The 57671-nt window shown below is 71.5% G+C and carries 50 protein-coding genes and 2 tRNA genes (2 of these 52 running past the window's edge); 18 read left to right on the forward strand and 34 right to left on the reverse strand.

Going from position 1 to position 57671, the window contains the following annotated elements; genetic code table 11:
* The 3 genes in view from RE027_RS07355 to RE027_RS07365 are tightly spaced (each overlapping or abutting the next) and all read right to left on the reverse strand, a layout consistent with a single transcriptional unit that may run on beyond the window.
* On the reverse strand, positions 1-664 hold the 5' portion of the coding sequence (locus tag RE027_RS07355) for an ABC transporter permease (RefSeq protein WP_368807602.1). It extends 8 nt beyond the left edge of the window; the window shows 664 of its 672 coding nt (coding positions 1-664); it begins with the start codon at positions 662-664; the stop codon falls past the left edge of the window.
* Positions 661-1341 carry an ABC transporter permease gene (locus tag RE027_RS07360; RefSeq protein WP_368807603.1) on the reverse strand — a complete coding sequence of 227 codons (681 nt, stop codon included), beginning with the start codon at positions 1339-1341 and terminating at the stop codon, positions 661-663. Before RE027_RS07360 ends, RE027_RS07355 begins: the two co-directional genes overlap by 4 nt.
* A complete protein-coding gene (locus tag RE027_RS07365; protein ID WP_368807604.1) occupies positions 1338-2447 on the reverse strand; it encodes an ABC transporter ATP-binding protein in 1110 nt (369 codons plus the stop codon). The genes RE027_RS07360 and RE027_RS07365 overlap by 4 nt, the downstream gene beginning before the upstream one ends.
* A gap of 107 nt (positions 2448-2554) precedes the next feature.
* Between RE027_RS07365 and RE027_RS07370 the strand changes: the two genes are divergently transcribed.
* Together RE027_RS07370 and RE027_RS07375 are read left to right on the forward strand one after the other, a co-directional pair.
* Positions 2555-3082 carry a 2'-5' RNA ligase family protein gene (locus RE027_RS07370; RefSeq protein WP_368807605.1) on the forward strand — a complete coding sequence of 176 codons (528 nt, stop codon included), beginning with the start codon at positions 2555-2557 and terminating at the stop codon, positions 3080-3082.
* A 161-nt stretch (positions 3083-3243) separates the two neighbouring features.
* A complete protein-coding gene (locus tag RE027_RS07375) occupies positions 3244-3480 on the forward strand; it encodes a DUF6953 family protein (RefSeq protein WP_368807606.1) in 237 nt (78 codons plus the stop codon).
* Between the two features lie 131 nt (positions 3481-3611).
* Here the strand turns inward: RE027_RS07375 and RE027_RS07380 are convergent, their stop codons facing one another.
* Positions 3612-8825, reverse strand: coding sequence for an nSTAND1 domain-containing NTPase (locus tag RE027_RS07380; RefSeq protein WP_368807685.1), 5214 nt, complete (start codon positions 8823-8825; stop codon positions 3612-3614).
* A gap of 317 nt (positions 8826-9142) precedes the next feature.
* Between RE027_RS07380 and RE027_RS07385 the strand changes: the two genes are divergently transcribed.
* The gene (locus RE027_RS07385) at positions 9143-9646 is read left to right on the forward strand and encodes a DUF4231 domain-containing protein (protein WP_368807607.1); all 504 of its coding nucleotides are present in this window, start codon (positions 9143-9145) and stop codon (positions 9644-9646) included.
* A 583-nt stretch (positions 9647-10229) separates the two neighbouring features.
* Here RE027_RS07385 and RE027_RS07390 read toward each other — a convergent pair.
* From RE027_RS07390 to RE027_RS07410, 5 genes are all read right to left on the reverse strand, one after another.
* Positions 10230-11009, reverse strand: a complete 780-nt coding sequence (locus RE027_RS07390; protein ID WP_368807608.1) for an alpha/beta fold hydrolase — start codon at positions 11007-11009, stop codon at positions 10230-10232.
* Between the two features lie 217 nt (positions 11010-11226).
* The gene (locus RE027_RS07395; protein WP_368807609.1) at positions 11227-11796 is read right to left on the reverse strand and encodes a DUF421 domain-containing protein; all 570 of its coding nucleotides are present in this window, start codon (positions 11794-11796) and stop codon (positions 11227-11229) included.
* Positions 11797-11799: 3 nt separating this feature from the next.
* A complete protein-coding gene (locus tag RE027_RS07400) occupies positions 11800-13671 on the reverse strand; it encodes an ABC transporter ATP-binding protein (protein WP_368807610.1) in 1872 nt (623 codons plus the stop codon).
* Between the two features lie 226 nt (positions 13672-13897).
* Complete coding sequence (locus tag RE027_RS07405) at positions 13898-14377, reverse strand: DoxX family protein (RefSeq protein WP_368807611.1); 480 nt, start codon at positions 14375-14377, stop codon at positions 13898-13900.
* 62 nt (positions 14378-14439) lie between these two features.
* The gene (locus RE027_RS07410) at positions 14440-14928 is read right to left on the reverse strand and encodes a MarR family winged helix-turn-helix transcriptional regulator (RefSeq protein WP_368807612.1); all 489 of its coding nucleotides are present in this window, start codon (positions 14926-14928) and stop codon (positions 14440-14442) included.
* 71 nt (positions 14929-14999) lie between these two features.
* Here RE027_RS07410 and RE027_RS07415 point away from each other — a divergent pair, with 71 nt between their 5' ends.
* Complete coding sequence (locus RE027_RS07415; RefSeq protein WP_368807613.1) at positions 15000-15641, forward strand: hypothetical protein; 642 nt, start codon at positions 15000-15002, stop codon at positions 15639-15641.
* Positions 15642-15648: 7 nt separating this feature from the next.
* On the opposite strand, the gene RE027_RS07420 is transcribed toward RE027_RS07415, so the two are convergent.
* From RE027_RS07420 to RE027_RS07455, 8 genes are all read right to left on the reverse strand, one after another.
* Positions 15649-16326 carry an MOSC domain-containing protein gene (locus tag RE027_RS07420; protein ID WP_368807614.1) on the reverse strand — a complete coding sequence of 226 codons (678 nt, stop codon included), beginning with the start codon at positions 16324-16326 and terminating at the stop codon, positions 15649-15651.
* Complete coding sequence (locus RE027_RS07425) at positions 16323-16724, reverse strand: cation:proton antiporter (RefSeq protein ID WP_368807615.1); 402 nt, start codon at positions 16722-16724, stop codon at positions 16323-16325. Before RE027_RS07425 ends, RE027_RS07420 begins: the two co-directional genes overlap by 4 nt.
* On the reverse strand, positions 16721-16978 hold the full coding sequence (locus RE027_RS07430; RefSeq protein WP_368807616.1) for an MrpF/PhaF family protein: 258 nt from the start codon (positions 16976-16978) through the stop codon (positions 16721-16723). Before RE027_RS07430 ends, RE027_RS07425 begins: the two co-directional genes overlap by 4 nt.
* Entirely contained in the window at positions 16975-17376 is a 402-nt protein-coding gene (locus RE027_RS07435) for a Na+/H+ antiporter subunit E (RefSeq protein WP_368807617.1), read from the reverse strand. The genes RE027_RS07430 and RE027_RS07435 overlap by 4 nt, the downstream gene beginning before the upstream one ends.
* Positions 17373-18878, reverse strand: coding sequence for a monovalent cation/H+ antiporter subunit D family protein (locus RE027_RS07440; protein WP_368807618.1), 1506 nt, complete (start codon positions 18876-18878; stop codon positions 17373-17375). The genes RE027_RS07435 and RE027_RS07440 overlap by 4 nt, the downstream gene beginning before the upstream one ends.
* Positions 18875-19321, reverse strand: a complete 447-nt coding sequence (locus RE027_RS07445) for a sodium:proton antiporter (RefSeq protein WP_368807619.1) — start codon at positions 19319-19321, stop codon at positions 18875-18877. The genes RE027_RS07440 and RE027_RS07445 overlap by 4 nt, the downstream gene beginning before the upstream one ends.
* The gene (locus tag RE027_RS07450; RefSeq protein WP_368807620.1) at positions 19321-22248 is read right to left on the reverse strand and encodes a DUF4040 family protein; all 2928 of its coding nucleotides are present in this window, start codon (positions 22246-22248) and stop codon (positions 19321-19323) included. The genes RE027_RS07445 and RE027_RS07450 overlap by 1 nt, the downstream gene beginning before the upstream one ends.
* Positions 22249-22597: 349 nt before the next feature.
* Positions 22598-22996 carry a hypothetical protein gene (locus RE027_RS07455; RefSeq protein ID WP_368807621.1) on the reverse strand — a complete coding sequence of 133 codons (399 nt, stop codon included), beginning with the start codon at positions 22994-22996 and terminating at the stop codon, positions 22598-22600.
* A 132-nt stretch (positions 22997-23128) separates the two neighbouring features.
* On the opposite strand from RE027_RS07455, the gene RE027_RS07460 reads away from it, so the two are divergent.
* Positions 23129-23920, forward strand: coding sequence for an SIR2 family NAD-dependent protein deacylase (locus tag RE027_RS07460; protein ID WP_368807622.1), 792 nt, complete (start codon positions 23129-23131; stop codon positions 23918-23920).
* Positions 23921-24055: 135 nt separating this feature from the next.
* Complete coding sequence (locus tag RE027_RS07465; protein ID WP_368807623.1) at positions 24056-24883, forward strand: aldo/keto reductase; 828 nt, start codon at positions 24056-24058, stop codon at positions 24881-24883.
* Between the two features lie 54 nt (positions 24884-24937).
* Here RE027_RS07465 and RE027_RS07470 read toward each other — a convergent pair whose 3' ends face one another.
* Positions 24938-25546 carry a dihydrofolate reductase family protein gene (locus RE027_RS07470; RefSeq protein ID WP_368807624.1) on the reverse strand — a complete coding sequence of 203 codons (609 nt, stop codon included), beginning with the start codon at positions 25544-25546 and terminating at the stop codon, positions 24938-24940.
* 147 nt (positions 25547-25693) lie between these two features.
* Here RE027_RS07470 and RE027_RS07475 point away from each other — a divergent pair, with 147 nt between their 5' ends.
* A complete protein-coding gene (locus RE027_RS07475; protein WP_368807625.1) occupies positions 25694-27220 on the forward strand; it encodes a peptide MFS transporter in 1527 nt (508 codons plus the stop codon).
* 41 nt (positions 27221-27261) lie between these two features.
* Here RE027_RS07475 and RE027_RS07480 read toward each other — a convergent pair whose 3' ends face one another.
* Complete coding sequence (locus tag RE027_RS07480) at positions 27262-28329, reverse strand: nitronate monooxygenase (RefSeq protein WP_368807626.1); 1068 nt, start codon at positions 28327-28329, stop codon at positions 27262-27264.
* A 129-nt stretch (positions 28330-28458) separates the two neighbouring features.
* Here RE027_RS07480 and RE027_RS07485 point away from each other — a divergent pair, with 129 nt between their 5' ends.
* The 3 genes from RE027_RS07485 to RE027_RS07495 all read left to right on the forward strand — a co-directional run bounded on the left by RE027_RS07485 (position 28459) and on the right by RE027_RS07495 (position 32705).
* Positions 28459-29922: an APC family permease gene (locus RE027_RS07485; RefSeq protein ID WP_368807627.1), complete on the forward strand. Its 1464-nt coding sequence runs from the start codon at positions 28459-28461 to the stop codon at positions 29920-29922.
* 41 nt (positions 29923-29963) lie between these two features.
* Complete coding sequence (locus RE027_RS07490) at positions 29964-30353, forward strand: universal stress protein (protein ID WP_368807628.1); 390 nt, start codon at positions 29964-29966, stop codon at positions 30351-30353.
* Positions 30354-30473: 120 nt separating this feature from the next.
* Positions 30474-32705 carry an MMPL family transporter gene (locus tag RE027_RS07495; protein WP_368807629.1) on the forward strand — a complete coding sequence of 744 codons (2232 nt, stop codon included), beginning with the start codon at positions 30474-30476 and terminating at the stop codon, positions 32703-32705.
* 25 nt (positions 32706-32730) lie between these two features.
* On the opposite strand, the gene RE027_RS07500 is transcribed toward RE027_RS07495, so the two are convergent.
* Positions 32731-33564, reverse strand: coding sequence for a phosphatase PAP2 family protein (locus RE027_RS07500; protein WP_368807630.1), 834 nt, complete (start codon positions 33562-33564; stop codon positions 32731-32733).
* Positions 33565-33989: 425 nt separating this feature from the next.
* Here RE027_RS07500 and RE027_RS07505 point away from each other — a divergent pair, with 425 nt between their 5' ends.
* The 7 genes from RE027_RS07505 (at position 33990) to RE027_RS07535 (ending at position 41394) form a co-directional block, all read left to right on the forward strand.
* Positions 33990-34322 (forward strand): glutaredoxin domain-containing protein, encoded by a 333-nt coding sequence (locus tag RE027_RS07505; protein WP_368807631.1) that lies wholly within the window; start codon positions 33990-33992, stop codon positions 34320-34322.
* 151 nt (positions 34323-34473) lie between these two features.
* The gene (locus tag RE027_RS07510; protein WP_368807632.1) at positions 34474-35667 is read left to right on the forward strand and encodes an ROK family transcriptional regulator; all 1194 of its coding nucleotides are present in this window, start codon (positions 34474-34476) and stop codon (positions 35665-35667) included.
* Between the two features lie 169 nt (positions 35668-35836).
* Positions 35837-37264, forward strand: coding sequence for a sugar porter family MFS transporter (locus RE027_RS07515; protein WP_368807633.1), 1428 nt, complete (start codon positions 35837-35839; stop codon positions 37262-37264).
* Between the two features lie 282 nt (positions 37265-37546).
* Positions 37547-39223 carry a thiamine pyrophosphate-dependent enzyme gene (locus RE027_RS07520; protein ID WP_368807634.1) on the forward strand — a complete coding sequence of 559 codons (1677 nt, stop codon included), beginning with the start codon at positions 37547-37549 and terminating at the stop codon, positions 39221-39223.
* A gap of 205 nt (positions 39224-39428) precedes the next feature.
* A complete protein-coding gene (locus tag RE027_RS07525) occupies positions 39429-40265 on the forward strand; it encodes an MSMEG_6728 family protein (protein ID WP_368807635.1) in 837 nt (278 codons plus the stop codon).
* A 185-nt stretch (positions 40266-40450) separates the two neighbouring features.
* On the forward strand, positions 40451-40597 hold the full coding sequence (locus RE027_RS07530; protein ID WP_368807636.1) for a hypothetical protein: 147 nt from the start codon (positions 40451-40453) through the stop codon (positions 40595-40597).
* Positions 40594-41394 carry a GntR family transcriptional regulator gene (locus tag RE027_RS07535; protein WP_368807637.1) on the forward strand — a complete coding sequence of 267 codons (801 nt, stop codon included), beginning with the start codon at positions 40594-40596 and terminating at the stop codon, positions 41392-41394. Before RE027_RS07530 ends, RE027_RS07535 begins: the two co-directional genes overlap by 4 nt.
* Here RE027_RS07535 and RE027_RS07540 read toward each other — a convergent pair.
* The 4 genes from RE027_RS07540 to RE027_RS07555 all read right to left on the reverse strand — a co-directional run bounded on the left by RE027_RS07540 (position 41381) and on the right by RE027_RS07555 (position 45354).
* Positions 41381-42850, reverse strand: coding sequence for a sensor histidine kinase (locus RE027_RS07540; RefSeq protein WP_368807638.1), 1470 nt, complete (start codon positions 42848-42850; stop codon positions 41381-41383). The genes RE027_RS07535 and RE027_RS07540 overlap by 14 nt on opposite strands.
* A complete protein-coding gene (locus RE027_RS07545; RefSeq protein WP_368807639.1) occupies positions 42847-43539 on the reverse strand; it encodes a response regulator transcription factor in 693 nt (230 codons plus the stop codon). The genes RE027_RS07540 and RE027_RS07545 overlap by 4 nt, the downstream gene beginning before the upstream one ends.
* Positions 43540-43875: 336 nt before the next feature.
* A complete protein-coding gene (locus RE027_RS07550; RefSeq protein ID WP_368807640.1) occupies positions 43876-44676 on the reverse strand; it encodes a rhomboid family intramembrane serine protease in 801 nt (266 codons plus the stop codon).
* A gap of 132 nt (positions 44677-44808) precedes the next feature.
* Entirely contained in the window at positions 44809-45354 is a 546-nt protein-coding gene (locus RE027_RS07555) for a peptidylprolyl isomerase (protein ID WP_368807641.1), read from the reverse strand.
* 158 nt (positions 45355-45512) lie between these two features.
* On the opposite strand from RE027_RS07555, the gene RE027_RS07560 reads away from it, so the two are divergent.
* Complete coding sequence (locus RE027_RS07560; protein ID WP_368807642.1) at positions 45513-46385, forward strand: hypothetical protein; 873 nt, start codon at positions 45513-45515, stop codon at positions 46383-46385.
* A 171-nt stretch (positions 46386-46556) separates the two neighbouring features.
* Here RE027_RS07560 and RE027_RS07565 read toward each other — a convergent pair.
* From RE027_RS07565 to dnaA, 10 genes are all read right to left on the reverse strand, one after another.
* Positions 46557-46632, reverse strand: a tRNA-Ala gene (locus RE027_RS07565).
* Positions 46633-46644: 12 nt separating this feature from the next.
* On the reverse strand, positions 46645-46767 hold the full coding sequence (locus RE027_RS07570) for a hypothetical protein (protein WP_368807643.1): 123 nt from the start codon (positions 46765-46767) through the stop codon (positions 46645-46647).
* Positions 46768-46799: 32 nt separating this feature from the next.
* Positions 46800-46873, reverse strand: a tRNA-Ile gene (locus RE027_RS07575).
* Positions 46874-46973: 100 nt separating this feature from the next.
* The gene (locus RE027_RS07580; protein WP_368807644.1) at positions 46974-47561 is read right to left on the reverse strand and encodes a DUF3566 domain-containing protein; all 588 of its coding nucleotides are present in this window, start codon (positions 47559-47561) and stop codon (positions 46974-46976) included.
* Positions 47558-50251, reverse strand: a complete 2694-nt coding sequence (gene gyrA, locus RE027_RS07585; protein WP_368807645.1) for a DNA gyrase subunit A — start codon at positions 50249-50251, stop codon at positions 47558-47560. Before gyrA ends, RE027_RS07580 begins: the two co-directional genes overlap by 4 nt.
* Positions 50252-50340: 89 nt before the next feature.
* Positions 50341-52428, reverse strand: a complete 2088-nt coding sequence (gene gyrB / locus RE027_RS07590; RefSeq protein WP_368807646.1) for a DNA topoisomerase (ATP-hydrolyzing) subunit B — start codon at positions 52426-52428, stop codon at positions 50341-50343.
* A 346-nt stretch (positions 52429-52774) separates the two neighbouring features.
* Positions 52775-53443, reverse strand: coding sequence for a DciA family protein (locus tag RE027_RS07595; RefSeq protein ID WP_387920455.1), 669 nt, complete (start codon positions 53441-53443; stop codon positions 52775-52777).
* On the reverse strand, positions 53440-54660 hold the full coding sequence (recF, locus tag RE027_RS07600; RefSeq protein ID WP_368807647.1) for a DNA replication/repair protein RecF: 1221 nt from the start codon (positions 54658-54660) through the stop codon (positions 53440-53442). The genes RE027_RS07595 and recF overlap by 4 nt, the downstream gene beginning before the upstream one ends.
* A 36-nt stretch (positions 54661-54696) precedes the next feature.
* Positions 54697-55821 carry a DNA polymerase III subunit beta gene (dnaN, locus tag RE027_RS07605; RefSeq protein WP_368807648.1) on the reverse strand — a complete coding sequence of 375 codons (1125 nt, stop codon included), beginning with the start codon at positions 55819-55821 and terminating at the stop codon, positions 54697-54699.
* Positions 55822-56429: 608 nt separating this feature from the next.
* Positions 56430-57671 carry the 3' portion of a chromosomal replication initiator protein DnaA gene (dnaA, locus tag RE027_RS07610; RefSeq protein WP_387920531.1) on the reverse strand. Its footprint extends 315 nt past the window's final position, so 1242 of the gene's 1557 nt are visible here — the last part of the coding sequence; its start codon lies off the right edge, out of view; it ends in the stop codon at positions 56430-56432.

Below are 57671 nucleotides of genomic sequence, written 5' to 3' on the forward strand. Positions count from 1 at the left end.
AGGCCAGGCGCAGGCCCGGGGAGGTGGACAGCCGCTGGGCCAGGGCGAGCACGGCGTCCACGGCGAGCGCGAGGACCGCCACGAGCACCACGGAGCCGAGCATCCGCGAGTAGTCGCGCACCGCGAGCCCGTCGATGAGGTAGCGGCCGAGCCCCCCGAGGTTGATGTAGGCGACCACGGTCACGGTCGCCACGACCTGCAGGGCCGCGTTGCGGATCCCGCCCAGGATGACCGGCAGCGCGTTGGGCAGCTCCACGCGGGCCAGCACCTGCCACCCGGTCATCCCCATGGCGGCCCCGGCGTCCTTGAGGGCGGGGGACACGTTGGCGATCCCGGCGTAGGCGCCCGAGAGGATCGGTGGGATCGCCAGCAGCACCAGCGCGATGATCGGGGGCACGAGCCCGAGCCCCAGCAGCAAGGTGAAGAGTGTCAGCAGGCCGAGGGTGGGGAGGGCGCGCAGGGCGCCGGCGAGGCCGACCACGAGGCCGGAGCCGCGTCCCGTGTGGCCCACCCACAGACCGAGCGGGACCGCCACGGCCAGGGCCACGGCCAGGGTCAGGCCGCTGTAGGTCAGGTGCTCGAGCAGCCGGGCCGGGATGCCGGCGGCGCCGGACCAGTTCTCGGGGTCGGTCAGCCAGGAGAGGGCGGTGCCGAAGAGGCTCATGCGACCGCTCCTCTCCGCACCCGCGGAAGGGGTGTGCGGGTCCGGCCCGCCCGCTGCCAGCGGGTCAGCACGTGCCCGCTGCCCCGCAGCAGCAGGTCCAGGAGCACCGCCAGGAGCACGGTGAGGACGATGCCGACCACGATCTCCTCGAGGATGGACCGGCGCAGCCCGTCAGTGAACAGGGTCCCCAGGGACCGGACGCCGATCACGGCGCCCACGCTGACCATGGAGATGTTGCTGACGGAGGCGACCCGGAGACCGGCGACCAGGACGGGCACCGCGAGCGGCAGCTCGACCGCGAAGAACCGGCGCAGCGGGCGGTAGCCCATCGCGGTGGAGGCCTGCAGGACGTCCCGGTCCACGGACTCGAAGGCGTCCACGGAGGAGCGGACGAGGATGGCCACCACGTAGATCGTCAGCGCCACGATCACGTTCGTCACCGAGGTGATCTGCGTGCCCAGGAGCAGGGGCAGCACCACGAACAGGGTCAGGGACGGGATCGTGTAGAGCAGGGACGAGCCCGTGACGAGGACGGGGCGCAGCGCGCGGTTGCGGGCGGCGAGCCGGGCCACCGGGATCGCGATCAGCGCGCCGAGCAGCAGGGGCAGCACCGACTGGACGACGTGGGCGCCCGTGAGCTCCAGGACGTACGGCCAGTTCCGGCTCGTCCAGTTCACCGCGGGGTCCTCCCGCCGAGCCGGGCGTCCTCGATGGCGGCGATGATCTCGCCGGGCTCCATGACGCCGATCGCCCGCCCGTCGTCGTCGACCACCACGGCCAGGCCCGAGGGCGAGGACAGGGCGGCGTCCAGGGCGCTGCGCAGGGAGCCGCCGGGCCGGTGCAGGGTGCCCCCGACCACGGGGTCCTCCTCGGCCCCGGTGCGCACCCAGCCGCGCGGCGCGCCGTCGTCGCCGATCCGCAGGGTCCACCCCCCGGGGAAGGGCCCGTCCCCGGGTCCGACGACGCCCGGGGTGCCGTCCGGGCGGAGGACCGCCACGGAGCGCACCGGGATGTCATGGGCCGAGTCGAAGGTCAGGGAGCGGAAGCCGCGGTCGCGGCCCACGAAGTCCGCCACGAAGTCGTCGGCCGGTGCGCGCAGCAGCTCCTCCGGCGTGGCGTACTGGGCCAGGCGCCCGCCCGTGGCGAAGACGGCCACCTTGTTGCCGAGCAGGACCGCCTCGTCGATGTCGTGGGTGACGAACACGATCGTGCGGTGCAGGCGGTGCTGGAGGTCCAGCAGCTCGCGCTGCAGGTCCTGGCGCACCACGGGGTCCACGGCGGAGAACGGCTCGTCCATGAGCAGGATCGGCGGATCGGCCGCGAGCGCCCGCGCCACGCCCACCCGCTGCTGCTGGCCGCCCGAGAGCTGGGACGGATAGCGGGAGCCGAGGGCCGCGTCGAGGCCCACCGTGGCCAGCAGCTCCCGGGCCCGCTCCCGGGCCTCCTTGCGCGGCACGCCGTTGAGCCGGGGGACGGTCGCGATGTTGTCGACCACGGTGCGGTGCGGCAGCAGCCCCGACTGCTGCATCACGTAGCCCATGGAGCGGCGCAGCTCGTGGGCCGGCACGGAGGTGACGTCCCGGCCCTCCACGGTGACGGTGCCGGAGGTGGGCTCCACCATCCGGTTGATCATCCGCAGGGACGTGGTCTTGCCGCAGCCGGACGGTCCGACGAAGACGGTCAGCGATCCGCGCGGGATCTCGAGATCGAGGGCCTCGACGGCGGTCGTCCCGTCCGGGTACGTCTTGCCGGCGCCCTCGAAACGGATGGCGGTGTCGGTCATGGAGGTCCTCCCGTTGCCGTCCGGCCAGTATAGGCAAGGGGCTCGGACGCCCGGCTAGACTCGCGTCCACCGGAGCGGCCCGGCCACCGCACCGGAGGAGGTGGACGGTGCACAGTCTGGAACTGCTGCTCGGCGAGGACGCCGAGGCGTCCGTGCGCGCCGACTGGGACCGGTTGATCGAGGCGGGCCTGCCCAGCTCCGGCCGGCACCGTTCCCCGTCCAACCGGCCCCACATCACCGTCATGGCCGCGCCCTCGCTGGCGCCGGAGACCGTGCCGGGCATCGACGAACGGGTCGCCGCCGCCGCCGGGTTCGTGGACCTGCCGCTGGCCAGCGCGGGGGTGCTGCTCTTCGGTCCCGGACGGGGCGGCTACGTGGTGGTCCGCCAGGTGGTGACGACCCCCGAGCTGCTCGAGCTGCACCGGCGGGTCTGGGACGCCGTCGGGCCCGTGCCCGGGCAGCCGCGCACCTCGTTCCCCGGGGCCTGGACCCCGCACGTCACCCTGGCCCGCCGGATGCACCCGGACCAGGTGGCCGCCGCGCTGGACGTCCTCGAGCCGCACCCCGCCCCGTTGCGGGCGGTCTCGCTGCGCCGCTGGGACTCGGACGCCCGCACGGTGGTGCGGCTGGCCTGAGCGGTCGGCCCCGCCCTCGGCGCGGCTGCGGCACCCGGCCCCGTCGCACCTGCGCGCGGCCCCGCCGTCCTCGCCACCGTCCTCGCCGCCGGTCGCACCGGCGGGAGCGGCCCCGGCGTCCCCGGGCGGAAAGGGTGCGCGGAGCCGCGTAGGCTCGGAGCATGACGAGCGCACAGGACATCGCCGGCTGGATGGTCGACCGGATCCGCACCGAGGGGCGGCTGTCCCAGGACCAGGCCGTGCAGGAGATCCCGGAGACCTTCGGCCCCGAGTGGGTCCGCACCCTGGAGAACGGGCACACCGCGATCAGCAAGGAAGTCCTCGCCGAGTTCCGCAAGGCCCACGGCGGCACGGTGCAGTGGGACCGGGACCGCCGGTTCTGGTCCCTCAAGGGCTGAACCAAGCCAGGCGCGCCCGCCGACGGCCGGTCGAAGCGCTGCGGCCGGGACCGGTTGTGTTTTCGAGTTCCCTCCAGCAGTGAGAATTCATCGGAGAGGCCTACCGGAGGTCCCCGACTCAGGCCCCGGTCTCAGTCGTCGGCGTCGTCGGTACGGACGGGCAGTCCTGGGCAGATGTTCTCGCGGTAGTCGATGTCCTCGGACACCCACTCGTTCCACTGCTCTTGGCTGACATTGTGGGTGAGCTTGGCGCAAAGCAGCTCGGTCCATGTCTGCACCGGGGGCCACCTGCGCAGCGTTCCATTACCACCGAGCGACATCATCCATTGTCCGTCCGGGCTGAAGGCCACCAGAGCCACCCCGCCCTGGTGCCCGGCTATCGGCTCCCCCACCATGTCAGCGGACTCTGTCTTCCACACCCGCACGGTTCCGTCAAAACCGCCTCCCACGACCTGCGTACCGTCCGGGTTGAGCGCGATACTGCTCAACCCGTCTTCCTCGGTCCCGGTGATCGGCTTGCCGGCCAGTTGCCCGGACTCCACGTCCCACACCCGCACCGTCCCATCGAGATCGACCGTCGCCACGCGTCGTCCGTCCGCGCTCAGTGCTGAAATGGACACTTGGTCCTCGTGTCCCGTCATGGGTTGGCCCACCTGCTGGCCGGACTGCGTCTCCCACACCCGCACCGTCCCCTCGGAATCGCCAGTCACGAACCTCTGACCGTCCGAGCTGACCGTCAAACGATTGACCACCTCCGCGTGCACAGGCAACGGTTCCCGGACGATTTCTCCGTGCCTCGGGTCCCATACCCGTACCGAATAGTGCGTCCCGCTCGTCATGAACCGTTGCCCGTCCGAGCTGAAGGCCACCTGGGTCACATCACCCCCGTGTCCGAGGGTCGGTCCGCTCACAAGCTCTCCGCTCTGGGCGTCCCAGACCCGGACCGTGCCGTCCCGACTCCCCGACACCAGCTGCTGCCCGTCGGGACTGAATCCGACACTGGCCACGTTTTCTTCAGCCCCGAGAATGGGTTCCCCCGACGGCTGCCCGGACTGTGCCTCCCAGAGCTGCACCACGCCTTCGAAATCTATGGTCACCACCTGCCGTCCGTCCGGACTCAGCGCCACGCTCATCACACCACCCGCCTGCCCGCTGATCGGCTCCCCTATCAGGTGCCCGGACTGCACGTCCCACAGCCGCACCGTCCAGTCGGATCCGACCGTCGCGACCCTGTGCCCGTTCACATTCAACACCACACTGTTCAGGACCTCCCCGGAGCCGGTGATCGGCTTCCCCACCGGCTGCCCGGACCGGACCTCCCACACCTGCACCGTCCCATCGCGTCCGCTGGTCGCATAACGCTGTCCGTCCGGGCTGAAGACCACAGAGCCGGCGTCATCACCCGATCCGGTGATCGGCTCCCTCAGCGGCTCCCCGGTGTGCACGTCCCACAGCTGCACGGTCCCGTCGAAGCTGCTTGTCAGTACTTGCCGCCCGTCCGGACTCAGCGCCACACTCATCACGCCACCGCCATGTCCGGAGATCGGCTCCCCCACCGGCTGCCCGGACTGCACCTCCCACACCCGTACCGTCCCATCGGACTCGATACCCGAGAATCGCCGCCCGTCCAGGCTGAAGGCGACGCCGCCCATGTCCGCGCTGGGGCCGATGATCGGCTCCTCCTGGGTCTCCCCGGTCCTCGCGCTCCAGACCTGCACCGTCAGGTCCACACCACCGGTGACGATGTGACTGTCGTTCGCGGTGAACGCCACATGCTCCACCCAGCGGCCGTGCGCGCGAATCAGCTCCCCCAGGGGCCGACCGGACTGCACCTCCCAGACCCGTGAACTCCCATCACCACTCCCAGAAACCACCCATTGCCCGTTCCGGCTGAATGCCACACTGGTCACCCAGTCCGCGGGCCCGCCCACCGGCTCGCCCAACGACTCGCCCAACAGCTCGCCGGTCCGGGCGTCGCGCACCCGCACCGTCCCGTCCCCGCTGCCGGTCACGATCTGGGCTCCGTCCGCGCTGAATCCCACGCTGACCACTCGGTCTGCGGGTCGAGTGATGGACTCCCCCACCGGCTCCGCGCTCTGCGGGTTCCACACCCGCACCGTTCCCTCGGCATCTGCCGTCGCCACTCGGTGCCCGTCCCGGCTGAAGGCCACACCGAACGCCCCGCCCTCGTGCCCAATCATCGGCTCTCCGAGGGGCTCGCCGGATTGCACGTCCCGCAACCGCACCGTCCGCTCACCGACACCCGACACAAAGTGGCGCCCGTGCGGACTGATGACCACTCCGCCGACACTGTTATCGGACCCGGTGACCGGCTCCCCTGTGGGCTGTCCTGTGCCGATCTCCCACGTCTGGACCGCCCCCTTCCAGCTAGTGGTCATGATGTGAGCCCCGTCCGGACTGAACGCCACGCTGCTCACTCCGTCCTCGGGTCCGAGAATGGAAGGACCGGCAATGGGTGTCCCTACCGGTTGCCCGGACCTGACGTCCCACACCTGCAGCGTCCCGTCCTCCGTGCTCGTCACTGCCTGTTGCCCATCGGCGCTGAACGCCATCCCGAGCAGCCCGGTATCGGGCCCTCCGATCAGCTCTACCACCGGTTCCCCCGTCTGCACGTCCCACACCTGCACCGGCCGTTGCATCCTGCTCGTCATGAACAGCTTTCCGTCCGGGTTCAGGACCACGTGCTCAGTTCCTGGTCCAGTGATCGGGTCCCTCACGGACCGTCCGGACCCGACGTCCCACACCTGCACCGTTCCGTCGGTTCCGGCCGTCACCACCTGTTCACCGTCCGCGCTGAAGACCACATCGAGCAATCCAGTCTCGGGCGCGATGATGGGTTCCCCCACCGGTCGCCCGGACCCGGCCTCCCACACCCGCACCGTTCCGTCGTATCCGGCCGTCACCAGGCGTTGCCCGTCCAGGCTGAACGCCACCCGCTCATCACCGTGGCTGATCGTTATCTCATTTGACGTGGATCCGGCTTCGATGATGCTCTCCAGGTGACGTCGAGCGGCGATCCCGTGGAGGAGCCCATCGTGGCTTTGCGCCGTGGGCGAAAGTTCATGGGCGATCAGCAGTTGATGCAGCGCCCGGACGTCACCGCCCGGACGAGCATCGGCGAGCATGCTCTGGGCCTCGGCGGTGAGTTGCAGGGCAATGGCTTCCCGAGTCCGTTCATTCGCTTCGTTCTCAGCCTCCGAGGCGCGCACGAAACCCAGAACGGCGGCCATCGCGACGACCACGGCGACTGCCAGCACGGCCATCAGCGTCCGTGATCGCCGCCGGAGAACGACGGCATGGGTTTGCGCCCTCTCCCGGGCCTCCAGCTCCGCGGCCGCCAGCGCCTCGGCCGCCTGCTGCTTGTCGCGGGCGGCCTGGAGTTCCGCCTCCCGTCGTCGTCTGTCGGCCGAGATCCGGTCGTCCTCCCGCTTCCGGGAGGACGCCATGAACGGACCGGCGACCTCGAGACGCCTGGCGAAGTGAGGCTTGGCGGTCAGCGCTTCCGCCCGGGCGAGCCGCTGTCCCTGGAGCAGCCAGGCGTCGTCGTGCTCGTTGTGCTCCCATGCCAGCGCGGCACGTTCGAGGTTGTCGGCCTCCTTGAGGTACTCCCGCTCAGCGGCCAGCCATCCGACCAGGTCATCCCACTGACGCAACAGGCTCTCCAGGGCCACCTCCACGACGGTCGTCCCGCCGCGGATGTCCTTGACCAGGAGGCGCTCCTCCACCATGGCGTCGATCAGCGGACGGGACGCGGGCGGCAGATCGCCGTAGCGTGCGACCCGGCGGACGGGCTGGTCGCTGTCGGGGTTGACGGTCGCCAGCCAGGGAATGAACGCGGACCGCAGGAGGGCGAGCTGGGCCTGCCGCACCGACGGGTCCGCTGCCAGCAGGGCATCGATCTCGGCCTGGACGACCTGGGCCATGCCCCCCATCGCCTCGTAGCCCTGGAGGGTCAGTGTCCCCGTCCCGCCGTGGTCCCGGTACAGGCGTGCCAGGGTCAGCGACAGCAGCGGCAGCGTGTCCGCACCCTGCTCACTGTCGGACAGCAGCCGGTCCACGAGCGCCGGCTCGATCTTCAGCGGACGTCCTGCGGCGGCGGCCCGCTCGGCCGGACCGAGGATGACCTCCTTGAACTGGGCGATCGGCATGGGCTTGAGGGCGTCGAAGACAACGCTCTGCACCCCGGCCAGGGCCGGTGCGGTCTGGAAGGACTCGTAGAGATCTGCGCGGATGGTTCCGGCCACGACCAGCGCCGGGACGGTCCCACTCTCCCCACGCAACAACTGGGCCAGCAGGTGCAGGAACTGCGGGCCCTCCGTCCCGGCATCGACGCTGAAGAGCTCCTCGGCCTGATCCAGCGGCAGGACCAGTGTGGGTGGCGGCGTCCCGACCGATTCTCGCGGCAGACGTTCGGCGGCGGCACGGCGGGCCTCGGAGAGCCAGGACTGCAACCGGTCCACCTCTGCTCTCATGCAGGCCGCCTTGATCTCTCCCAGCGCCGGAGACGTCAGCCCCAAGCGGGTGCGGAAGAAGTAGAGTGCATGGGCGAAGCCCTGATCACCTGTGAGGGCGCGACGCTCCGGCCGCATGATGTCAAGGAGCGCGAAGTGCCGGTCGTCCCGACGCAGTCGCGGCAGCAGTCCCGCACGCAGGAACGAGGACTTGCCCACGCCGGAGGGACCGAGAATCACGAACAAGGACTCCACACCCGCACCACGCATGCCGCGCAACGCGTCCAGGCCCCGCACGATCTGGGCATCCCGGCCGAAGAACACGGCCGCATCCACTTCCTCCAGCGGCTCCCACCCTCGATAGGGTGCCCGGTCCGGATCGTTCGGCGGAGGCCAAGCGAAGTGCTCGGCCCCGATGCCCGCCCGGCGCAGACCCCGGAGCAGTCGGTGCAGCCCCTCGGTCAGGAAGGCGACGTTGCTGCGCTGCCCGTCGAGGAGGACCGGAATCTCGGTCGTCGGACCTTGTCCGAACAGGTCGCATCGTTGCCACTCACCAGTGATCTCTCCGGTGGCCTCCGGCTCCAGGCGCGCGCAAAAGATCAGCTTGTTCAGCGCCTCCGCGGCCCGGTACTCGGTCCGGCACTCGTACGATGCCTCCCAGTGCGCGGAGAGGAGGCAGATCACTGCCTCGCAACGGGCGTTCGAGCGCTGCAGCGCCTCCTTCCACCGCTCACCGGGTTGGATGCCCGTGACCGGATCGAGGTCCAAGAACACTTCCTCCGCCAGACCCGGTTCCTGGTCCACCAGCCACCGCTTCAGCGCGACGGCCTCCCGCTTGTTCCGGCCCGAATGGCTCAAGAACACCCGAGGCATGTCCGTCACCCACCTCATCCTCGGTCCGCGCCTGCTCTCGAGAGCAGCCCGACTTGCGTCACATGGTCCGCCGCGGTCCGGCTGACTTCAATCCTTACCGGTCAGCAACAGTCGAAATCATCGACATTGTGACGTGACCGATCGATCCGGAACCCGCTTCCTCGAAGCCGACGCATCGATCGTCGTTGCTCCTCATGGGCATCGGTCCTACACTCCGGTCATCACCCGCCTCGTCCCGAAACATGCCGGTCAACACCCGGGCAGGAGCAAGTTCCGAGAACCGTGCCCCCGGGAGACGTACTGCAGGAGGTGGCACGATGAGCGCTGAGGAAGCCGAGCTCCCGGACAGGGAGTGGGAGAAGATGACGAGCTCCCTGCCCCGCCCCGACGACTCCGCCGACGCGGCGAGTCTGGTGTGGCGGCAGTTCTGTGTCCAGTTCAGCTGGTACGACCGCGCCGCCGGGCGCAACCGGAAGGCGCACCTGTTCCTCGACCTCCTGGCGCTGGGCGCCGCCGCCGCCGTGACGGTGCTGGCGGCCCTCGGCGCACCGGCCCCCATCACCGCGAGCGTCGGCGCAACCATCGTCGTCGTCGAGGGTGTGCAGAAGATCGGGCAGTTCCACGCCAACTGGATCAACTACCGTGCCACCGCCGAACTCATGCGCCAGCACGGGTTCTCCTTCGCCGCCGGCACCACTCCCTACGACGACCCACGAACCAGGCGGGACGAACTGGTCCGGTTCATGCATGAAGCCGTCACCAAGGAGAGCACCACCTGGGCCGGAACCGCCAGCAAGGCATCTCGGAGACACGAGGAGTGACCCGGTCCCGTGCTGTCCTCCAGCGCCTCGCGGGCTGAGTAATGGTGCTGAGCCCCCCACCCAGGCTGCGCTGCGGTAAGCCGTGGCCTGGGTGAGCACGGGAACGATCAGTGCCGGCACCGGGAGCGGGATTTTCCACAGCTTCGCGTCCGAGACGGAGACCAACCCTGGTGGGTGACAACCTCGCCGGCCAACAGCCGTCGTATGATTTCCATGCACTCCTCCAGGCGCTGCTGGCGGAGCGCCTCGTGCGACCACGGGTCGCCGGTGATGCCCTCGTTGAGTTGCTGCCGCTTCCCGGAGCCATCCAAAACCTGCCGGGGAACTTAGATTGCCCAGGTCGCGGCCGCCTGCTCAGGACCTCGGGTTGGTAGCGCCGAGACGGCGCCGAGGGGCAACCGAGTGGTCGCCAGAGCCGCCCCAAGCCACGACCAGGCGAACTCGGAATGGCCCTGGGCCCGTGACCACCGGCTAAAATGATCCGACCACATGGCGTCTCGGACCTGGCCTGCTCGGCGTGCTGCACGTCCTGCAACATCCAGTCGGGGCTGATCTGCTCGTGAGGGCATGAATCCGATGACGGTCACGGCCCGTCGTCCCGCGCTCCCCCGTGGTCCGTCCCGGGCCCCGGATACCCGGTGCGCCGGTCGGTGAGAAAGCGCACGCACGCTGCGGCGACGTCCCCCGGGTGAGTGTGCTGCACGGCGTGCGGAGCACCGGGGATCTCGAGGAAGCCGGCGTCGGGGGCGGAGCGGGCCAGGTGCCGTGCCCAGTCCCGCCGGGAGACCGGATCCCTCTGCCCGCGCACGACCAGACCGGGGACCGTGCACCCGCGGATGTTCTCCTCGATCCGGTCGCGGAGCAGGTAACGGGCGGTGCGCAGGAACCGCACCGGGCCCATCCGGACGTAGCCGCGGAGCACCACGGCGAGGGTGTCCAGGGGTTCGCGCAGCGCGTCCCGCATCAGCCGCCGGGCCTGCACCAGCAGACCGCGGGCGTCCGGGTCCACGGCGGGACCCAGCAGGACATAGGCGGAGCACGCTCCGGGATGGTCCTTGACCGCGTGCACCACGATCTGGCACCCCATGGAGTGGCCGATGGCCGCGGACCGCTCCAGCCCCAGCTCCGCGGCCGCTCCCACGACGACGTACCCGAGCTCCGCCATGGTCAGCGGTCGAGGCGGCTTCGGCGTGGTCCCGGAGCCGGGAAGGTCCAGCGCATACACATCGTGCGTGGCCGCGAGCCGCTTCGCCAGACGGAGGAAGTACTCCCCAGAGACCCCGATGCCGTGCACGAGCACTACCGGGGGCAGCGCGGGGTCGAAGGTGCCGCGCACGTCCACCGCACGGGGTCCCACGCGCACCCGCCGCCACTCGAACGCGGGCTGCCGGGCGTGTCCTGGCGTGGCCGCCGGTCGTGGGCCGCAGTCCCCCTCCGGGCCCTGATCGTCCGGTCCCACGACGTCAGGTCGTCCGGGGCGGATCGGCGACCCGCCCGGGACGCCACGGTCCCGGACACGTCCTCGGCGCTGTCATGGTCATCATCCTCTCCCGCGGCACGGGGCTGCGGGAGCATCCCCCTCAGCCGGTGCCCGGCTCCTGCAGCAGCTCCCGCGGCACCAGGTGCCCGTCCCGCACGCCCTCCAGGAACTGGGGGTCCACCGGGGCACCGCGACGGAGCACGCTGATCGTGCCGGAGGCCTCGAAGATCACGCACGCGATCTCGCCCAGGTTGCGGATGCCGGCCCGCCGGAGGGCCCCGAAGAGCTCGGCCTCCACCACGTGGACCCGGCGCAGGTTGGTCTTCAGCACCCGGTCGCCCGCCACCAGGAGCACGGCCCGGTTGTTCATCAGCGCGGACACCCGGATCCCGGAGCGGAGCTGGCCGAAGCCCGCCTCCAGGGCGAACAGCGTGCCGAGCCCGAGCACGCCCGCGACGAGCGTGGGCGTGTCCCCCAGGACCACGCGCCCGGCCACGGCGCCGAGCATCACCGCGACGACCACGTCGAAGGTGGACAGCCGGGACAGCACGCGCTGCCCGAACAGGCGCACCATGAGCAGGAAGGCCAGGTAGATCCCCACCGCCGAGAGCACCACCGCGAGCGCGCCCGGGGCGTCCACCCCGAGGCGGGTCGTGACGTCGTCGAGCACCGGTTAGACCTCCTGGTCCGCGAACTGGGTCTCGTAGAGCTCCGCGTAGCGCCCGCCGGACGCCAGCAGCTCGGCGTGCCGGCCCCGCTCGACGATCCGGCCGCCCTCGACCACCAGGATCTGGTCGGCGGAGCGGATGGTCGAGAGCCGGTGGGCGATGACCAGGGCGGTGCGCCCCTCCATCGCCTCGCCCAGGGCCGCCTGGACGTGGGCCTCGTTGGTGGAGTCCAGGGCCGAGGTGGCCTCGTCGAGGATGACCACGCGCGGAGCGGCCAGCAGCAGGCGGGCGATCGTCAGCCGCTGCCGCTCGCCGCCGGAGAGCCGGTAGCCGCGCTCGCCCACCACGGTGTCCAGCCCGTCCGGCAGGCTGCGGATCACGTGGTCCATCCGTGCCCGGGCCAGGGCGTCCCACAGCTGCTCGTCCGTGGCCTCCGGCTTCACCAGTGCGAGGTTCTCCCGGATCGACTCGTGGAACAGGTGTCCGTCCTGGGTGACCATCCCGATGGTCTCCCGCAGCGAGGCGAACGTCGCGTCCCGCACGTCCGTGCCGCCGATCCGCACCGCCCCGGAGCTGACGTCGTAGAGCCGGGCCACGAGCTGGGCGATGGTGGACTTGCCCGCGCCGGAGGAGCCGACGAGGGCGACGGTGTGCCCGGGCAGGACCGTGAAGCTCACCCCGTGCAGCACCTCCTCGCCGCCCCGGGAGTCGAGCACCGCGACGTCCTCGAGCGAGGCCAGCGAGACCTCCTCGGCGGAGGGGTAGGCGAAGCGGACGTCGTCGAACTCCACCGACGCCGGGCCGGCGGGCAGGGCCCGGGCCCCGGGCCGCTCCTGGATCAGGGGCACGAGGTCGAGGATCTCGAAGACGCGCTCGAAGCTGACCACGGCGCTCATGATGTCCATCCGGGCGTTGGCGAGCATGGTCAGCGGGGTGTACAGCCGGGTGAGCAGCAGGGCGAGGGTCACGACGTCGCCCGCGTCCAGGTTGCCGAGGATGGCCTGCGCGCCGCCCAGTCCGTAGACCAGCGCCAGGGCCAGGGCGGAGACCAGGGTCAGCGCCGTGACGAAGATCGTCTGCAGCATCGCCACCCGCACGCCGATGTCCCGCACGCGCCCCGCCCGGCGGGCGAACTCCGCGGACTCCGCCTCGGGTCGGCCGAAGAGCTTCACGAGCGTGGCGCCGCCGGCGGAGAACCGCTCGGTCATCTGCGTGGACATGTTCGCGTTGTGCTGCGCCGCCTCCCGCTGGAGTCTCGCCAGACGACCGCCCATGGCCCGGGCGGGCACCAGGAAGATCGGCAGCAGCAGCACGGACAGCGCCGTGACCTGCCACGAGATCGTGACCATGACGACGACGGTGAGGATCAGCGAGACGATGTTGCTGACCACGCCGGAGAGCGTGTTGGAGAAGGCCCGCTGCGCGCCGATCACGTCGTTGTTGAGCCGGGACACGAGGGCCCCGGTGCGGGTGCGGGTGAAGAAGGCGATCGGCATCCGCTGCACGTGCTCGTAGACGGCGGTGCGCAGATCCAGGATCAGCCCCTCCCCGATCCGCGAGGACAGCCACCGGTTGACGATGCCCAGCGCGGCGTCGACGACCGCGACGACGGCGATGGCCACGGCCAGCCAGACCACCACGGAGACCTCGTCGCCCCCCGTGATGGCGTTGACGACGTCCCCGGCCAGGATGGGCGTGACCACGCCCAGCAGGGCCGTGAGCACCGAGATCACCAGGAAGACGGTGAGCTGCTTGCGGTGCGGGCGGGCGAAGACCACGATCCGCCGCAGGGTGTCCCGGTTGATCCGGCGGTCCTTGACCTCCTGGCCCTGGACGGTCCGCCACAGGACCATGTACGGCGAGTTCTGCATGCTCATGGGTGGAGCTCCCGATCTGCGGGGGTCGCCCGCGCTGGATCCGGCCCGGCGCCGTGGTGGTGCGCGCCGCGCCGGACCGATTTTACGCGCCCGCGCCGACACCTCCCGCCGAGGGCCGGATGGCGTGGCGCCGCGCCCGGACGACGACGGGCCCCCTGCCGCAGGGGGCTGCGGCAGGGGGCCCGTGCTCCCGGTACGGCGGGCACCGGGAGGGACCTGCGGGGGATCAGGAGTGCGCGGCCGCCCGGCGCTTCGCCGCGATCAGGTGGTCCACCGACCAGCGGCCGGCCCCGGCGAGGGCGAAGAGCAGGGACGCGGCGGCGAGCAGCAGGACGAGCTCGATCCCGCCGTCGGCCACGAAGAAGCCCGCGGGCAGGTGCACGAGGACGAGGGCACCGAGCATGACGAGGGCCAGCAGGGCGGCGACCACGCGGGTGGCGAGGCCGAGGACGAGCAGCGCCCCGCCGGCGAGCTCGAGGACGGCGACGGCGGGGGCCGCGACCTCCGCCAGCGGCACGCCCATCTCGGCGAAGGAGGCCTGGGTGCCGGCGATGGTCCACTCGGTGAACTTCTGCCAGCCGTGCAGCAGGAACGTGAGGCCGAGGACGGCCCGCAGGACGGTCAGGCCGGCGCTCGCGGGGGTGGACCCGGTGAGGGCGGAGGAACGGGGGGCTGTGGCGCGCTCGGGCACCTGGGTCGTGGACATGTCATCACCCTAGCGCGAAAGTACTTTCTTCGGCAAGCTTTGTGGCGTCGCGTGTCCGGCGGTCACAGCTGGTCCGCGGCCATGCCGCGCGCGGTGGGCCCCTGGGCGTCGTCCTCGACGAGGCGCCCGATCAGGGCCAGCTGCTGGACCTGGACGGGTGTGAGCCGGTCGATCACCGTCCGGCGGACGTGGGCGACGTGGCCCGGCGCCACCTGCTCGACCTTCGCCATGCCGCGGTCGGTGATCTCCGCGAGCACCACGCGCTTGTCCTTCTCGTCCCCCGTGCGCACCACGAGGTCGTCGCGCTCGAGGCGCGCCACGATCCGGGACAGCCGGGACTGCGAGGTGTTGGTGGCCGTCGCGAGGTCGGACATGCGCCGGCGCCTGTCCGGGGCCTCGGAGAGCATCGCGAGGACGAGGTACTCGGCGAGACTCAGATCGGCCTCGGCCTGCAACTGGGACTCGATGCTGCCGGGCAGGGTGAACATGATGGACACGAGCGCCAGCCAGGCCTCGCGCTCCTCGGGGGACAGCCAGCGGTTCTCGGTCATGGGCACGAGTCTACGAGCCGGCGCCCGGCTGCCGGTCCGCGCTCCCGCCCCGCGCACCCATAATGGGAGCCATGGACTCCCTCGGCACCTGGCCCCGGCCCGTTCCCGCGGACGATCGCGACTTCGACGTCCAGGTGATGAAGCGGCTGCGCACGGCGCGCGGCGACGGCGCGACCGGGCGCGCACCACTGGGCGAGCGGCTGAGCACCTCGATGTTGCTCGTGGTGCCGCTGGTGACCGCGCTCGCCGTGGTCCTGCTGTGGCAGCAGTGGTCCCGCTCCGGCTCCGCGTGGCTGCTCGCGCTCGTCGCCGTGATCCTCGTGGCGACGGCACTGTGGTGGACGGCACGGCTGCGGCGCGCCTTCACCACGGCGCAGGGCCGGCTCGGCTCCCGGCTGGCCCACGTCGTGGACCACGGCGTGGGCGTGGTCCGGGACCTCACCCTCGAGCCCCTCATGGAGACGGACGGCGGCGCACAGGACGACGGGCGCGTGCGCGCCCGGATCGGGCTGTCCGTCACCCCGGTGCGCGGCTCCCGGTTCCGCACCGTCGTGGAGGCGGTCTACGACGCCGACGCGGCCCTCTTCCTGGAGATCGGCTCGCACGGGCCCGTGCGCTTCCTGCGGGACGACCCCGAGGGCAGCACGGTGATCGACACCCGGCTCACCGAGGCACAGGTCGAACAGGTCTACCGGGGCGCCGCCCTCAACTGACGCCCGCTCACTCCGCCCGGCGGGCGGCCGCGCGGGCCTCCTTCTCGATCCGCCGGCGGAGCTGGTCGCACAGGTCCTCCCCGGCGTGCAGCAGCTCCGGCAGCCGGTCCCGCTCGGTGGTCTGCGCGCGGAAGGCGTCCACCACGCCCACCCCGTGCTCGGCGCGGCGCACCAGTTCGACCGGCTGACCGGCCCGCACCGTACCCGGGGCGAGCACCTTGAGGTACGCCCCGGAGCGGCCGCGCTCCGTGAACCTCCGCAGCCACCCCCGCACCTGCATGACGCCGCGGAACGTGCCGCACGGGACGCGCGCGTCGGTGACCTGCAGCAGCACGTCGCCGATCCGCCAGACGTCGCCCAGCCGCGCGTCGTCGACGTCGAGGCCCGAGAGCGTGAGGTTCTCCCCGAAGGAGCCGTCGGGGAGCTCCCGGCCCAGCTCCCGCTCCCAGAAGTCCAGCTCCTCACGCGCGAACGCGTAGACCGCCTGGTCCGTGCCACCGTGGTACTTGGCGTCCCCGATGAAGTCCCCGGCCAGGCCCGACCCGAGCCCGCCCTTGCGCGGACCCGGCTCGCGGACCTCCACCGGGCCCTCCACGGGACGTTTGCGGATGCCCGTGAGCCGGTCCCGCTTGGTAGGGGCGGTCTCGGCCCGTCCCACGTTGACGCTGCGGACGCGGGCGGTCACCGGCGGACGCCCTCTCCCGGGGGGCCGGCCTCTTCCCCGGCGGGCTCCTCCAGCTCGTTGTGGTGGGTCGGGGAGTACACCGCGGAGCCGATGAGGTACCCGGAGCGGGCCAGCGCCATGCTGCCCACGGCCGACGTCACGAGCTGCAGCACCACCGCGGCGAGCAGTTTCACCGCGTTCTCCACACCGGGCAGGAAGAAGAACGCGCCGGTGAGGACGAACGAGACGCCGATGCCCGCGGCCGTGGCGATCGCGGAGGACCGGGTGTAGAGGTCGGGCAGGCGGATCAGGCCCACCGTGGCGGTGAGGAAGACCAGCGAGCCCAGGACGATGAACGCCTGCCCCACGACGCTCATCCACAGGGTGTCGTGCATGATCGGGTCGAACTCCACGCTCATCGCCTCCCCTTGGTCAGTGCGCGGGCGAGGGACAGGGTCGCCAGGAAGCCCACGAGGGTGGCGATGAGCACCAGGTCGAAGACCGGGGGGCTCATCGCCAGGACGCCGAACAGGGCGATGAGCCCCACCACGGCGAAGAACAGCAGGTCGGAGGCGATGGCACGGTTGGCGTCGTTGGGGCCGCGGAACATCCGCACCCCGGCGACCACCACGGACGAGGCGAGCACCAGCACGCCGAAGAGGATGCCGATCATCGGGGTGCCCCTCCCGGTCGGATGCCGTTGAGCATGTGGGTCTCCATCTCCTGCAGGCTCGACCGGGCGTCCCGCGGTCCGTCCGAGTACATGGCGTGCACGAAGATGTCGTAGCCCCCCGTGCCGTCGTCCCTGTCGACCACGGCGCCGTCCGCGCCCTCACCGGGCCGGGCCGCGGTGGCCAGGGTCAGCGTGCCCGGGGTCAGGGAAATGAGCACGCTGAGCAGGACCGTCTCGAACTCGCTGCGGCACCGGGTCCGGTAGCGCACCACGATGGGCGAGGACCGGTGGTGCCGGGTGAACACGTCGTGCGTCACCGCGATGTTGGACAGGATCAGCTCCCAGGCGTACCAGAGCAGGAAGCCGAGCAGGCGCAACGGCCAGGTCAACCACTTCACGATCCGTTCACCGCCTCCACGAACGCGCTGGTGTCCACGAGACCGTCCGCGGCCGTGGCCGAGACGCCCAGCAGCAGTTCACCGCCCACACCGAACGTGAGGGTGATGACCGCCAGGACGAGGGCGGGCGCGATGAGGCCCACCGAGATGCGGCGCTCCTTCGTGCCCACGGCCGCGACGACCTCGCTCGAGGACTCCTCCGGTCTGCCCAGGAACATCTTGCCCCAGATCTTGAGCGTGTACAGCAGCGTGAACAGACTGACCCCGACGGCCACGAGGGCGACCGCCACCTGCTGCTCCTCGAACGCGGCCAGGACCAGCGCCAGCTTGGCCACGAACCCCGAGAACGGCGGGATGCCGGTCAGGGACATGGCCGCGGCGAAGAACACCACGGCGGTGAGCGGTTCCCGCCGGAGCAGGCCCGTGACCTCGCCCAGCGGCTGCCGCCCGTAGGCGATCTCCACCGCGCCGGTGGACAGGAACAGGGACACCTTCACCACCGTGTGGTGCAGGAGGTAGAAGATGCCCGCGGTGAGTCCCAGGGTCCCGAACAGGGCGACGCCCAGCAGGATGTAGCCGACCTGGCTCACCGTGGAGTGGGCGAGGATCGCGCGCGCGTCCCGCTCCCCCACCGCACCGAGGACACCGATCACCATGCTCGCGGAGAACACCACGATCCCGATCCACAGGTACTGCTCCGTGCCGTCGAAGACCACGGCGTAGATCCGGTAGATCGCGTAGATCGCGACCTTCGTGTGCAGCCCCGAGAACAGTGCGGTGACGGTGGGCGACATGAAGGGGTACGTGCGCGTCAGCCACCCGTGCACGGGCACCACGGCCGCCTTGACCGCCAGGGCGGTGAGGACCACCGCGACCGACACCGCCACGGCGGTGGACTCCGCCGCCCGGCCCGCCAGCTCGCCCAGGTTCACGGTGCCCGCCGTGGCGTAGACCAGCCCCACACCCGCCAGGAGGATCGTGGAGGCCAGCAGGTTGACGCTCACGTAGATCCGCGAGGACGTGACCTGCATCAGCCGGCCCCGGCCGCGGTGGGCCAGGATGATCAGGGCGTAGGACGGCAGGAGCATGACCTCGATGAACACGAAGAGGTTGAACAGGTCCGCCGTGAGCAGGGCCCCGTTGAAGCCCGCGGTGAGCACGAGCACCAGGGGGCCGAAGTAGCGCTTCTCCGCCTGCCCGGACACCACCCCGAACCAGGCGGTGACCAGTGTCACGAAGCCGGTCACGGTGAGCATCAGCGCGGTGAAGAGGTCCGCGGCGAACGGGATGGCGACGCCGGAGGGCCAGAGGCCGATGCGGTGCACCAGCACGGTGCCGCCGTCCACGAGGGTGGCCACGAGCCACGCCGCCCACACCACGTCCGCGCCCAGGACGACCAGCAGCCCCGCCTTGCCGATCCGCCGGGAGTTGCCGGCCAGCACCAGCAGACCGGCGACCAGCAGGGGGACGACGACGAAGAACGGGATCAGGTCCGCGCTCATGCGCGACCACCCCGTCCCGGGCCCCGCTCGGGGCGGGTGCCCACCGGGTCCGGGCCCTCGGGTGCGCCGCCGTGCCGCTCGGTGCCGTCTGCGGGGTCGTCCATCAGGTCAGGGGTCTCCATCTCCCGGCCGGTGAGCTCGAGATCGGTGTCGTCGTCGTCGTCGCCGGTCACGGCGAGCACGAGCATGTACATGGTGATGGCGAACGCGATGACGATCGCCGTCAGCACGAACGCCTGCGGCAGAGGGTCCGCCGTGGTCGAGAGGTCCGGGGAGGCGCCCAGGGGCTCGCGCCGCCGGTCCACGCCGCCGGCCGCCATGATCAGCAGGTTCACGCCGTGGCTGAGCAGGGCGAAGCCGATGATCAGGCGGACCATGCCGCGCCGCAGCATCATGAACACGCCGCCGCCGATGAGCACGCCCACGGTCAGTGCGAGTGCCATCAGGAATCGTCTCCTCGGGGTCGGTCGGTGTGCTCGGCGGGGGTCCCGGAGGAAGGCCCGGCACCCCGTTCGAGGACCCGGATCCTGCTGAGGTCCAGGGGCGCTGTGCTGGGGTGGTGCGGCTCGGCCGTGGTGGTGGTCGAGCGAGGCCCCGGGGACCGCACCGCGGTGGAGCCCACCCGCCGGAGCGGTGGTGGCTCCTTCTCCTCGACGCCCAGTCGGCTGATCGCGGCGAGGATCACGCCGACCACCGCGAGGTACACGCCGACGTCGAAGATCAGCGCCGTGGTGATGTGGATGTCGAACACGTAGAAGTGCAGCGGGCGGAGGAAGGACCCCTCGGCCAGGCCCAGCAGGCCCACGCCCACCGCCACGACCACCCCGGCCCCGATGAGCTTCACGTAGGGCAGGCCCAGGCGGCTGACCCGGTCGTCCTGGGCCGCGAAGTAGACCAGGGAGATCCCGGCGGCGCCGATGAGGGCGGAGATGAAGCCGCCTCCGGGGTCGTTGTGCCCGCGGAGCAGGAAGAAGAGGGAGAGGGCGATGATCACGGGCCCCAGCAGGCGGTCGGTGACCCGCAGGGTCATCGTGTTGTCCTCGGCGCCGCTGATCGGCGAGCCCGGCGGCTCCGTGATGGGGCTGTGCAGCTTGGGCAGCAGGCCACGCGACTCCAGCGCCACGACGATCGCGATGCCGGCCACGCCCAGCACGGTGAGCTCGCCGAGCGTGTCCAGAGCACGGAAGTCCACGAGGATCGTGTTCACCACGTTCGTGCCGCCGGTCTCCGTCTCGCCCTCCGTCAGGAAGTACTGTCCGGCGTCGGAGAGCCCGCGACGACCGGTGAGCGCCCACGTGGCCACGGCGGCGGAGGCGCCCGCGAGGACCGCGAGCACGGCCGCCGTGGTCGTCCGCCGTTTCCCGGTGCGGTGGAAGGTGGACGGCAGGCGGTTGAGCAGCAGGACGATCACCACCACGGTGAGGATCTCGACGAGCAGCTGGGTCAGCGCCACGTCGGCCGCGCCGAGCTCGTAGAACCACAGCGCGACGGCGAAGCCCACCACGCCGATGATGGTCACCAGGGCGATCCGGCTGCGCACGCCCACGGCCAGGACCACCCCGACCAGGACCACGCCGAACAGGACCCAGTCCAGCGGGTTCGTCACGTTCCCGTGCAGCGGCGGGACGTCGACCGTGAACAGGCCGACCACCGTCAGCAGCACCAGCACGGCCACGGGCGGGACCAGGTGCCGGTAGGGGGCGTCGGCGCGGGTCAGGCCGCCGATCCGCTCGCCCAGGGCGACGGAGCCGCTGCGGAACGCCTCCACGGCGCCCACGCCGGTGATGGGCGACAGCTCCCGGTCCAGGAGCCGGTCCACCCTCCCCCGGGTCAGCACGAGCGCGCCGCCGAGGGCGAAGACCGCCAGGGACATGTACAGCTCGGGGGCGAGACCGTGCCACAGGCCCAGGTGGGGCTCGGCCTCGGGACCGGCGACGGAGGCCGAGGCGGCACCGAGCAGCGGTTCGGCCAGCACGCCCGCCACGCCCAGCGCAAGACCGGCCGCGGAGACCAGCACCACGGGTGCCAGGAAGGCGCCGGAGGCCTCCTTCGGCGGGTCCTGGGCGGGGCGGCCGGGGAAGATCGTGATGATCATCCGGGCCGAGTAGGCGAAGGTGAAGGACGCGGCCAGGACCGCCACGGCACCCACGAGCCACACTGCGGGCGCGGGCCCCGGGTTCTCCGCCATGGCCTTGAACATGGCCTCCTTGGAGACGAATCCGAACAGCAGGGGGACTCCCGCCATCGAGACCGCGGCGAGGGTCATCACGACGGCCGTGACCGGCATCGTCCGTGCGAGCCCGGAGAGCCTGCGGATGTCCCGGGTGCCCGCCTGGTGGTCGATCACCCCCACGGACATGAACAGCGCCGACTTGAACAGCGCGTGGGCCGCCACGTGCACCACGGCCCCCACCACGGCGTAGGAGGTGCCGATGCCGATGGTCGCCGTCAGGAAGCCCAGCTGGCTGATCGTGGAATAGGCGAGCAGCTCCTTGAGGTCGTGGCGCTGCAGCGCGAACACGGCACCCATCAGGGCGGTGAACAGCCCCACCGAGATGAGCAGGACGTTCCACACCGGCACCTCGCTGAGGGCGGTGGAGAAGCGCAGCAGCAGGTAGATGCCGGCCTTGACCATGGCCGCGGCGTGCAGATATGCGCTCACGGGGATGATCGCGACCATCGCGTCGGGCAGCCAGGCATGGAACGGGAACTGCGCGGACTTGGTGAAGGCCGCGAGGGCGATCAGCACCGCCACGAACGCGGCGAACCCCGGGGACGTGGACCACACGTCGTCGACGAGGATGTCGCTGAGGCGCGTGGTCCCGGTGGCCACCCACATCGCGATCACCGCCGCGAGCAGGCACAGCCCGCCGGCCACGGTCACCAGGAACACCCGGATCGCCGGGTCCCTGGCGTGCGGGCCCGAGCGGGCGATGAGAAGGAAGGAGCACACCGTGGTGAATTCCCACATGACGAACAGCAGGACCACGTCGTCGGCCAGGACCAGGCCGAGCATCGCCGCCGCGAAGAACGTCATGAGGGCGTAGAAGGCGCTGTGCGAGCCCTTGGCGAGATAGCGCGGCGAGTAGCCGATGACCACCGCGCCGATGACCAGGACGATGAGGCCGAAGAACAGGCCCAGTCCGTCGAGCCGCAGGTGGAAGGGAACGCCCAGGGTCGGCAGCCACGGGACCTGCTGGGAGACCGCGTCGCCGTCCCCCCGGCCGGTCCACACCGCGACCAGTGCGCCGGCGAGCACGAGCATCGCCGCGGCGAGCGGCCAGCCGGCCTCACGGCCGGCCCGGCGGCCCAGGACGGCGGCCACGGGGCACAGCAGTGCGGTGAGAGCGAGAATGATCAGGAGGGACACGCCTGGAAACCGTCCGGTCAGTGGGATGGGAACGAGGTGGACCCGGTCCTCGACTGCCCGGCCGCGCCGGCCGGTGTCTCGGCCGGTGTGCTCGGATGCCCCGGGGGTCTCCGGAGAGGAACGGCCCTCAGGAGCTGAGGCAGCCGCTCCTCCCGTCGGACACGCCGTGGACCACCGTGGACCGCATGCGGGCCGGAGGCACGGCGCGGCCGTGGTCGTGGGTGTCGTTCCCGGGGTTGGTCATCGCCCCGAAATTTACCATGCCGTCCGGCACGGCCCCGAGGGAGCCGCGCCGGTGCCCACGGCGGCCGGGTCTGCGGCCCGCACGCCGTCCCTGCCGACGAGGGCGTCAGCGCCGGTCCCGCAGGGAGCTGGAGCCGGTGTGCGGCACGGTGGGGGTCGCGGCCGTCTCGGCCTCCGGCTCGACGACGGTCCGGTGCCGGACCCGCCCGGGGGTCCCGGCGTCCGGATCGGTGTCCAGGTCGTCGTCGGGCTCGTCGGCGGGGCGCCGGGTGCGGACCCCGCGCGAGGGCAGGGACGGGAGCCGCCGCCCGGCCGCGCCGGCAGCGCGCGGTGCGTCGTGGATCTCCGTGACGGAGACGGCCATCGCGTTGAGCGCGAGACCGAGGAGCACGAACACCCACGCCGCGACGGGGTACCACGCCAGGCCGAGGAGCACTCCGATCACGACGAGGGCGACGGAGGTTAGGTAGGCCGGGGTGAGCACGCGCTGGACGTTGAACTTCATGGGTTCCATTCCACCACGGGCGCGCGCCGAACGACCAACGCGCCGGGGCGTTTCCTGGCCGGCGCCCCGGGTTGACCCGGACCGCGGAGACCGCCCTGGTCCCGGAGCCGGCCCACGTATACCGTGAGCGGCATGGAGGACCTGGATCCCGCGCTGCTCGAGCTCGCCCGCTCCGCCCGCACGGTCACCGTGCTGACCGGCGCCGGGATGTCCGCGGAGAGCGGGGTGCCCACGTTCCGCGACCCCGGGACGGGGCTGTGGGCCCGGTGGTCCCCCGAGCAGCTGGCCACGCCCGGGGCGTGGGAGGCCGACCCCGAGCTCGTGTGGTCGTGGTACCTGTGGCGGGCGCGGCAGCTGCGGGGGCTCCGGCCCAACGCCGGACACCTGGCACTCGCCCGGTGGGCGGACCGGGCCCGCGTGCAGGTGGTCACCCAGAACGTCGACGACCTCCACGAGCGGGCCGGCTCCGAGGTCCTCGCCCACCTGCACGGCAGCCTGTTCGCGTTCCGCTGCTCGGCCTGCGGCACCCCCTTCCCCGACCAGCTCGTCCCGGGCCTCGGCCTGGACCTCCCGGCCGATCCCGAGGAGCCCGCCCGCGAGCGCCCGCCGGCGTGCCCCGCGTGCGGCGGGCCCGTCCGGCCCTCGGTCGTGTGGTTCGGAGAGCTGCTGCCCGAGGGCGCCATGGAGCGCGGCGCCGAGGCCGTGGCGGACGCCGACCTCGTGCTCGTGGTGGGCACCTCGGGGCTCGTGCAGCCAGCGGCCTCCCTGCCGCTGATCGCCGCGGGCCGCGGCGTTCCCGTGGTGGAGGTCAACCCCGAGGACACGGCGCTGACCCCGCACGCGGACTGGGCCGTGCGGGCCCGCTCCGCCGAGGCGCTGCCCCGCCTCCTGCCGGGTGCCCGTCCCGCCGGCGCTGATAGCTGAGAGCAGAAAGCAGGCTTTCGATCTTGTCACCGCTCCCCGGTGGCCACAGACTGAACGACGGACACCGGCTCCAGGACCTTCGTCCCGGAGCCTGCCACCCATCTCCAGACTGATCCTCCACGAAAGGTACGGTCCATGACGCAGTCCCCCACTCTGACCCTGCACGACGGCAACACCATCCCGCAGCTCGGCTACGGCGTCTGGCAGGTCGACGCCGACATCGCCGAGGACGTGGTGGGCCAGGCCCTCGAGGCCGGCTACCGGCACATCGACACCGCCAAGATCTACGGCAACGAGGAGGGCGTCGGCCGGGCGATCGCGAACAGCGGCATCCCGCGCGACGAGATCTTCGTGACCACCAAGCTGTGGAACGAGGACCAGGGCTACGACTCGACCCTGAAGGCCATCGACGGCTCCCTGGAGCGCCTCGGGCTCGACCACGTCGACCTCTACCTCATCCACTGGCCCACCCCGAAGCGCGGCAAGTACCTCGAGACCTGGAAGGCCTTCCAGGAGATCCGCGACAGCGGCAGGGCCCGCTCGATCGGCGTCTCGAACTTCCCCCGGGAGGAGCTGCAGGAGATCATCGACGAGACCGGCGTGGTCCCGGTGGTGAACCAGGTGGAGCTGCACCCCTACTTCAACCAGGCCGCGCTGCGCGACTTCAACGCCTCCCACGACATCCTCACGGAGGCGTGGTCCCCCCTGGGCCAGGGCGGCGACCTGCTGCAGGACCCGGCCATCGCCTCGATCGCCCGCAAGCACGGCGCCACCCCGGGGCAGGTCATCATCGCCTGGCACCTGGCGATCGGCAACGTGGTCTTCCCCAAGACCGTCACCCCGGAACGGATCCGCGAGAACTACGCGGCCCTCGACGTGCAGCTCGACGCCGAGGACGTGGAGGCCATCAGCGGGCTCGACAACGGCGGGCGCATCGGCTCAGACCCGAAGGACTTCAACTGAGTCCCCGCTCCCCTCGGCCGGCTCGCCGGCCCTGACGACCGCCCGCGCCGGTGCTCACCGGCGCGGGCGGTCCGTCCCGGCGTGCGGGCCGGCCACGCGGTACGTCTCCTGGACCAGGCCGCCCGGGAAGGACCGCACGTCCACCAGTTCCAGGGGGACGTCCGGGCCGGCGCCGGCGAACGGTGAGATCCCCTCCCGCAGCAGCACCGGCACGCGGGTGAGGACGAGGTCGGCGATCATCCCCGCGCCGAGGAAGGAACGGATGGTGGCGCCGCCGTCCACGTAGACGTGGCGCACGCCCGCCGCCTCGAGCAGCGACGCCGCCCGGGACACGGACGACGCCCACTGCACCCGGGGGGAGCCCGCGTCCGCACCGCCGGAGCCGAGCACCACGACGGGGCGCTCGCCGTAGGGCCAGTCCCCGAAGCCCAGGACCTGCTCGTAGGTGACGCGGCCGAGGACCACGGCGTCGATCCGGGCCATGAACGCCTCGTAGCCGAGGTCCCCGGCACCCGCCTCGGCCGCGGCGGCCCCACGGCTCTCGAGCCACTCCAGGTCCCCGTCGGGCCGGGCAATGTACCCGTCCACGCTGACCCCGATGTAGACGTGCCCCGCCCAGCCCGGCACGTCCCGTCCGGCGCTCCCGGTGCGCTCCGTCCCCATGCTCCACCTCCCGCACGACCGGTTCCCACGCTAGTCGGGGGACGGCCGTGGGGAACGGGGCGTGACCCAACCGTTGCACCACGGTCCCGGCGGGCGTCACCGCGCGCCGATTGGTGCGATCCCCTCCCCCGGGTGAACCATGGGGTCATGGATCACGACTCATCCCGCGCGAGCGAGGGCACCACCAGCGCCACCGCTCCGCACGGCAACCCCGACAACATCCCGGGCGCGGACCTGCCCCGCCCCGACGAGAAGACCTTCTTCGGCCAGCCCCGCATGCTGGCGAACCTGTTCAGCGTGGAGCTGTGGGAGCGCTTCTCCTTCTACGGCATGCAGGGCATCGTCCTGCTCTACATGTACTTCGCCACGACCGAGGGTGGCCTGGGCATCGACCAGGCGACCGCCGCGGGCATCGTGGGCGCCTACGGCGGCGCGGTCTACCTGTTCGCCATCCTGGGCGGATGGGTGGCCGACCGGCTGCTGGGCTCGGAGCGCACCATGTTCGTCAGCGGCGTGCTCATCATGGCCGGGCACATCGCGCTCGCCCTCGTCCCCGCGGTCGCCGGGCTGGCGACCGGGCTGGTCCTCATCGCGATCGGCTCCGGCGGGCTCAAGGCCACGATCACCAACCTCGTGGGCGCCCTGTACGAGCGCCGGGACCCGCGCCGGGACGCCGGGTTCTCGATCTTCTACATGGGCGTGAACATCGGCGGCCTCACCGGCCCGCTGCTGACCGGGCTCGCGCAGCAGACCTGGGGCTTCCACCTCGGCTTCGGTCTCGCCGCGATCGGCATGGCGTTCGGCCTCACCCAGTACGCGCTCGGCCGCCGCCGGCTCCCCGGCGAGGTCCACCACGTGCCCAACCCCCTGCCCCGCGAGCAGTTCGGGCGGTGGATCGGCATCGCCGTCGCCGCGGTCGCGGTGGTCGTGGTCGCCGTGCTCACCGGCGTGCTGAACGCGGGCAACCTCGCGGACGTCGTGGTGGTGGTGACCGTGCTGTCGGCCGTGGCCCTGTTCGTGCTGCTGCTCACCAGCGCCAAGCTCGACGACGACGAGCGCTCCCGCGTGCGGTCCTTCATCCCGATGTTCATCGGCTCGGCCGCGTTCTGGGCGCTGTTCCAGCAGCAGTTCACCGTGATCACCATCTACTCCGACACACGGCTGGACCGGAGCCTGGGTGACTGGACGATGCCGATCTCGTGGGTGCAGTCCTTCAACCCCCTCTTCATCATCCTGCTCGCCCCCGTGTTCGCGGTGCTGTGGACCCGTCTGGGCGGCCGGCAGCCGGGGACGCCCACCAAGTTCGGTCTCGGCATCATCCTGATGGGCTCGGCGTTCCTGATCTTCCTGCCGATGGTCGGGGTGTCCTCCGTGCCCGTGCTGTGGGCCGCGCTGATCCTGCTGGTCGCCACCCTCGGCGAGCTGCTGGTGTCCCCGGTCGGGCTCTCCCTGTCCACCCGCCTGGCCCCGCGGGCCTACCCCGTGCTCATGGTCGCCCTCTTCTACCTGTCCGTGGCCCTGGGCACCGCCCTGTCGGGCTCTCTGGCCGGGTACTACAGCGAACAGACGGAGGCCGCCTACTTCGGCGTGCTCGGCGCGGTCACCATCGTGATCGGCGCGGTGCTGCTCGTGCTCTCCCGCTGGATCCGCCGCATGATGCGCGGCGTGCTCTGAGCCCCGGTGCCGTCCTCCGGGGTCCCGGAGGACGGCACCGGTCAGCCGCGCGCGATCTGCGCGACCACGTCGGCCGCCGGGCACTCCCGCGCCGCGGCGAAGGCCGGGCCGGCCCACAACGAGACGGCCTCGGGGTCGCCGGCGGCCGTCGCCGCCGCCCGCAGAGGCTTCGTCAGCTGGTTGACCTGCGGGTATGCCGCAGGAGCAATATGCGAGTAGCGGTCGACGAAACCGTTGCGCAGACCACGGGCCAGGCGGCCGGAGAACGCCCGGGTGACCACGGTCTCCCGGTAGCGGCCCGAGCCGAGGGCTTCCCGGTACACGGGGGCGGTCCCCGCTTCGTGCGTGCGCAGCAGGAGCGTGCCGACCTGGACGGCGTCGGCACCGGCGGACCGGGCGGCCTCCGCGTCCGCCCGGTCCGCGATGCCCCCGGCCGCCACGAGGGGGACGTCCACCGCGGCGCGGACCGCGGCGACGAGCACTTCCAGGGGGTCCTCTCCCGGGACGTCCTCCGTGCGGTGGGTACCCCGGTGCCCGCCGGCGGCCGGGCCCTGCACGATCAGCAGGTCGGCGCCGGCTCCGGAGGCCGCCCGCGCCTCCGGGACCGACGTCACCGTGACGGAGGTCGTGGTGCCCGCCGCTGCGAGCCGCTCCAGGACGGAGGCCGCCGGCAGCCCGAAGGTGAACGAGACCACGGGCACGCGCAGCTCCTCGAGGAGAGCGAGCTTGGCAGCCCATCCGTCGTCGTCGGCCGGGTCCGTGGCGGGCAGTTCCACCCCGTAGTGCCGGGCCTCCTCCTGCAGCGCCTCTCGGTACGCGGCGACCGACCGGTGCACGGCGGAATCCACCGCGCTGCCGGGCTCGGCGGTGTTCGCGGCCTGCGGGACGAAGACGTTGACCCCGAAGGGACCCGTGGTGCGCGCCCGGACGGCCTGCACGTCCGCGCGGACGCCGTCGACGGGACGGTTGCCGGCCGCCAGGAAGCCCAGGCCGCCCGCGGCGGTGACCGCGGCGGCCAGCGCGGGCGTCGAGGGGCCTCCCGCCATGGGCGCGCCCACGAACGGGACGGGGAGATCGGTCGGGCGGAAGCGGGGCGCGGTGCTCGTCATGACCCCCAGGCTAGGAAGCCGGTGGTCTCCCGTCATCCCCTGGGACGGACCTCTCCTGTGGCATAGGCTGTGACCGAGATCACCCTCTGCCGGGATCCGCAACCCGACACGACCGATTCGAGGCATCCGATGGCACAGTCCTCCGAGTCCGAGACCCGGTCCCGTCAGCAGCCCGAGCTCAAGCGCGTCATGGGCCCCGGACTGCTCCTGCTGTTCATCGTGGGCGACATCCTCGGCACGGGCGTGTACGCCCTCACCGGGAACATCGCCGGGGAGATCGGGGGCGCGGCGTGGGCGCCGATCCTCGGGGCGTTCCTGGTGGCGACGATCACGGCGTTCTCCTACCTGGAGCTCGTGACGAAGTACCCCGGGGCCTCGGGCGCCGCGCTCTACACGCACAAGGCCTTCGGCATCCACTTCGTCACGTTCCTCGTGACCTTCGCCGTGCTGAGCTCCGGCCTCACCTCCGCGTCCACGGCCGCCACGACCGTGGCCTCGAACTTCGCGCGCGGCTTCGGCCTGGAGATCGGCACCACGACCATCACCCTCATCGCCGTGGTGTTCATGGCGTTGCTGGCCGCCGTGAACATGCGCGGCGTGAGCGAGTCCCTGGGACTGAACGTGGTCCTGACGTGCATCGAGCTGACCGGCCTGCTCATCGTCATCCTCGTCGGCTTCTGGGCGGCGTTCCAGGGCAACGCGGACTTCAGCCAGACGATGGTCTTCGAGACCTCCGAGGACAAGGGCATCTTCCTGGCACTGACCGCCGTGACCTCGCTCGCGTTCTTCTCCTTCGTCGGCTTCGAGGACTCCGTGAACATGTCCGAGGAGGCGAAGGACCCCGTCCGCGACTTCCCGCGCGTGATGCTCACCGGGCTCGCGATCACCGGCGTCATCTACGTGCTCGTGTCCATCTTCGCCGTGGCGGTCGTGCCCATCGGCGTGCTCGGCGAGTCCACCACCCCGCTGCTGGAGGTCGTCCGCGTCGGCGCCCCCAACCTGCCCATCGACACGATCTATCCGTTCCTGACCATCTTCGCCGTGGCCAACACCGCGCTGATCAACATGCTCATGGCCTCCCGCCTGCTCTACGGCATGGCCCGGCAGGGTGTCCTGCCCCCGTTCCTCGGGTACGTGCTGCACAGCCGGCGCACCCCCTGGTCCTCGATCGTCTTCACGACGCTCCTCGCCGCGGGTCTGATCGTCGTGATCAACAACCTGCTGGGCCGGGGGACGGCGAGCGCTCTCGGTGGGACGACGGCCCTGCTGCTGCTCGGCGTGTTCACCGTGGTCAACGTCGCCGTCGTCATCCTGCGGCGCGACGACGTGGCGCACGACCACTTCCGCGCCCCGAAGGTCCTGCCCTACTTCGGGGCGGTCACCTGCGCCTATCTGGTGGGCCCCTGGGCCCAGGATCCTGTGGAGTACCGGATCGCCGTGGTGATGCTGGCCATCGGGCTCGGCCTGTGGATCGTCAACTTCCTCTACGAGCGCCTGTTCCGGGGACGCAAGGTGCGCTTCGAGGACCCAGAGCACCTCGACAAGCTGGAGGAGGAGCCGCAGGGCAACGACCCCCACATCGATCCCCGCTGACCGATCCCCTGACACCCCGCGCCGCTACTCGAGGAGAACCCGTGACCGTCGTCGTCGGATACATGCCCACCGCCCCCGGACATGCGGCACTGGACGCCGCGCTCGTCGAGGCCGAGCGCCGCGGCACCGACCTGGTGGTGGTCCAGCCTCGGCCGCAGCGGCACCGGTCGACCGAGGCGGGTGCGGACATCGACGTGGAGCAGGAGAAGCTCGCCCGCTCGGGGCTGCGCTACCAGCTGCTGGAGCCGGACCACGACAGCGATCCCGCGGACGTCATCCTCGACGCCGCCCGCGAGCACGGTGCCGACCTGATCGTGCTCGGCATCCGCCGGCGCTCCCCCGTGGGCAAGATCATCACGGCCAGCACGGCCCAGCGCGTCCTGCTCGAGAGCCCGTGCCCCGTGCTCAGCGTCAAAGCGATCTACGACTGAGCGCACCGTTTTATTTCTGTTTTCGAAACAATAGGCTGGTGCCGGACCCGGCGGCCGCCGCGCCGGGTCGAGCCCGGCGGCGCCGTCCGGCTCGCCCCAGCCGCTTTCGAAAGGCCAGCCATGCCCTCCTCGGCCCCCGCCGGGACCCGCCCCGCACCCTGGGCGGACGCCCCCCGCCCGCCGCGCCGCTCCCGCTGGGCCACGCTGCTGCGCGTGCTGCTCCCGGCGCTGCTCATCGTGGGGTGGCTGGGGGTCGCCGGTGTCGGCGGGCCGTACTTCGGCAAGATCTCCGAGGTCTCCACGAACGACCAGTCCAGCTTCCTGCCGGAGTCCACCGAGTCCACGCGCGTCACGGACCTGCAGGGCGAGTTCCGGGACTCCGACGCGATCCCTGCGATCGTGCTCCTCGTCCGGGAGGGCGGACTGAGTCCGGAGGACCGCGCGTGGGCGGAGGAGACCGTCACCTCCGTGCAGGACAGCGGCCTGGCGGAGGGCCGGCTGTCCCCGCCCATCCCGTCGGAGGACGGCGAGGCCGTCCAGGTGGTGGTGCCGCTGCCGGACGGCGAGGTCGTCGACGACGTCGAGGCGCTCTCGGCCGAGTTCGAGCAGGGCCGGCCCGAGGGGCTGCAGGCCTACGTCACGGGTCCCGCCGGGTTCACCGCGGACCTCGTGGCCGGCTTCGCGGGCATCGACGGACTGCTGCTGGGCGTGGCACTGGCCGTGGTCTTCGTGATCCTGCTGGTGGTCTACCGTTCCCCGGTCCTGCCCGTCCTCGTGCTGCTGACCTCGGTCTTCGCCCTGAGCGCCGCGATCCTGCTCGTCTACTGGCTGGCGACCAACGAGCTGGTGACGATCAGCGGGCAGGTCCAGGGCATCCTGTTCATCCTCGTGGTCGGCGCGGCCACCGACTATTCCCTGCTGTACACGGCCCGGTACAGGGACGCCCTGCTGCACCACAGGGGCCGGGCCGAGGCGACCCGGACGGCGCTCAAGGGCTCGGCCGAGCCGATCGCCGCCTCGGGCGCCACGGTCATCGCGGGTCTGCTGTGCCTGCTCCTGTCCGACCTCGCCTCGAACAAGGCGCTCGGCCCGGTGGCCTCCGTCGGCATCGTCATGTCGATGCTCGCGGCCCTGACTTTCCTGCCCGCGGTCCTCTTCGCGACCGGCCGCGGGGCCTTCTGGCCGTTCCGCCCGCGCTTCGACGCCTCGGGCGCGGAGCGGGTGCGGGTGGTGGGCCACGGGACGGGGCACCGCCCGACCGTCGAGGGCCGGGGCGTGTGGGCCTCCGTGGCCCGGTTCGTGGCCCGCGCCCCGCGCGCCGTCTGGGTGGTGACCACGGTGGTGCTCCTGGTGCTGGCCGGGTTCAGCACGCAGTTCCAGGCCTCGGGGGTCGAGCAGAGCGAGCTCGTGCTCGGGGAGTCCCAGGCCCGGGACGGCCAGGAGGCCCTGGCGGAGCACTTCCCCGGCGGCTCCGGCAGCCCGGCGGTCGTCCTGGTCCCCACCGGGTCCCTGGACGCCGCGGTCGCGGTGGCCGAGGACGCCGAGGGGGTCGCCGACGTCGCCGCCGTCGCCGACGGCTCGCCGTCCGGCACCCTGCCCCTGGGCGGGGACGCCGCCCCGCCCGACGGGCCGTTCGCCGGCGTGGAGCCGACCGAGGCCCAGGGCTACTACCAGCTCCGGGTCACGCTGGCCGACGCCGCCGACTCGCCCGAGGCCGAGCAGACGGTCCGCGGGCTCCGGGCCGACCTGTCCGGGGTGGACGAGGGGATCCTCGTGGGCGGGGCCACCGCGACCACCATCGACACCAACGAGACCTCGATCGCCGACCGCACGCTCATCATCCCGGTGATCCTCGTGGTGATCACCCTGATCCTGATGCTGCTGCTGCGCTCGATCCTCGCCCCGGTGCTGCTGGTCCTCACGACCGTGGTCTCGTTCTTCACCGCCCTGGGTGTCTCCGCCCTGGTGTTCGAGCACGTCCTGGACCTGCCCGGCGCCGACCCGTCGGTGCCGCTGTTCGGGTTCGTCTTCCTCGTGGCCCTGGGCATCGACTACAACATCTTCCTGATGTCCCGGGTCCGGGAGGAGTCCCTGGTCCACGGCACGCGAGCCGGCATCCTGCGGGGGCTGACCCTCACCGGCGGGGTGATCACCTCCGCCGGCATCGTGCTCGCAGCCACGTTCGCGGCCCTGGCCGTCATCCCGATCATGTTCCTGGTGCAGCTGGCGTTCATCGTGGCGTTCGGCGTGCTGCTGGACGCGCTGGTCGTCCGGTCGCTGCTGGTGCCCGCGCTGACCTACGACGTCGGCCGGGCCATCTGGTGGCCCGGCCACCGGCGGATCGAGCCCTGACGCCGGGTGCTCCTCCGGTCCCGGCTCAGGCGGCGTGGTGGCCGGACCGGCGGGCGACGACGGGGATCCGGTTGGTCACGGGATGCGCCTCGTCGTCGTGCGCCTGCTCCGCCGCGGGCGCCTGCTCGGCGACGTCCCACCCCGCGCCGTCCTGCTGCCAGCCGAAGCCGTAGGCGAGGGCGGGTACCAGGAGGTTGGCGAGGCCGCAGCCCACGGCGAGCCCGGCCCACGCGACGGGGAACGAGGCGAGGACGTCGAAGGGATAGTGCACGCCGAGGTAGAGGCGGGACAGGCCGACGAGCGCGGTCACACCCAGACCCACCGCGAGGACCGCAGGAGCGCGCCCCGACCGGCGCACCGCGAGGCAGAGGGCCGCCGCGACGGCGAGGGCGGCGCCCGTGTGACCGGAAGGGAAGGAGGTGATGCCGTCCACCAGGACGAGGGGCTCGGTGTACGCCGTGGCGTCCGGCCGGGCCCGGGCGACGGCCATCTGGACCACGGCGACCGCGACCCAGCCGCAGAGCGCGGTGACCGCGAAGCCCGCGGCGTCCCAGGCCCGGCGCCGCCCGAGGGCCAGCCAGGCGGTGAGGGCGGCGACGATCACCAGGGTCCCGGGGCCGGAGAAGGCGTGGTGCAGGACGAGCGCCGCCGCGTCGAGCACGCCGGAGCGTGCGGCGTCGAGCCGCTGCAGGACCTCGGTCTCCTGGGCCGCGATCCCGGGGGAGTACACCAGGAGCCGTCCGACGGTCGCCGTGGCGAGCACGACGATGAAGGGGACGACCACCCACTGGTGCAACTGGGGGAGGGACCAGGTGGAGCGGGCCGGCTGGGGGGAAGAGTGCTGCGCCGGAAGAGCCATGGTCCCTACCATGGCACACGTCACGTGGTCTTACGGGACGTACGCGCCTCTGACAAGGGTGTTCGCACGGAATTCGTAGGACCGACCCAAAGAATGACTAATCATGAAGCTGTTCCGGGCTCCCCGCCCGTCGGTGTCCGCGTGGTCCGGGTGCGCCGTACGCAGATCACCGCCAATCATAATCAATCGAAAAAGGATGATTTTGACCATATCTCCTGTTTCACGTGGAACGAGCGCCTGAATTGCTCTGTATCAACCCCTGCGGTGTGCGAGAGCCCGACTGCACTCTGCGGGGACCGGCTCGCGCCCTCCTGACCCGTGCTCCAGAATGTCCTTTTTGCACGGGACAGCGACGGGACGGACGCTCCGCACTAGACTGGTCCGCCAACCAGGCACTGTGCCGCCCGACCGACGATGGAGCACCCGTGTTCAAGAAGAGCCCCTCCCCCAGCGCCCGACCGGCCACCTCCCACGCCGAGGCCGCGCAGCACGTGGCGGAGGGCGGAGTCGCGATCTACTGGCGACCCGGCTGCCCGTTCTGCGGCATGCTCGAGCGGGGCCTGGGCGCGGACGCGGACCGCGCGACGTGGACCGACATCTGGGAGGACCCCGACGCCCAGGCGTTCGTCGAGTCCCTCAACGACGGCAACGCCACCGTGCCCACCGTGGTCACCCGCGACGAGCACTTCGTGGCAGCGTCCACCGAGCGGGTGGCCCTGACCAAGGCACTGATCGAGAAGGCCGACGCCTCCCGCTAAGCACCGGCGCCGCACCGCGCCGCCGACACCCCTGCCGGTCACCGGATCGACCGCCCCGGACCGGGTGCGCGGCGTTCCGCCCTGTCTTCGACCTGTGAAGACCGACTAGAATCGGACTCCCGAACTTGTTCACCGGCGAAAGAGGACGGCGATGTCCGAGCCCGCCGAGCCCCGCGCCAAGCCCGGCTCCCAGACGTCACTGCGCAACGCCAACCAGCGCCGCGTGCTCGACGCCGTCCGCCGCGACGGCCACCTGACCCAGGCCCAGATCTCCCGGCGCACCGCCCTGGCGCCGTCGACGGTCTCCAACATCGTCCACGAGCTGATCGACGCCGGCCTGTTCGCCATGGAGGCCGACGGCGCGGGCCGCCGGGGCCGGCTGATCGGCTTCCGAGGCTCGGCGGGCCACGTGGTGGGCATCGACGTGGGGCACCGGCACCTCACGGTCGCGGTGGCCGACCTCAACCAGCGGATCCTCGCCCAGCGGCGCCACGACCTGCCCGCCGGGCACCACTTCGCCGAGGGCCTGACCCTCGCCGGGCGGGCGCTGGAGGACCTGCTGGACGGTCTCGGCACCGCCCGTCCGGAGCCGCTCGCCGCCGGTCTCACCGTTCCGGCGCCCGTCGACCTGGGCGGCCGGCTGATCAGCGCGAGCCCGATCCTGCCCGCCTGGAGCGGGATCGACGTGCGCGAGGAGGCCGGCCGGCGGCTCGGGTTGCCGGTGGTCGTCGAGAACGACGCGAACGCCGGCGCGCTCGGCGAGCACACGTGGGGCGCAGGGCAGGGCGCACGCAACATGGCGTACCTCAAGATCGGCCACGGGGTCGGCTCGGGACTGATCCTCGACGGTGCCCTCTTCCGCGGCGGCACCGGGTCCGCCGGCGAGATCGGCCACTCGACCGTCGACGAGCTGGGACGGGTGTGCCGGTGCGGCAACAGGGGATGCCTCGAGACCTACGTCTCCTCCGGCGAGATCACGCGCCTGCTGGCCGACACGCACGGTCCGGACCTCACCGTCGCCGACGTGGTGGCCGCCGCCGTCGCCGGGGACGTCGCCTGCGCGCGCGTCATCGGCGACACCGGGCGGATGCTGGGCACCAGCGTGGCCAACCTGTGCAACATCATCAACCCCGAGCTCGTGGTCGTCGGCGGGGAGATCTCCCGGGCCGGCGACCTGCTGCTCGACCCGCTGCGCGAGACCGTCTCCCGGCACGGCGTCCGCGGCAGCGTGCAGGGCCTGCGGATCGAGGCCGCCCGGCTGGGCATCGACGCCCACGTGGCCGGCGCGGTCGTCCTCGCCCTGCAGCACGCCGAACTGCCCGCAGGGGCCGGGCCGGACCGCTGAAAGGAGTGGCTCACCACCGTGTTCGACTAATGGACATCAGGTGCGCCGGGTTTTAGTGTGTACCGCACCACAAGAACCCCTCGACGACGGCCGTCGCGACCGTCCCGGGGTGCGGCAGCCGGTCCGTTCCGGCCCCCCGCCGATCTCTCACCAGCAAGGGAGCTGTCCGATGAGCCAAGACGCCACGACCCCGACGGTCGCGGAGCACCCGAACACCAAGGCCGTCCTCCGGATCACCATCGTCGCCGCCTTCGGCGGCTTCCTCTTCGGCTACGACTCCGCCGTCATCAACGGCGCGGTCTCCGCCATCCAGGAGGAGTTCGGCGTCGGCGACCTCCAGCTCGGCTTCGCCATCGCCTCGGCCCTGCTCGGCGCGGCCGCGGGCGCCTTCTTCGGTGGGCGTGTGGCCGACGCACTGGGCCGCGTCCCGGTCATGAAGATCGCGGCGGTCCTCTTCCTCGTCAGCGCGATCGCCTGCGGCGTGGTCGACAGCTTCGGCTGGCTGATCTTCTGGCGCATCGTCGGGGGCGTCGGCGTGGGCGTCGCCTCCGTCATCGCCCCGGCCTACATCGCCGAGGTCGCCCCGGCGTCCGTGCGCGGCCGGCTGGGCTCCCTGCAGCAGATGGGCATCGTGCTCGGCATCTTCATCGCGCTGGCCGTGGACGCCTGGCTCGCCGCCCTGGCCGGCGGATCCACCGAGCCGCTGTGGTGGGGCTTCGAGGCCTGGCGGTGGATGTTCATGGCCGAAGCCATCCCTGCCGTCGCCTATCTGATCGGCTCGTTCACGATCCCCGAGTCCCCCCGCTACCTGGTGGAGGACGGTCGCCCGGACGAGGCCCGCGCGGTGCTGGCCAACCTGCAGGGCTCCGCGTCGGCGGCCGAACGGGTGCGCCTCATCAAACTGTCCCTCCAGACGGAGCACAAGCCCCGGCTGTCCGACCTGCGGGGAAGCTCGGCCGGCCTCAAACCCATCGTGTGGGTGGGCATCGGACTGGCCGCGCTGCAGCAGTTCGTGGGCATCAACGTGATCTTCTACTACTCGAACGTCCTCTGGCAGTCGGTGGGCTTCACCGAGGCCGACTCGTTCACCATCACCGTGATCACGTCCGTGGTCAACGTCGCCGTGACCATCGTCGCGATCGCCCTCGTCGAGAAGGTCGGCCGACGCCGGCTCCTGCTCGTCGGCTCGATGGGCATGACCCTGTCACTCGGCACCCTCGCCGTCCTGTTCGCCACCGCGGAAAAGGTGCTCGTGGACGGCGAGCTGTCCCCCGTGCTCGGCCCCATCGCCGGGCCCCTGGCCCTCGTGGCCGCCAATCTGTTCGTGGTGTTCTTCGGCGTCTCGTGGGGGCCCATGATGTGGGTGCTCCTGGGCGAGATGTTCCCGAACCGGATCCGCGGTGCCGCCCTCGCCGTCGCCGGGTTCGTGCAGTGGATCGCCAACTGGCTGGTCACGGTGACCTTCCCGACCCTGGCCGACTTCTCCCTGGGCCTCGCGTACGGGCTCTACGCGTTCTTCGGCCTCGTCTCGCTGATCTTCACGATCAAGATGGTGCGCGAGACCACCGGGATCGAGCTCGAGGACATGCAGGACTGAGCCGCTCGCAGCGGCTTCCACCACGACGGCGGTCCGTCTCCCCACCGGGGAGACGGACCGCCGTCGTACGGCGCGGAAGCCGCGTCCCCTGCCCCCGGACGGCCCGTCTCACAGGTGCACGGGGGTCCCGTGCGCCCTTCTTTACTCCTCCGTGACCGTCAGGACACGTGTCGCCGCCGTCTTCGGGTATTTTCGGGACAGCTGCGCGAAGCCCCGGCCCCCGAGCCGGGTCCGGGCCGCCCAGCCCCACCGCTCCATTTTCAACGGCGAAAAGGAACCACGTTGACCCAGACGACCACGGACCCCGTGTCCCCAGCCCAGACCACCGCCCGCAAGTCGGCGGGCCACGTGATCGTGGACACGCTCGTGGCCCACGGGGTGGAACGCGCCTACGTGGTGCCCGGGGAGTCCTACCTGGACGTCCTCGACGGCCTCCACGAGTCCTCGATCGAGACGGTCGTGTGCCGGCACGAGGGCGGGGCGGCGTACATGGCCGAGGCCGACGGGAAGATGAACCCGGTGCCCGGGGTGGCGATGGTGACCCGCGGGCCCGGGGCGGCCAACGCCCACGTGGGCCTGCACACCTCCTGGCAGGACTCCACCCCGATGGTGCTGTTCGTGGGGCTGATCCCCTTCGAGCACCGGGACAAGGAGGCCTTCCAGGAGTTCGACCCGCACGCGTGGTTCGACTCCGGGGCCAAGCGGGTGATGGTCCTGGACCACGCCGAGCGGGCCTCGGAGATCGTGGCCGAGGCGATGTTCGCGGCCAGCTCCGGGCGGCCCGGACCGGTGGTGGTGGGCCTGCCGGAGGACATCATCCGGGTCGAGATCGACGCGGCCCTGCACCCGCCGATCCCGGTGGCCCACGGCGGGATGACCGTCAACGACTGGAAGGCGCTGCGCGACGGGCTCTCGGGGGCGGAGAAGCCCTTGTTCGTCACCGGCGGCAACGACTGGACCTGCGAGGGGGCGGCGGGGCTGACGGCCTGGCTGGAGGAGCACCACCTGCCGGCCGCGGCGGAGTGGCGCACCGAGGGCACCGTGCCCTTCGACTCGCCCTCCTACGTGGGCCCGATCGGCTACGGCCGCCCGAAGCTGACCTTCGAGATGCTCGAGGAGACCGATCTGCTGGTGTTCGTGGGCACGGTGCCCGGGGACGTGATCACCGACGGGTTCCTGGTCCGCCAGGACTGGAACAAGAAGAACTTCCTGGTCACCATCGACCCGGCCCTGCGCGGGCGCTCGGGCCCGGTGTCCTATCAGATCGTGGCCAAGCCCGACGTGTTCGTGCGCGACCTGGTGCGCATCGACCTGCCCGCCAAGCCGGAGTGGAAAGAGTGGACCGCCCGGCTGCGGGCCAAGCAGGTGGAGTTCTCCACCCCGGTCTCCACCGAGCCGGGCGAGGGCCCGGCGCGGATGGACACCATGATGGCCCACCTCGTGGCGTCCCTGCCCACCGACGCCATGGTCACCTTCGGGGCCGGCGAGCACACCAACTTCGCCCACCGGTACTTCCCGACCCAGGGCTACGCCTCGATGATCTCGGCGCGCAACGGCTCGATGGGCTACTCGGTGCCCTCGGCGGTGGCCGCCTCGCTGCGCTTCCCGGGCCGGCGGGTGGTGACCATCGCCGGGGACGGGGAGTTCCTGATGAACGGCCAGGAGCTGGCCACTGCGGCCCAGTACGGGGCCACCCCGCTGGTGATCGTGATGGACAACCAGGAGTACGGCACGATCCGCACCCACCAGGAGCGCGACTACCCGCACCGGATCTCGGGCACCCAGCTGAAGAACCCCGACTTCGCGCTGATGGCCCGGGCCTTCGGCGGGTTCGGGGTGCGCGTGGAGACCAACGCGGACATCCCCGCCGCCCTGGACTCCGCCCTGCGGGCGATCGACGAGGACGGGACCTTCGCCCTGATCCACCTGATCGTCGAGCAGCGCGTGAAGGCCTACTGAGCCCCGGCCGCCCGGACACCCCGAGGGGCGTGCCCGGCGACCGTCCCGGTCACCGGGCAGCGGCCGCCGGCGCACCCTCGCGGGGTGCCGATTGACCAGGAGAGTGCGCCGGCTCGTCGTCGCGCGCCCCGCCCACCGGACCCCGGCGCGGGGACCGGCACGGCCCCGGTGGTGGCCGGAGCCCGATCCGTAGCACACTGGGGCGGTGCAGACCTTCCTCCCCTATCCGGACTTCGCCCGCTCCGCCCGCGTCCTCGACCGCAAACGGCTCGGCAAGCAGCGGGTGGAGACCCTCCAGGTGCTGCGTGCCGCCACCGTTCCCGGCTACGGGTGGTACCGGCACCCGGCCACGGCGATGTGGTCGGGTCACGTGCCCGCGCTCGTGGCCTACGGGCGGGCGATGGTCGACGAGTGGACCGCCCGCGGCGGGGCCGACAGCACCGGGTGGCAGATCCGGGAGTTCGCCCCGGAGGCCTGGGACCGCTATCCCGACGACGGCGTGGCGCAGCCGCCCCCGTGGCTGGGCGACGACGCGTTCCACCGCTCGCACCGGTCCAACCTGCTGCGCAAGGACGAGGACCTCTACCGCGAGGCGTTCCCCGGGGACCCGGCCGGCCTGGACTACGTGTGGCCGGTGCCGGCGGAGGGCCGCACGCCCCCCGCCGAGCCGCCGCAGGGCCGGCGCGCCTGGGTCCTGGCGCCCGGCGCGCACGAGCTGGCCGGCGGCGCCGTCCTCGTCCCGTTCCGCGTCCCCGACGGTGTGCGGGAGACCCACTGGATGCCGGCGGTGGAGCGCATCGAGCGGGAGCTGCGGGAGGGCGAGCCCGTGCTGCTGCTCCACGGCCCGCCCGGTCCCGAGCAGGTCGTGGAGCGGACCGTGCTGGGCGAGAACGTGCACCACGCCGTCGGGGGATTCTCCCTCGAGCTCGGCGCCGGGGAGCGGGTCCTGCGCCGGGAGCTGCCCGCCCCCGCACGGCTGCAGTCACCGCGTCCGGTCTTCGCGGTCCCCGCCGAGGCCGTCGGGGCGACCCCGGGCGCCTGAGCGCCCCGTCCCCGGCCGCGCGTCGGCGGACCGCCGGCGGATCCGTGCCCGGACCCCGGGCTCGCACCGGGTGGCCGACCGGCCCGGCCCGCGATTCATCTGCGGTCATCCGGGACGGCGGGGGCGAAGGGTGGGTAGCATGTCACCCATCGGGCGCCCGTCGCGCCGGACACCAGGAGGTGCACATGCGAGGGTCCCACGTTCCCGCCACCGGGACGACCACCGTCACGGACCGGCACGGTCCGCGGGCCGCGGGCCCGGCACAGCAGCTCGCGCGGGCCGTGGCCACGGAGCACCGCTGCGGCGTCCCCGAGCTCACCGCCACGCCGTGACCGACAGCGTCCACCCTCTCGCCGGCTCCCCGGCGGACGGCCGCTCCGCCTCCGCGAGTCCGGCGCTGCCGTCCGTCACCGCCACGACCGAGAGCTCGCTCGCCGTCCAGGTGATGACCGCCGTGCGCCGAGCCATCATGGCCGGGCAGATGGAGCCAGGACGGCTGTACTCCGTGCAACAGCTGGCCTCCGTCATGAACGTCTCCCGCAGCCCGGTGCGGGAGGGCCTCCTGCGGCTGGGCGAGGCCGGCCTGATCCGGTTCCACCGCAACCGCGGCTTCGAGATCGTCGAGGTCAGCCCCACCGACGTCGCGCAGATCTTCGCGGTCCGCACCGCCCTCGAGGTGCCGGCCGCCCGCCGGGCGGCGAGCCTCGCTCAGCCGCTGGACCTGGAACGCGTCCGGGCCCAGTGGGAGTCGATGCACGCGGCCGCTCGCGCGCACGACCTCGAGGCGGCCGCCGGGGCCGACGAGGGGCTCCACCGGATGCTGCTGCAGCTCGCGGGCAACCCCCAGGCGGGCCGGCTCGTGGAGCGGCTGCGCACCACCACGTCCTTCCTCGGCGTCGTGGCCGCGACGACTCCCCGGCCGCTCGGCGAGCTGGCCGGCGAGCACGACGTGCTGGTGCAGGCGGTGCTCGCGGGGGACGAGGACGCGGCGGGACGCGCCATGCGCGACCACCTCGCGTCCACGGCCGAGCGGCAGATCGCCCAGGCCCTGCGCGCCCGGAGCACCCCGGAGGAGCGCGTGCCGGGCCTGGCCCGGCAGATCTGGCGCGAGGCCGTCACAGGGTACTGAGGGCGGCTCGGTCCTCGGCGCCGTCCGCCCCGCACGGGAGCCGCAGCTCGAAACGGCAGTTGCCGTGCGCGTCCTCCCCCGCGGTGATCGTGCCCCCGTGGGCCACGACGATCTCCCGGCTGATCGCCAGCCCCAGTCCGGAGCCGCCGGTGTCCCGGGCCCGGGAGTCGTCGAGGCGGACGAACCGCTCGAAGACCCGTTCCCGGTCCTCCGGGGCGATCCGGCTGCCGTCGTTGTCCACGGTTACGACCGCGTCCTCGCCCTCCGCGCGCAGGGACACGGCGATCCACGACGCCGCGTGCCGCTCCGCGTTGGAGAGCAGGTTGCGGAGCACCTGCTGCAGCCGGCTGCCGTCCCCCCGGATCCGCACGGGCTCCACGTGGATGCGCAGCTCGTGCCGCGACGCGGGACGCATCCGGGCGATCTCCTCCCGGACCACCTCGTCCAGGTCGGTGTCCGCGGTGCGCAGCCGCAGCCCGGCGTCGTCGATCTTCGCGAGCGTCAGGAGGTCCTCCACGAGCCGGCCCATCCGGCGGGACTGGGACCGCAGCACGGGGGCGGTCTCGGGCCACATCGTGCCGGACCGGTCGGCGGCGGCCACCTCGATGGTGGTCGTCAGGGTCGCGAGGGGGCTGCGCAGCTCGTGGGAGGCGTCCGCGACGAACCGGCGCTGGGCCCGGTCCGACGCCTGCAGCCGGTCCAGCATCCCGTTCATCGTCCCGGCGAGCTCCGCGACCTCGTCCCGGGTGGGTGGCACGTCCACCCGCTCCCCGAGGTTCGCGGTGCCGATCCGCCGGACCTGCCCGGTGATGCGCCGCACCGGGGCCAGGGAGCGGCCGACGAGGAGCCACATGAGGGCGGCCCCGAGCAGGGCCAGGACCGGCCCACCGACGAGCAGGAAGAGGGTCACCGTCCGGATCGTGCCCTGCTGCAGCCCCATGGGCACGGCCACGGTGAGCGTGAGGGGCTCGTCGTTGATGTACATGCCGTGCGAGACATACACGAAGGCGTCGGTGCTCGGCAGCGGTCCGTCGAAGGCTTCCGCGGAGTCGAAGGAACGCCCCGGTTCGAGCGCCGGCGGGGACAGCACCGCATCCGGCAGGGCGGCGGGCGAGGCGGCCACCACCTGCCCGTCGGCGTTCTGCAGCTGCACGACGACGCCGGGCCGGCCGAGCCGCAGCATCAGCTCCTGGAGGCCCGCGGGCGTGTACACGGCCGTCTCCCACGCGGTCCCCCCGGCGGTCCGCGGCTCCCAGGGCACGCCGAGGTCCCGCAGGATCTCGGACTGCCGGGTCAGGGCCTGGTCGTGCGCGGCCCCCACGGCGGTGCGGTTCAGGACCTCGACCAGCACGGCCCCGGCCACGGCCACCACAAGCAGGATGAGCAGGGCGGCGGCGGCCGTGCTGCGCCGGCGCACCCCCCAGTGCGCGAGCTGCGCTCCGACGCCTGCGGTCACGGTGCGGCGCCCGCGGGGTCGTCGGGCACCAGGCGGTAGCCCATGCCGCGGACCGTCTGCAGGGTCGTCAGGCCGAACGGCGCGTCGATCTTCTTCCGGAGATAGCCCACGTAGACCTCCACGATGTTCTCCGAGCCCTCGAACTCGGCATCCCAGGCGTTGTCCATGATCTCGAGCTTGGAGACCACCTTCTCCTTGTTCTGCATGAGGTACTGCAGGATGACGTACTCCTTGGCCGTGAGCTCGAGCAGCCGCCCGCGGCGGGTCACGGACCGGCGGACGGGGTCCAGCTCGAGGGACCCGACGGCGAGCACGACCGGCCGTTCCGGTGCGCCGCGGCGGATCAGCGCCCGCAGCCGGGCGATCAGGACGAGGAAGCTGAAGGGCTTGGTCAGGTAGTCGTCGGCGCCCAGGTCGAACGCGTCGGTCTGGTCGTACTCGCCGTCCTTGGCGGTGAGCATCAGGACGGGGACCCAGTTCTCGGCGGCGCGCAGCTCCTCGAGCACGGCGTAGCCGTTCTTGCCCGGCAGCATGAGGTCCAGGACCACGACGTCGTAGGGGTTCTCCCGCGCCAGCCAGGCCCCCGTGGTGCCGTCGTGGGCCACGTCGACCACGAAGCCCTCGTTCGTGAGCCCGCGGCGCAGCGACTCCGCGAGGTGCACCTCGTCCTCCACCAGCAGCACGCGCACGCGTCCTCCCGTCCTCGTCAGCGGTCACGGGCCGGTCCGGCCCCCGACCAGTCTCCCGCACCGCGACTGAGGATCCGTTGAGAACGCTGCGGTCCGCAGCGCACCCGCGCTTCTCCCCAGCCGGTGCACAACGTTGTCCACAACTGTGGAGAACTGTGTGCACAGCTCGCTCTCCACAGCGTTATTAACAGCTGTGGAAGCTGTCGCGGCACTGTCCACACCACGAGTTCCAGGTGTGGAATTCCACCGCTGTAACTTGTCGACAGCTGGGGACGAGCCCTGTGGAGAACTTTCCCTCCCCGTCCGCACGGAAAGGGCGGAGACCCGCCGGGGACGTCAGCGCGGGCGGCCGGCGCCGCGGCGGCGGCGTGCCGCCGCGGTGTAGACGAACGCCACGAGGGCGCCGGTGAGCAGTCCGCCGAGGTGCGCCTGCCAGGCGATGCCGGGGAACACGAAGCCGAAGACGACGTTGATGCCGATGAGGACGGCGACGGGCGTGATCGACTGGCCGAGGTGGCGCTGGAGCACGAACAGGGCGCCGAAGAGCCCGAAGATGCCGCCGGAGGCGCCGACCACGAGGCTCAGGGGGTGGGAGAGCAGCAGGACGCCCACGGAGCCTCCGAGGACGGACAGCAGGAACAGCAGCAGGAACCGGGCACGGCCGAGCGAGGGTTCGAGCATCCGTCCGAAGACGTAGAGCATGTACATGTTCAGGAGCAGGTGGAACGGGCTGGACATCGAGTGCAGGAACCCGCTCGTGAGCATCCGCCACGGTTCGGACGTGGTCGTCACGGGGGCGTAGGCGAACATCTGCAGCAGGCTCAGACCCACGGCCCGGAGCAGCCACTGCAGGGCGTAGACCACCGTGTTGGCGCCGACGAGCCACCAGGTGACGAGCATCGGGGAGCCCTGCGGCGCGCGGCCGCCCAGGCTCGTGCGCAGGGCGGGGCGGGTGCGCGAGGCCTGCTGCACGCAGTCGACGCAGTGGACGCCCACCGCGGCCGCGCGCTGGCACTCGGGGCACGCCGGCCGCCCGCACCGCTGGCACGTGACGTAGGCGGGACGGTCCGGGTGGCGCGGGCACACCGGGACCTCTCCCCCGGTGGACACGCCGTACTGCGGTCGTTCGCCGCTCACTGGAACTCCTCGTGGGCCGGCCTCGGGCCGGGATCGTGGACTGGACGGCAACGGCACAGGCCCGTCCGGATCGCTCCGGACGGGCCTGTGCCGCTGGCCCCGGCGGCGCCGGGGCGGGGATCCTGCTCGGGCCTAGAGCTGCTCGACGTCGATCGAGGTGATCACGCAGTCCTCGACCGGGCGGTCCATGCCGCCGGTGCGGACGTCGTTGAGCTCGTCGACGACCTTCCTGGACTCGTCGTCGGCCACCTCGCCGAAGATGGTGTGCTTGCCCTGCAGCCAGGTGGTGGGGGCGGTGGTGATGAAGAACTGGGACCCGTTGGTGCCCCGGCCGTTGCGCTTGCCCGCGTTGGCCATCGCGAGGATGTAGGGCTCGTTGAAGTTCAGCTCGGGGTGGATCTCGTCGTCGAACTCGTAGCCCGGGCCGCCGATGCCCTGGCCCAGGGGGTCGCCGCCCTGGATCATGAAGTCGCGGATGATGCGGTGGAAGACCACGTCCTGGTACAGGGGACCGGTCTGCTTCTCGCCGGTGCGGGGGTCGCTCCACTCCTGGGTACCGTCCGAGAGACCGATGAAGTTCTTGACGGTCTTCGGAGCGTGGTTGCCGAAGAGGTTCACGACGATGTCGCCGTGGTTGGTGTGGATCGTCGCCTTGGCGGTGGGGATGGCAGAAGTCATGGGCTCATTCTTGCACGGGCCCGGAGGCCTCCCCAGGAGCTCCCACGGCGTTCAGCGCACAGTGAAAAGCCCCGGGATTGCGCGGCAGACCCTCCATCCGGGAGACCACTGCCCGTATGCTGACCATGGATTGTCACGACCCGAGGAGGGATGGATTCATGAGCTTCAAGAAGTCCGAGAGCGAGAAGAAGGCTGCCGCCACGCAGAAGGCCGCCGAGAACAAGGTCCTCGACGCCGGCAAGTGGGCGTCCAAGGAGATCGGTGAGCTCGCGCCCAAGCTCCAGCACAGTGTCGAGGCGGGCGCCGCCGCCCTCGCCGGTGGTGTCGCGACCGCCGGCCCCAAGGTCCAGGAGGGCATCGGCCGGGCCCAGGGTCTCTCCGGTTCCGCGAAGCTGAAGGCGGCCGCCGTGACCGCCCCGGTCGCCGCGAAGGCCGCCCAGACCGCGGGTCCCGTCGCCGCGAAGGCCGCCGACCGCGCCGCGGACAGCCGCGCCGCGATGCAGGCCAAGTACGCCGGTGCGGCCGCCCTGCTCGCGGGCAAGTTCGCGGACGCGGACACCCCGGAGCAGCTCGAGGCCATCGTCGCCAAGCTGACCGGTGACAAGAAGGCCGTGGCCAACGCCAAGAAGGCCGCCTCGAAGGTCGCCAAGGACTACGCCAAGCAGCAGAAGAAGGCCGAGAGCTCGCACAAGGGCCTCCTGGTCCTGGGCCTGCTCGTCGCCGGCGGCGTCGCCGGTGTGGCCGCCTGGAAGGCGTCCCGCCCGGTCGAGGACCCCTGGAAGACTCCCGCGGCCACTTCCCCGCGCGTGACGGCCTCCCCGGTGGGGCAGCAGTCCACCGTGGCCGCCGGCAGCGGTGTGCAGGTCGACGACGTCAAGGACGCCACCACCCCGGCCGGCCAGTCGGGCGGGGTGTCCGAGGCCGCCGCCGAGGTCAAGGACAACGCCCAGGCCGTGGGCGAGGACGCCAAGACCACGATCAACGAGGTCAAGGAGCAGATCCAGGGCAAGAAGGACGACAACGAGTCCTGAGCCCCCCGCTCCCGCCGCAGAGGCCCCCGCTCCCGTCCAGGGAGCGGGGGCCTCTGCCGTGGCCCGGCACTGCGGCCGGGCCCTGGCACCGGTCGGACGGCACGACGGAGGGTGGCCTGCCCCCGGGTACGAGAAATCCCGACCGAGCAGGTGCTCGATCGGGATCCGATGTGGTGGAGGCGAGGGGACTCGAACCCCTAACCCTCTGCTTGCAAAGCAGATGCGCTACCAATTGCGCCACGCCCCCGCAGTGTCCGGACTACTCCACCTCGTCGGTGACGTCCGCCCATGCGGTCCTGTCGGCCTCGGCCTCCCGCAGCTTGGTGAGCACCGCGACCGACGCTCCGACCAGGGCGAGCACCGCAGCCACTTTCCTGTTCACGCCTGCCTCCTGACCTGCGGAATAGGGAACCGTGGGCGTACCAGGAATTGAACCTGGGACCTCTTCGTTATCAGCGAAGCGCTCTAACCGTCTGAGCTATACGCCCTTCCAGCCCTTGCGGACCGAGAAGAAACGATACCGGAGTTGCCGACCCGTGCCAAATCGTCCCGGCGCGGGCCGGCCACCGGTGAGCATCGGGTGCCGGATCAGTCGTCCGTGAGGACGAGGCCGATCCCGCCCACGAGCGCCGCGGCGATGTTGTAAAGCAGCGCCGCGAGCACCGAGAGGGCGGTCAGCAGGATCACGTTGACCACCGAGACGATGGTCGCGAAGATCGCGACCTGGCCGAGCGAGAGGAAGTCCTTGACGTTCAGGGCGCCGCCCGCACCACCGAGCATGCCGAGCAACTCGTTGATGCCGTCGAACATCCCGGTGAGGTCCAGGACGATCCACAGCACCACGGACGCGACCACGGTGATGATCCCGAGCGCCACCGAGAGCAGGAACGCGAGCTTGAGCACCGACCAGGTGTCGACCTTGGACACCACGAGGCGCGCGCGGCGCACCCGCGGGCGCGGGGCCGGGCGGACCAGGCCCTTCGTGGAGCTGCTGGGCCTGCTGCTCTTGGCCGGGCCCGCGGCGGACTTCACGGGCTTGGGCGCGGTCCGGGCGGGCGCCCCGGACTGCGCGGGCGCTGCCGGACCCGACTTGCCCGCGGCACCGGGCCGGGGCGCGGACGCGAGGGGGGCGCGTCCGGACTTGCCGGCGGCGTTGGAGCCGGAACTCGAGCTCATGCGTTACCTCCGTTGTTGTTCGCGTCCAACGCTACTTCATCGTCCGCCGCGTCCCCGGTTCCGGGGACGGAGTCGAGCACGTCGGCCTCGTCGGGCGCCAGGACGTCGGCCGTCTCCATGGACTCGTCCAGCTGCACGTCGATCTCGGCGACGGCCTCGGCGTCGACCTCCTCCGCGATCTCGCGGTCCGCGTTGCGGGCCACGCCCGTGATCGAGTCGCCCTGCGCCGGCTTCGCGAAGATCACGCCCATCGTGTCGCGGCCCTTGGCGGGGACCTCGGAGGCGCCGGTGCGCACGACCTTGCCGGACTCCATGACCACGAGGACCTCGTCCTCCTCGCCCACGATGATGCCGCCGACCAGCCGGCCGCGCTGCTCCGCGAGCTTCGCCACCTTGATGCCGATGCCGCCACGGCCCTGCACCCGGTACTCCTCCACCTTGGTCCGCTTGGCGTAGCCGCCCTCGGTGACCACGAAGACGTAGGCGTCGTCGGTGACCACGTTCGCGGAGAGCAGCTCGTCGCCGTCGCGGAACTTCATGCCGGTGACCCCGGAGGTCGCCCGGCCCATGGGACGCAGCACCTCGTCGCTCGCGGTGAAGCGCAGGGACATGCCGTTGCGGGAGACCAGGAGCAGGTCGTCCTGCGCGGACGCCAGCTGGGCCGAGACCAGCTCGTCGTCCTCGCGCAGGTTGATCGCGATGACCCCGGCCGTGCGGTTGGTGTCGTAGTCCAGCAGCCGGGTCTTCTTCACCAGCCCGTCGCGGGTGGCGAGCACGAGGTACGGGGCGTCCTCGTAGGAGCCCAGCTCCATCACCTGGGCGATCCGCTCCCCCGGCTGGAAGGCCATCAGGTTGGCCACGTGCTGGCCCTTGGAGTCGCGCCCGGCTTCGAGCAGCTCGTAGGCCTTGGTGCGGTAGACCCGGCCCAGGTTGGTGAAGAACAGGATCCAGTTGTGCGTGGTGGTCACGAAGAAGTGCTCGACGACGTCGTCGCCGCGCAGCTGCGCCCCCCTGACCCCCTTGCCGCCGCGGCGCTGGGACCGGTACTGGTCCGAGCGGGTGCGCTTGACGTATCCGCCGCGGGTGATGGTCACGACCATCTCCTCCTCGGGGATCAGGTCCTCCATCGACATGTCGCCGTCGTAGCCGTACTGGATCTCGGAGCGGCGCTCGTCGCCGTAGCGGCTCACGATCTCCTCGAGCTCGGAGGAGATGATCCCGCGCTGGCGCTCCTCGGAGGCGATGATCTCGGTGTACTCGGCGATGAGCCGCTCGAGCTCCGCGTGCCGGTCCTGGATCTTCTGCCGCTCGAGGGCTGCGAGCCGGCGCAGCTGCATGTTGAGGATGGCCTGCGCCTGGTCCTCGTCGATCTGCAGCAGCTCCATCAGCCCGGTGCGGGCGTCGTCGGCCGTCGGGGAGCGGCGGATGAGCGCGATGACCTCGTCGAGGGCGTCGAGGGCCTTGAGCAGGCCGCGCAGGATGTGGGCCTCCGCCTCGGCCTGCCGCAGCCGGTACCGGGTGCGGCGCACGATGACGTCCATCTGGTGGGTGACCCAGTGCCGGATGAAGGCGTCGAGGCTCAGGGTGCGGGGCACTCCGTCCACCAGCGCGAGCATGTTGGCGGAGAAGTTGTCCTGCAGCTGTGTGTGCTTGTAGAGGTTGTTGAGCACCACCTTGGCCACGGCGTCCCGCTTGAGCACGATCACCAGGCGCTGGCCGGTGCGGCCGGAGGTCTCGTCCCGGATGTCGGCGATGCCGGTGATCCGGCCGTCCTTGACGAGGTCGGCGATCTTCATCGCGAGGTTGTCCGGGTTCGCCTGGTAGGGCAGCTCGGTGACCACCAGGCACGTGCGGCCGTGGATCTCCTCGACGCTGACCACGGCCCGCATCGGGATGGAGCCCCGGCCGGTCCGGTAGGCCTCCTCGATGCCCTTGTGCCCCAGGATCTGCGCGCCGGTCGGGAAGTCCGGGCCCTTGATCCGGAGCAGCAGCTCCTCGAGCAGCTCCTCGTTGGAGACCTCCGGGTGCCGGAGGTACCACTGGACGCCGTCGGCGACCTCGCGCAGGTTGTGCGGCGGGATGTTGGTGGCCATGCCCACGGCGATGCCGGAGGAGCCGTTGACCAGCAGATTCGGGAACCGTGACGGCAGCACCGACGGCTCCTGGTTCTTGCCGTCGTAGTTGTCCTGGAAGTCCACGGTCTCCTCGTGGATGTCCCGGACCATCTCCATGGCGACGGGCGCCATCTTGGTCTCGGTGTACCGCGGGGCCGCCGCGCCGTCGTTGCCCGGGGAGCCGAAGTTGCCCTGGCCCAGGGCGAGCGGGTAGCGCATCACCCAGTGCTGGATCAGGCGGACGAGGGCGTCGTAGATCGCGGAGTCGCCGTGCGGGTGGTACTGGCCCATGACCTCGCCCACCACGCGGGCGCACTTGTTGAAGGAGCGGTCCGGGCGGTAGCCGCCGTCGTACATCGCGTAGAGGACGCGGCGGTGGACCGGCTTCAGCCCGTCCCGGACGTCCGGGAGGGCGCGGCCGACGATGACGGCCATGGCGTAGTCCAGGTAGGACCGCTGCATCTCGGTCTGCAGGTCCACCTGCTCCACGCGGTCGGTCAGCACGGGGGAGGTCTCGAGGTCGCCGGCGGGACCGGTGGCCTCCGGGTTCTGTCCGTCCTGGGTCTCGTCACTCATGCGGTCTTTCCGTTCTGTCTGCTGGTTCTCGGTGTCCTGCGCGGGCCCTGGTCACGGAGCTGCATGCCGTGCCGGGCATATGCCGCGGATCAGATGTCGAGGAACCGGATGTCCTTGGCGTTCTGCTGGATGAACTCGCGGCGGGACTCGACGTCCTCGCCCATGAGCACGGAGAAGATCTGGTCGGCGGCGGCCGCGTCCTCCATGGTCACCTGGAGCAGGGTGCGGTGCTCGGGGTCCATCGTGGTGTCCCACAGCTCGGTGTAGTCCATCTCGCCGAGACCCTTGTAGCGCTGGATGCCGTTGTCCTTGGGGATGCGCTGGTTGTTGGCCAGCCCCCGCGCCAGGACCTGGTCCCGCTCGGCGTCCGTGTAGACGTAGTCGTGCGGGGCGTTGGACCACTTGATCCGGTACAGCGGAGGCTGGGCCAGGTAGACGAACCCGTGCTCGATCAGCGGGCGCATGAACCGGAACAGCAGCGTCAGCAGCAGCGTGGTGATGTGCTGGCCGTCGACATCGGCGTCGGCCATCAGCACGATCTTGTGGTACCGCGCCTTGGCGATGTCGAAGTCGTCGCCGATGCCCGCGCCGAAGGCGGTGATCATCGACTGGACCTCGGTGTTGGACAGCGCCCGGTCGAGCCGCGCGCGCTCGACGTTGAGGATCTTGCCGCGCAGCGGCAGGATCGCCTGGTGCGCGGGGTCCCGCCCCTGGACCGCGGAGCCGCCCGCGGAGTCTCCCTCCACGATGTAGATCTCGGACAGCGACGGGTCCTTGGACGAGCAGTCCTTGAGCTTGCCGGGCATCCCGCCCGACTCCAGGAGGCCCTTGCGACGGGTCGTCTCGCGCGCCTTGCGGGCCGCGAGCCGGGCCTGCGAGGCGTTGATGGCCTTGCGGATGATCTCCTTCGCGGGGGCCGGGTTCTGCTCCAGCCAGGCGCCGAAGCGCTCGTTGACCTCGCGCTGCACGAAGGTCTTCGCCTCGGAGTTGCCGAGCTTGGTCTTCGTCTGGCCCTCGAACTGCGGCTCGGCGAGCTTGATCGAGATGACCGCGGTCAGTCCCTCGCGCACGTCGTCTCCGGTGAGGTTCTCGTCCTTGTCCCGCAGGAGCTTGTTCTCCCGGGCGTACCGGTTCACCAGCGAGGTCATGGCCGAGCGGAAGCCCTCCTCGTGGGTGCCGCCCTCGTGGGTGTTGATCGTGTTCGCGTAGGTGTGCACCGACTCGGTGTAGGCGGTGGTCCACTGCATGGCGAGCTCGAGGGACATCCTGCGGTCGGTGTCCTCCGACTCGATCGCGATGACGTCGTCGTGGACGAGGTTGGCCTTCTTGGACGTGTTCAGGAAGGTGACGTAGTCGAGCAGGCCGTGGTCGTACTTGTAGACGACCCGCCGGTGGCCGGAGTCGTTCTCGTCCTCGTGGTTGAACCGGTGGACGTCGGTGCCGCCGTCGCGGCCCTCGACCGGCTCGGACTCCGCGTGGACCGCGGTGCGGTCGGAGGCGGAGCCGGCGATCTCCTCACCGGACTCCTCGGCGGCGCGCTCGTCCGTGAGGCTGATCTTGAGGCCCTTGTTGAGGAAGGCCATCTGCTGGAACCGCGCCCGCAGGGTCTCGAAGTCGAAGTCGACCGTCTCGAAGATCTCGGGGTCCGGGTAGAAGACCTGCGTGGTGCCCGTCTCCTCGGTCTCCTGGGCCCGGACCAGCTCGCCCTGGGGCCGTCCGCCGTCGGCGAAGACCATCCGCCAGACGTGGCCCTGTCGCCGCACCTCGGTCTCCACGCGTCGGGACAGGGCGTTGACCACGGAGATGCCCACCCCGTGCAGACCGCCGGAGACGGCGTAGCCCCCGCCGCCGAACTTGCCGCCGGCGTGCAGGATCGTCATGACGACCTCGACGGTCGGCCGGCCCTCGGTGGGGTGGATGTCCACGGGGATGCCGCGGCCGTTGTCGACGACCTTCACGCCGCCGTCGGCCTGCAGCGAGACCTCGATGTGGTCGCAGTAGCCGGCCAGGGCCTCGTCGACCGAGTTGTCGACCACCTCGTACACGAGGTGGTGCAGCCCGCGCGGGCCGGTCGAGCCGATGTACATGCCGGGTCGCTTCCGGACGGCCTCGAGCCCCTCCAGGACGGTGATGTCACCGGCACCGTACTCGCGCTTCTGCGGATCCTCTGTTGCCACGGGTTCCTGGCTCCTCCTGTTGGGCGTTCCGGCCGCTCCGGACAGCACAAGAGAACGCCGATGAGACGTTCTGCGGCTCATCGGCTCCTGCGGGGTCGGAACGGTTCGACGGCTCCGGACGCCCGCGCCGCGGGCATGGTGCCGCGGTCGGCCGTGGGGCCCGGTCCGTCGTTCGCTGTCTGGAACCGATTCTATCGGAAAACGACGAGCCAGGGGTGACCCCAGGTGCCCCTGAGCGGCCGGAAAAGGCCCTCAGGACGAATCTTCCTGCTCTCCACCACCAGCGGATCGTGCCCGGGGTGCCGCAGCGCGCCACGAGGCCGCTCAGCGTTCCGGGGCGCGGGGCTCATCCGTAGGTGTCGCGGGGGCCCCTGCCCTGCACCGAGCGGCGGCCGCGCTTCCAGCTCGGCGCCGCCGGGCCGAGGATCTCGATCCGGGTGACGATCCCCTCCCCCAGCTGCTCGTCGAACATGCGCAGCAGCTGCGGGAGCATCAGCCGCAGGTTGGCGGCGTACGCGGTGGAGTCGCAGCGGACCCGCACCACGGTCTCGTCGAAGCTCTCCGGCCGGCAGTGCCCGGCGATCCCCGGTCCCACGAGCTCGTCCCAGCGGGAGAGCACCGAGCCGACCGCCACCGGCGACTTCCACCCGCGCCCCGACACGAGGGAGTCCAGCACGGAACCGACGCCCCGGGGGTCGCGGGCGGAGCGTCCCGCGCCGGAGTACCCGCCGAGCGCCCGCGGGTCCACGTCGTTGCCCCGGCGCCCGAGCCGGTCGGCGGGGGACGCGGTGGCGGACTCCATCGCGGCCCCGAAGTTCTTGAGGTTGCGCCGCGCGGCCGCGCCGTAGAGCCGCCCGTCCCCCCGGGCCTCGGCGGCGTGACGCATCCGGGTCAGCAGCGCCGCCGGCGCGTCGATCTCGTCCTCGATCCGCACGACGTTCTCCTCGGGGACCGGGGCTTCCGCCGGGCGGTCCTCGGGGACCGGGGAACGGTCCCCGGGCTCGGGCCCGCTCACGACGGCGGCTCCGGAGCGGCGTCCGGGCCGGTCCCGGCGGTCGGCTGCTCGTCGTCCCGCACGGCGGTGCCGGGCCCGACCCGCACCACGTCGTGCGGCCCGGCGACCAGCTCGGCGGGCAGGTCCTCCTCGACCGCGGCGGTGACCAGCACCTGCTCGGCGGAGGCCACGATCGCGGCCAGGCGGCTCCGGCGCCGCGCGTCGAGCTCCGCGAACACGTCGTCCAGGACGAGGATCGGCGCGGCGCCCTCGGTGGGGTCGTCCGCGAGGTGGACGTACCAGGAGCCCAGCCGGAGGGCGAGGGCGTAGGACCACGTCTCCCCGTGGGAGGCGTAGCCGCGCGCGGGGGCCTCGCCGAGCACCAGCTCGAGCTCGTCACGGTGCGGGCCGATCAGGGTGAGGCCCCGTTCGAGCTCCCGCTGCTCCGAGCTCTCGCACGCCTCGAGGATCAGCCGGTGGAGGTCCGCCGGGGTGAAGCCGCGCAGCTGCTCGACGTCCCCGCCGGCGCTCTCGGGCAGCACCGAGGAGACGTAGCGCAGCGTGGTCGACTTCGTGCCGTCGGTGAGCTGGTCGTAGGCCGTGGCCACCTGCGGGGCCAGGGCGTCGACGAGCTGCAGGCGCGCGTGCAGGATGACGGCCCCGGCACGGGCGAACTGGTCGTTCCACGCGGCCAGCGTCGAGCGGTGGGTCTCGGTGAAGCGCCCGCTCCGGCGGGCGGACTTCAAGAGTGCGTTGCGCTGTTTGAGGACCTTCTCGTAGTCGGCCATCGTCCCGGCGAGGACCGGGCGCATGGACCGGGCGAGGTCGTCGAGGAAGCGTCTCCGGTGGGAGGGGTCGCCCTTGACCAGTGCGAGGTCCTCCGGGGAGAACAGCACGGTCCGCACGATGCCGAGCGCGTCGCGGGCCCGGACCGGGGCCGCACGGTTGATGCGCACCCGGTTGGCCCGGCCGTCGTTGAGCTCCAGCTCGAGGACCGTCTGCTGGGTCCCGCGCCGCACGCGGACCCGGACGATCGCGCGCTCGGCGCCGAAGCGGATCAGCGGTCCGTCGGAGGACACGCGGTGGGAGGAGAGACCGGCCGTGTAGTCCAGGGCCTCGACGATGTTCGTCTTGCCCACGCCGTTCGGGCCCACGAACACGGTGGTCCCGGGCCCCAGACGGATGTCCAGGAGGTCATACGTCCGGTAGTCCAGCAGGGAGAGGTGGTCGACGAACACGCCCGGATCAGCCGCTTCGGATTCCGCGCCGGCGGGTCACTGGCTGGGCAGCCGGACCGGCATCAGGAGGTACTTGTAGTCGTCCTTGTCCTCGCCCTCGGGCTCGGCCTGGGCGGAGAGCACGGCCGGCTTCGGCGGGGCCGTGAAGGAGAACCGGACGTAGTCGGAGGCGAAGGCGTGCAGCCCTTCGGACAGGTACGTGGGGTTGAAGGCCACCGTGATGTCCTCGCCGGTGAGGTGGGCGTCCAGCACCTCGGAGGCCTGGGCGTCCTCGCCGGTGCCGGCGTCCAGGGCCACCTGACCCTCGGTGAAGGCGAGGCGGACGGGGGTGTTCCGCTCGGCCACGAGCGAGACGCGCCGGACGGCCTCGACGAGCTCGCTGGTGCGCACGGCCGCGGTGATCGGGGTGTGCTCGGGGAACAGCGAACGGATCTTGGGGTACTCGCCGTCGATGAGCAGGCTCGTGGTCCGGCGGCCCCCCGACTCGAAGCCGACCAGCTCCGCGGAGTCGGACAGCGCGATGTTGATGTCCCCGGCGGAGCCGAGGGTCTTGGCGATGTCGTTGAGGGTGCGGGCCTTGATTAGGGCTGCGGTCGAGATGTCCTGGGCGCCGGGCCGCCAGGTCAGCTCGCGCATGGCGAGCCGGTACCGGTCGGTGGCCAGGAGGGTCATCTTCTCGCCCTCGATCTCCATCCGCACGCCGGTGAGGATCGGCAGGGTGTCGTCCTTGCTCGCGGCGATGTTCACCTGGGCCACGGCGTGGGCGAACTCGTTGCCGGGGACCACGCCGGAGACGTCGGGGAGGGCCGGCAGCTCGGGGTAGTCCCCCACGGGCATCGCGGCCAGGTTGAACCGGGAGGACCGGCACGTGAGGGTGACCTTGCCCTCGTCGGCCTGGACCTCGACCGGTGCGGAGGGCAGCGAACGGCAGATGTCGGCGAGCAGCCGTCCGGAGACGAGGGTGGTCCCCTCCTCCTGGACGTCGGCGCTGATCGAGAGCCGGGCCGAGATCTCGTAGTCGAAGCTCGCGATGGACAGGGATCCGCCCTCCGCCCGGATGAGCAGACCGGACAGCACGGGGACTGGGGGCCGAGGAGAGAGGGACCGGGCGGTCCAGGTCACGGCCTCGGCGAGAACATCGCGTTCGACGGAGAACTTCACGAGAGGTTGCTGCCTTTCAGTCTGAGCAGGGGCGGCGGAGCCCACGTCCTGGAGCACGGTGCCCGTTGCTCCGCGAGGTGCGGACCGGGTCTTCGCCCTCTGCATCGTATCGGTCCGCCGAAGCGTGCGGCCATTCGGCCGTGCGTGGCGGACTTCTTGTCGTTTGCCGGCCCGGACGGGGCCTCGGCCACAGGATTCTTGTTGTTTGGCCGGAGAGTTCTTTAAGGATGGGAGTGTTAATAACCCCTGTGGAATCTGTGGATAAGTGCCGCTCGGCCACGTTCCGCCCGGCGTGGGCCTGTTGACTTCCTGTGCGTCGCGGTCCACCGAACTGCCGGTGCCCGGTGGACGAGATCCGCGTGATTCCGGGGGTTCCACAGGGTCCGGCGGAGTTGTGCCGAGGTTCTCCACCGGGAACCGGAGGTATTCCACAATTTTATCCACAGGTGTGGGTTCTGTCCTGTGCACAGCCGCTCCACAGCAGCTCCTCCCCCTGTGCAGAAGGGGGTCTCCGGGCCCGGAACGGCGCGGAAAAAGGCTGTGGACGAACTACAAGAAACGGGCCCACCGGAGTTCCGGTGGGCCCGTGGAGCAGGGGTGCGGACCGTTCAGCCCTCGCGCTGCTGCTGCTTGATCCGGTTCGTCAGCTCGGTGACCTGGTTGAAGATCTGCCGGCGCTCGGCCATCAGGGTGCGGATCTTGCGGTCGGCGTGCATCACCGTGGTGTGGTCGCGCCCGCCCAGCTCCTGACCGATCTTCGGCAGGGACATGTCGGTGAGCTCGCGCAGCAGGTACATCGCGATCTGCCGTGCGGTGACCAGGGTGCGGGTGCGGGACTTGCTCTTGAGCTCCTCGAGGGTGATGTCGAAGTACACCGCGGTCTGGGCCAGGATCGAGGCCGCCGTGATCTCCTGGGCGCCGTCGTCGGTGATCAGGTCCTTGAGGACCAGCTCCGCCAGGGGCAGGTCCACCGCCTGCTTGTTCAGCGAGGCGAACGCGGTGACGCGGATCAGGGCGCCCTCGAGCTCGCGGATGTTGGTGGAGATGTGCGAGGCGATGTACTCCAGCACGTCGTCGGGGGCGTCCATGCCCTCGCTGGTGGCCTTCTTGCGCAGGATCGCGATGCGCGTCTCGAGCTCCGGGGGCTGCACGTCGGTGATCAGGCCCCACTCGAACCGGGAGCGCATGCGCTCGGCGAAGCCGGTGAGCTGCTTGGGCGGCATGTCCGAGGTGATCACGATCTGCTTCTCGTGGTTGTGCAGCGCGTTGAAGGTGTGGAAGAACTCCTCCTGCGTGTGCTCCTTGCCCGCGAGGAACTGGATGTCGTCGATCAGCAGCATGTCCACGTTGCGGTAGATCTCCTTGAAGGAGGAGCCCTCGTCGTCGCGGATCGAGTTGATGAAGTCGTTGGTGAACTCCTCGGAGTTCACGTAGCGCACGCGGACCTGCGGATAGAGGCGCTTGGCGTAGTGGCCGATGGCGTGCAGCAGGTGCGTCTTGCCCAGGCCGGACTCCCCGTAGATGAACAGGGGGTTGTACGCCTTCGCCGGGGTCTCGGCCACCGCGAAGGCCGCGGCGTGGGCGAACCGGTTGGACTGGCCGATCACGAAGGAGTCGAAGACGTACTTCGGGTTCAGCCGCGCCGAGCTGTCCCACTCCCCCACCACCGCGGGTGCGGTGCCGGTGTCCCGGAGGGGACGCCGGGGTGGAGCGGCCTGCGGGTCGCGCGGCGGGGGCAGGGGCCGGTCACCGGCGTCCAGGGCGGGACGGGGCGCCGGCTCCGGGCGCGCGGCGGCGAAGCCCAGCATCTGCTGGTCGATCCCCACGGCGTCGGCGGTGCTGCCGTGGTC

The organism is Kocuria sabuli (assembly GCF_040981185.1).
Lineage (GTDB): Bacteria > Actinomycetota > Actinomycetes > Actinomycetales > Micrococcaceae > Kocuria > Kocuria sabuli.

Excerpts from the sequence above, each read along its gene's own strand:
- RE027_RS07410 (WP_368807612.1), bottom strand. The coding sequence starts at position 14,928 with ATGACCGAGAACCGCTGGCTGTCCCCCGAGGAGCGCGAGGCCTGGCTG.
- RE027_RS07530 (WP_368807636.1), top strand. The coding sequence starts at position 40,451 with ATGCGAGGGTCCCACGTTCCCGCCACCGGGACGACCACCGTCACGGAC.
- RE027_RS07365 (WP_368807604.1), bottom strand. The coding sequence starts at position 2,447 with ATGACCGACACCGCCATCCGTTTCGAGGGCGCCGGCAAGACGTACCCG.
- RE027_RS07560 (WP_368807642.1), top strand. The coding sequence starts at position 45,513 with ATGAGCTTCAAGAAGTCCGAGAGCGAGAAGAAGGCTGCCGCCACGCAG.
- RE027_RS07400 (WP_368807610.1), bottom strand. The coding sequence starts at position 13,671 with ATGAGCATGCAGAACTCGCCGTACATGGTCCTGTGGCGGACCGTCCAG.
- RE027_RS07445 (WP_368807619.1), bottom strand. The coding sequence starts at position 19,321 with ATGGCACTCGCACTGACCGTGGGCGTGCTCATCGGCGGCGGCGTGTTC.
- RE027_RS07430 (WP_368807616.1), bottom strand. The coding sequence starts at position 16,978 with ATGATCGGCATCCTCTTCGGCGTGCTGGTGCTCGCCTCGTCCGTGGTG.
- RE027_RS07385 (WP_368807607.1), top strand. The coding sequence starts at position 9,143 with ATGAGCGCTGAGGAAGCCGAGCTCCCGGACAGGGAGTGGGAGAAGATG.
- RE027_RS07460 (WP_368807622.1), top strand. The coding sequence starts at position 23,129 with ATGGAGGACCTGGATCCCGCGCTGCTCGAGCTCGCCCGCTCCGCCCGC.
- RE027_RS07515 (WP_368807633.1), top strand. The coding sequence starts at position 35,837 with ATGAGCCAAGACGCCACGACCCCGACGGTCGCGGAGCACCCGAACACC.
- gyrA (WP_368807645.1), bottom strand. The coding sequence starts at position 50,251 with ATGAGTGACGAGACCCAGGACGGACAGAACCCGGAGGCCACCGGTCCC.
- RE027_RS07455 (WP_368807621.1), bottom strand. The coding sequence starts at position 22,996 with ATGAAGTTCAACGTCCAGCGCGTGCTCACCCCGGCCTACCTAACCTCC.
- RE027_RS07380 (WP_368807685.1), bottom strand. The coding sequence starts at position 8,825 with ATGCCTCGGGTGTTCTTGAGCCATTCGGGCCGGAACAAGCGGGAGGCC.
- RE027_RS07405 (WP_368807611.1), bottom strand. The coding sequence starts at position 14,377 with ATGTCCACGACCCAGGTGCCCGAGCGCGCCACAGCCCCCCGTTCCTCC.
- RE027_RS07440 (WP_368807618.1), bottom strand. The coding sequence starts at position 18,878 with ATGAGCGCGGACCTGATCCCGTTCTTCGTCGTCGTCCCCCTGCTGGTC.
- RE027_RS07425 (WP_368807615.1), bottom strand. The coding sequence starts at position 16,724 with ATGAGCGTGGAGTTCGACCCGATCATGCACGACACCCTGTGGATGAGC.
- RE027_RS07485 (WP_368807627.1), top strand. The coding sequence starts at position 28,459 with ATGGCACAGTCCTCCGAGTCCGAGACCCGGTCCCGTCAGCAGCCCGAG.
- RE027_RS07375 (WP_368807606.1), top strand. The coding sequence starts at position 3,244 with ATGACGAGCGCACAGGACATCGCCGGCTGGATGGTCGACCGGATCCGC.
- RE027_RS07500 (WP_368807630.1), bottom strand. The coding sequence starts at position 33,564 with ATGGCTCTTCCGGCGCAGCACTCTTCCCCCCAGCCGGCCCGCTCCACC.
- RE027_RS07465 (WP_368807623.1), top strand. The coding sequence starts at position 24,056 with ATGACGCAGTCCCCCACTCTGACCCTGCACGACGGCAACACCATCCCG.
- RE027_RS07510 (WP_368807632.1), top strand. The coding sequence starts at position 34,474 with ATGTCCGAGCCCGCCGAGCCCCGCGCCAAGCCCGGCTCCCAGACGTCA.
- RE027_RS07415 (WP_368807613.1), top strand. The coding sequence starts at position 15,000 with ATGGACTCCCTCGGCACCTGGCCCCGGCCCGTTCCCGCGGACGATCGC.
- RE027_RS07580 (WP_368807644.1), bottom strand. The coding sequence starts at position 47,561 with ATGAGCTCGAGTTCCGGCTCCAACGCCGCCGGCAAGTCCGGACGCGCC.
- RE027_RS07475 (WP_368807625.1), top strand. The coding sequence starts at position 25,694 with ATGGATCACGACTCATCCCGCGCGAGCGAGGGCACCACCAGCGCCACC.
- RE027_RS07555 (WP_368807641.1), bottom strand. The coding sequence starts at position 45,354 with ATGACTTCTGCCATCCCCACCGCCAAGGCGACGATCCACACCAACCAC.
- RE027_RS07480 (WP_368807626.1), bottom strand. The coding sequence starts at position 28,329 with ATGACGAGCACCGCGCCCCGCTTCCGCCCGACCGATCTCCCCGTCCCG.
- RE027_RS07470 (WP_368807624.1), bottom strand. The coding sequence starts at position 25,546 with ATGGGGACGGAGCGCACCGGGAGCGCCGGACGGGACGTGCCGGGCTGG.
- RE027_RS07495 (WP_368807629.1), top strand. The coding sequence starts at position 30,474 with ATGCCCTCCTCGGCCCCCGCCGGGACCCGCCCCGCACCCTGGGCGGAC.